Source organism: Tropicimonas sp. IMCC34043 (assembly GCF_003390845.1).
Lineage (GTDB): Bacteria > Pseudomonadota > Alphaproteobacteria > Rhodobacterales > Rhodobacteraceae > Tropicimonas.
On sequence record NZ_QMEK01000002.1, the window covers coordinates 339,477 to 395,867 of the forward strand.

Here is a 56,391-nt window from a genome sequence, read left to right on the forward strand (position 1 = left end):
CGGCGGCGGCGAGAGCATGGTCACGCGCAATGCGTTGCGACACATCGTGACCCGGGTGACCGACGAGGGGCTCGTCGTGGAACTTTTCTCGACCGAGGATGAACCCTTGTTCGAGGTCGATACCGCGGACCCCACACCGATCCTGCGAGAGCTGGTGGCGATGGTTGGCCGAGTGTTCTCGCTGACGCGCAACGAGGTGGCGATCAAGGGCCACAGCCGGTCCTATGCTCTGGTGTTGCGCGACAACCCGGTCTGGGATCGTTCCGTCGAACGCGCCGAGGAAACCCGCGTGCTGCTGACCGGCCCGTTTCCGTCCGAACGTGTGGAAAGGGTCAGCGGCCATGCCGATCACGATCTCGCCGTCGAGAATCCGATGTCGGTGCGCAACGATCGGCTGGAACTGGTCCTGCTGCGCTCGGATCTCTAGGGCCACAGGTCCCTTTGCACGGAAAGTTGCGAAGGGGGGGCGGCACCGTCTGGCTTTGACCAGGAGTGGCTCGCCGAGACGCCATGCCGGGAACGCGTTCCGCGCTTCGAGAAATCCATCGGACAGGGGCAACGCGATTGACAGCAGATCTGCCGTAAAGCCCTGCAGGCCCTGCGTGGAGGTCGCGGGACCCGGGCCGTCACCCCGATGGTCGAAATTGGTCACTTCCGGTCCCGCCCGAGCCTGCTTTCGCACCCCGAAAACCGCCAGCGCCCATCTCGGCACTGCCACGAGTGCCAGAGCCGGGTCTGCGTTAGTCCGGCATTAAAGGGAAGGCGCCCATAGTGCCGCCGACTCGGGTTGCAAACTCTGAAAGGGCGTTGCCATGACCATCTCTTCCTCGCTGAATGCCGGTGTGGCCGGGCTTTCCGTCAACGCCACCAAGCTGGCCACAATCTCGGACAACATCGCCAATTCATCAACATACGGCTACAAGCGCAGCGAGACGACATTTCATTCCCTGGTCACCGGGGACGGCGAGGGCAGCTATTCCGCCGGTGGCGTGCGTGCCACGACATCCCGCGCGATCGACCAGTCAGGACCCATCATCACAACCTCGAATGCCACTGACCTTGCGGTTCGCGGCCGAGGGTTCCTGCCGGTGACAAAGGCGACGGCACTCGGCGGGTCTGGCAACGTGCCGATGCTCCTGACGACCACCGGGTCGTTCAGAACCGACGAGAACGGCTATCTTCGCACCCAATCCGGTCTGGTCCTGCTCGGCTGGCCGGCCAGCGCCGATGGCACCATCCCGAACTATCCTCGCGACACTGCCGATGCGCTGCAGCCCGTCCAGATCAGCCTCAACCAGCTTGCGGGGGAGCCCACGACCGAGATGTCGGTCGGTCTGAACCTTCCTGCAACCGCGACCGAATATGGCGCAACGGGCGACACGCTGTCCTTGCCGGTCGAATACTTCGACAGCATGGCGGCGTCGCAATCCCTGGTTTTCTCCTATACGCCAAGCCTCCCCTCCGCAGCGACAGATCCCGCGACCAACACCTGGACACTGACCATCACCGATTCCGCCCAGGCGGGTGCGACGGTCGCGCAATATGACTTTGTGTTCGACAATGCCGCGACAAGCGGCGGCACATTGCTGTCGGTCACGACCACAGGGGTCGATACCTACGATCCGGTTGCAGGAACGATCGAAGTCCCGGTTGCCAACGGATCTATCACGGTCAAGATCGGGGCCCTTGGCACCGGCGATGTGACGTCTCAGCTCTCCGATCGGTTCGTTCCGACCACGATCGCCAAGAACGGCGCACCGGTCAGCGCGATGACGTCGATCGAAGTCGACGAGAACGGCTATGTCCTGGCGAATTTCGAAAACGGAACCACCAGGACGCTCTATCAGGTTCCGCTGGTGGACGTCGCCAACCCGAACGGCCTCAACGCCATGGACAGTCAGACGTATCAGGCCACCCGCGACAGCGGATCCTTCTTTCTGTGGGACGCGGGCGATGGCCCTGTCGGCGATCTCGTGGGCTATGCTCTTGAGGAATCCGCCACCGACGTCGCCAGCGAACTGACCGACCTGATCCGCACCCAGCGCGCCTATTCCTCGAACGCCAAGGTCATTCAGACCGTGGACGAAATGCTGCAGGAAACCACGAACATCAAGCGTTGAGGCACTGCGAAGGAGACGTAAAGGATGACCCTGTCGAGCTCAATGGCCAATGCCCTGTCCGGCCTCACCGCGGCGTCGCGCGCCGTCGACGTCGTGTCCAGCAACGTCGCCAATGCCATGACCGACGGCTATGCCAGACGGGAATTGTCGCTGTCGGCGCGTCAATCCGGCGGCGTGATCATCGATGGCGTGAGCCGTGCAGTCGACGATCGGGTAACGTCGGATCGACGCGAGGCAGAGGCAGGCCTCTCCAATGCGGGCCTCCTGGCGGATGCCTGGCTGGGTATCGAGGAGGCGATAGGCTATCCGACCGAAAACGGATCGCTCGCCGATCGGATCGATCAGCTCGATACGGCACTGATCTCTGCTGCGAGCCGTCCGGACGAAACCGTCCGGCTCGACCAGGCCGTGTCCGCTGCCGTGTCCGTTGCGGATCAGATCAATTCGGTGGCGAGCGACGTGCAGACACTGCGCCAGCAGGCGGACACCGAGATCGCGACGATGGTCGGGCAGCTCAACGGCTACCTCGATCAGGTCGAGGATCTGAACAGACAGATCGCGCGGGCCGCAACTTCGGATCGCGACGCCTCGGCACTCCTCGATCAGCGCCAGGCGATCGTCGATTCGATTTCCGAGATCGTGCCGGTCCGTCAGGCAAGCCGCGTCAACGGACAGGTTGCTCTTTATACTTATGGTGGGGTGGGGTTGGTCGATGGTCAGGCGGCGACTGTCGCGTTCCAACGATCCGCACAGATAACGCCGTTCGACTCCTATGAGGCGGGCGATCTTTCCGGGATATCGGTGAACGGCTTTCAGCTTTCGATCGGCGGGTCCTATAACCAGATCAGCGGCGGAAAACTCTCAGCAGCCTTTGAAATTCGCGACCAGATTGCGCCCGGCGCGCAATCGACGATCGATGCCCTGGCGCGCGACCTGATCGAGCGATTTCAGGACGGGACACTCGACACCAGTCTCACCGCCGGCGACGCCGGGCTGTTCACCGATCTCGGAGCGGCGTTCGATCCGACACACGAGACAAATGTGGCCAGTCGCCTTCGGGTGAATGCGGCGGTCAATCCGGAGGCGGGTGGAGACAGTTGGCGGCTCCGTGACGGTCTCGGCGCGACAAGCGCCGGACCGGTGGGCGATTCCTCGCTGCTTTCGGCACTGGAAATGCGGCTCACCGAACGCGGCGTCGTCCGGTCCGGGCCATCCGCCGGATTGCCCCGTTCGGTTGCAGACCTTGTCTCCGATTTCCTGTCCGAGGCGGAGGCCAAATACCAGATTTCCGATGGCGAGAAGGCCTTCCAGAGCGCCAAGGTGGACACTTTGACGACCAAGGAACTGGAAAATGGCGTCGATACCGATGACGAGATGCAGAAGCTGCTTTTGATCGAGCAAGCCTATGCCGCGAATGCCCGCGTCGTTCAGACCATCGACACCCTCATTCAGCAAATTCTGGAGATCTGAATCATGACCATCACGTCGATCAGCGATCTCGCGTCGAACCTTCTTCTCCGCAGCAACAGCAGCCGGCTGCGGGGCGACCTGTCGCGTCTGGTCGGCGAGTTGTCGAGCGGCCGGGTCGCTGCGCGCGAGACCGCCGTGGACGGCAGCTTTCGGGCCGTTTCGGCGATCCAGCAGAGCATTTCCCGCCTCGACGCCTTCAAGATCTCGGCAACCGAAGCCGCCGGGTTTGCCGGTGCGGTCCAGGACTCGCTCGGTGCGATCCACGATCTGACCTCGGATCTCTCGACCGCATTCATCGCGGCCGGAGGGGCGGGAACGATTACTCAGGCCAGCGCATTGGCAGAGGAGGCACGCCAGGATTTCACCTTCATCACCAACAAGCTCAACACCCAGTATGCCGGCCGTTCGCTGTTTGCCGGCGCCACGACCGACAGGGCTGCAGTGATCGACGGCGCCGATATCCTGAACGCGGTGAAGACCGCGGTGTCTGGCGCAACGACGGCAGCGGGTGTGGCTGCGGCCGTCGATGCCTGGTTTGCTCCGGGCGCGGACTTCGACACAATTGCCTATCTCGGGTCTGACAAACCGCTTGCATCGATGCAGGTTGGATCCGACCGTAGCGTGGCGCTGCAGGTGACTGCCGCGGACGACGAGTTTCGAGAGATGCTGAAGGGTGCCACTCTGGCGGTTCTGGTCAATGACGGCCCGCTTGTCGGCAACGCCGCTGAACAGATGGACCTCGCCCGGCTGGCCGGCAAGACGCTGATTGCCGGAAACGAAGCGCTTCTCGATCTGCGCGCGAGTGTCGGGCTCGTCGAGGAAAGGATCGAGGCCGCATCCGTCGCCAACGCCAGCGAATCCTCGGCGATGACAACCGCGCTCCTCGCGTTCGTGACCAAGGATGAATTCGACGGGGCGAGCGAGCTCCGGCAGATCGAATCGCAGATCGAGATCCTCTATACCCTCACCGCGCGCACATCGGCCCTCCGGCTGACGGATTACCTGTGATGCTGCGTTGCCTGATCATGCTCCTGCTCCTGCAACTTGCTGCCGTTCCGACACCGGCCGCCCCGATCCGGATCAAGGATCTGGTCGAGTTCGATGGCGTACGCGGCAATGACCTGGTCGGCTACGGGCTTGTCGTTGGACTGAACGGGACCGGCGACGGCCTGCGGAATTCTCCGTTCACCGAACAGATCATGGCAAGCTTGCTGGAACGGCTGGGCGTCAACGTGTCAGGCGAACAGTTTCGTGCGAAGAACGTCGCTGCTGTCTTTGTCACTGCGGTCCTGCCGTCATTCTCCCGCTCGGGGAGCCGTATCGATGTCTCGGTCTCGGCTATCGGTGATGCAAACAGCCTAATGGGCGGAACTCTCATCATGACCCCGCTGACGGCGGCCGACGGGCAGATCTATGCCGTTGCGCAAGGCACGTTGATCGCCAGTGGCGTCACCGCGCAAGCCGACGCTGCCAGCGTCACAACCGGGGTTCCGACGGCAGGTGTCATTCCGGCCGGCGCCCGCGTCGAACGCGAGATCGATTTCGACTTTGGCGCGCTGGAGACCATTCGCCTGGCGCTGCGGGATCCCGATTTCACAACGGCAGGTCGGATCGAGGCGACCATCAATCGCTCGCTTGGCCGTCCGGCGGCCCGCATGCTTGACGCCGGTACCGTCGAACTCGACGTGCGCACGGCAGCGTCGGGATCGCCCGCCCGGGTTGTCGGGCGGATAGAAAACCTCCAGGTCGAACCCGAGCGTCGCGCCAAGGTCGTGGTGGACCAACGCTCGGGTACGATCGTGATGGGCGATGACGTGCGGATCTCGCGTGTTGCCGTCTCGCAGGGCAACCTCACACTTCGCATCGAGGAGGCACCTGTGGCGGTGCAGCCGAACCCGTTCGCTCGGGGCCAGACCGTGGTCCTCCCCAGGTCCACGGCGTCGATCCAGGAAGATCCCGGCATCGGGCTGGCCGAAGTGCCGGGCGGAACGTCGCTGGCCGAGGTCGTCGCGGGTCTGAATGCCCTTGGCGTGGCGCCACGCGACATGATCGACATCCTGAAGAGCATCAAGGCGGCCGGCGCGCTCCACGCCGATTTCATTGTCCAGTGAGTGCGGCGCGTCGGGCGGAACGGGGACTACGAATGAATGCCGTGTGCGGGCTCGGGCAAGCTTCACAGGACCAGGCTGTGAAACGGGAAGTGCTGTCGACGGTACGCTTCAGACGGCTCCGGGAGCGCCAACGGCGGCATGATCTTGGCTGTCGGATCGTGCGCTCGCCGGGTCCGGCACAGCCGCCAGCTTTGTAACGGCAAACACAAAGACATGATCGTGCAGGCATTTCTCCGCGAACAGCTAAAACCGTCGCTGGACCGACTTGTTCGCCCCCGAATGACGCAGGACCTGACGTGGACAGGCGTTGAGGCCGGACACCGGCGCTTCGGCCGCACGATGCAGGAGACAGCATCGCAATGGAGGGATGCAGGAGTTCAGGTCGGCCACCGACAGCATTAGCAGCCGCTCTGTGGCGCCGGGGCTGCTGGACCGCGACGTTGCGGCTGACCAGAAAGGTCAGCGACGATGACGGGCCAGTTCGCAGACCGCCCGGTGCTTGCCGAAAGCCAGCCGCGCTGCCGCCCGCTCCTGTGACAGCTCGGCGCGTGCCCGCGCCAGCCGACCATTCAGGTTACGGCACTCGGTTTCGCTCCATTTCAGCCACCGGCTCAACGAATGCAGATGGCCATGATCCAGATTGGCGGCTTCTCCCAAAGTCTCCAGCGCATGCCTCTGTTCCGTCCGGAGGGCGTCGATCGTCGCGCAAAGTGCCTGCTCGGCTTCTGCCGCTTTCTGAAGCTTCTCGCTGCGGGCAAGCCACAGCGCTTCGGTGATCTGCGAGAGTCGTGCGAGGGTCTTTGGCTCGTTCTTCATTTCGGGCAATCTCTAGGGTGTCATGCGTCGACGCGCGCGCGCCCGCATCTTTTCGGCAAAGCGGATGGCCACGGCGACCGGGCCGAAATGTGTGGCCTCGATCTGCGCGCCGACCTCGGTCGTTGCATAGAGGCCGCGGGCTGTTGGCGGATCGCGGTGGATCGGAACGCCGGCTTCCATCGCGATCTCGCGGATCCGTGCGGCCATCGCGTCCACGCCCTTGGCAACGCAGACAGGCGGTCCAGAGAAGGAACGGTTCCATTGCAGCGCGACGGCGTAGTGTTGAGGGTTCACGATGATGACGCTGGCCGTCGGAACGTCCGCGAGCATCGAGTTCAACGCGATTTCCTGCGCTCTGCGCCGGCGCGCCTGTTTCATGTAGGGATCGCCTTCGGCATCCTTGGCCTCGTCGCGCAACTCCTTGAGCGACATCCGGTTCCGATCGAGATGCTGACGATGTTGCCAGAACAGATCGAGCCCGCCGATCAGCCCGGCCAGCAGAACCACCAGTCCCAGGAACTGCACCGCAAGTTGTCCCAGAAGGCGTGCAATGGTTCCCGGCTCGTCAACCATGGAGGCAGCAATGTCGGCGCGCCGGGAATAGAGGAAATAGGCCAGTGCGGCAGAAATGACGATGAGCTTTGCCAGGCTCTTGAAGAACTCGAACAGGCCGTTCTTGCCGTACTTGTTCCTGGCATTCTGAAGCGGCGAGATACGAGAGAGTTTCACCTGGAGTTTTGACGGGGTGAAGATCAGGGCGCGCTGGGCAACCAGACTGACCAGCACCAGAAGCGCAGGAACCGCAAATACTGGCAGCAGCGTCATGCCGAGCCAGGACAGAAACTGGGTGACCGGAAGCCCCCCTGATCCCGGGACCGGGCGGTCGCTGAGGCGATCGGGTTGGGAGAGGATCATCATGCCGGCGTCGCCAAGCCGGGTTACCACCCATTGGCCGCCGAACGTCGCGACGAAAAAGAAGCCGGAATAGGCGATGGCGGTGGAAAGATCGGCGGATCTGGGGATTTCTCCCTTCTCTCGCGCATCGTCGAGCTTTTTCTGGCTCGGCTCGTGCTGTTTGTCTTCCTGGTCCTCGTCGGCCATCACGGCATTCCCAGCGGATCTGTCAGGGCGGCATCGAGCGCAGCCATCCAGATTTGCAGCATGAAGGGCGCCAGCAAGGCCAGCATGGCAAGGCTTGCGCCGGTTATAGCCGGAGCGCCGATCAGCACGACCATCAGTTGCGGCATCGCGCGGTTTATGGCGCCAAGGGCAAGGTTGTAGATGAAGGCTGCAATGACGAAGGGAGCCGCGAGCGAGAACGCGAGGGAGAAGGCCTGGCCCGTCTTGGCGATGTCGAAGTCCGCCAGGGTGTCAGGGCTGAGCAACTGCCCGAGCGGGACCACTTGATAACTGTTGACGAAGGCTTCGGCGATGCGCACGTGCAAGCCGGAAATTGTGGCGAGGGCAAAGCCGGAGATCACCAGAACATGGCCGAAGGCCGGCAACGGTTCGGTCGCGGCGCCCCCCAGGAGTTGCGAAAGCGAGGTCGATTGCGCGGCGATCGAGCCGGCGATCTGAAGTGCCATGACGAGAAGGCGCAGCGCGAGACCGAAGACAAGGCCGACCAGCGTCTCGGTGCCGAGCAGTCTGACGAAACCCGATGGCTCCATTGGCATGGGCGCCGCCGCGACCGCCGGCGCCACGACGGCGGTGAACGCCAGCGCAACCGCCAGGCGGATGCGCACCGGGATCATCCGCTCGCTGAAGGCCGGCAAAAGCGCCATCGCGGCGCCGATGCGCAGAAATACGCTCGCCGCTTCCAGCAGGCTGGTCCCGCCGAGATCGAGCAGCGTCTGAAACGCGTCAATCACGACGGGACGACCCCGACCATGGAGGGACGTGCATCGAGCCCGATTTCCTCGAAGGACAGCACCGGCACCTGGATTCCCTTGGCCGCGAGCACCGAGGTCAGGAACCGCCGGCGCTTGCCCGAGGTGACGATTGCCGGATGGACCCCGCTCTCGGCCGCTTTCGACAGCTTGTCGGCAACGCCCGCAGCGAGCCGTCCGAAGTCTTCGGGCGGCAGCGCGACATCGGAATTCTCGCCCGATCCCTGGATCTGATAGCGCTCGAACCGGTCTTCCCATTCCGAGGCGAGTTGCAAAAGCGGGAGCGTCCCGTCCTCGCGCCGGATCTGGGAGATAATCTGGAAGCCGAGCCTTTGACGGACATATTCGCAGATCGTCTCGGGGTTGGTGTAGCTGCCGCGTGCCTCGGCAATCGTCTCGAGGATCAGCGGCATGTTTCGGATCGACACGCGTTCCTCGAGCAGAAGGCGCAGGACGGCGAGGAGGAGATCGACGGGGACACGGTCTGGCACCAGTTCATCGATCAGCTTGCGATTGGCTTCGGCCCGTGCCGGATCGGACAGGTTGGTCAACTCGCCCAGCAACCGGCGCAACGCCTTGAGCGTCATCAGGCGCGGGAAGCTGCGTTTGACGACCTCCAGAAGGTGGGTCGCGAGAACCTCGGCGGGCGTGACGATGGTGATCCCGCCGAGCGCCGCGGCCTCGCGGTCGGTACCCGAGATCCAGCGCGCGGGGGCACCATAGACGGGTTCGGCAACATCCTCGCCGGGCGGAAGGTCGTCGCGCGCGCCGGTTGCCAGCGCCAGCAGCCCGTCCGGGCGCAGCCGTGCCTTTACCTGGGCCACGCCGTGGATCCGGATCACGTAGGTGCCGGATGGCAGAGCGGGATCGTCGGTCAGCCGGACCTCGGGCAGGATCAGGCCGTAGGACGAGGCGACATGGGTCCGCATGTTCGCAATTCGGGTATCGAGGCCGGTCGCGGGGTCGAGAACCATCGCGACGAGATCGGGCGAGAATTCGAGGTGGATGTCGTCGAGATCGAGAACGTCGCCGATCGGTTTGGTGCGCGGCGTGGGCGCCGCGGCGGTCCGTTCGGCGGCATCGGCCGATGTCCTTTCCCGTGCCTTGCGATAGCTGAGATAGGAGGCGCCGATCAGAACCGCGGCCCCGGTCACGAAGGGCAGGAAGGGAAAGCCCGGGACCAGCGCGAAGATCAGCATGAGGAAGCCGACGGTCGCCAGCGCCGCCGGATGACGCCCGAACTGCGCCAGGATGGCAAGGTCGCTGGCGCCCTTTTCGCCGCCGCGCGCCAACAGCAGGGCCGCCGCGACCGAAATGATGACGGCCGGGATCTGCGAGACCAGCCCGTCCCCAACGGTGAGGATCGCATAGGTCTCGAGCGCGCGACCGATCGGCATGTGATGGACGAACAGTCCCATGACGAGGCCGACGATCAGGTTGAGCAGGGTGATCAGCAGCCCGGCGACGGCATCGCCCTTGACGAACTTCGACGCCCCGTCGAGCGAGCCGAAGAAATTCGTTTCGGCCTGTTCCTTTTCGCGCCGCGCGCGCGCCTCTTCGTGGTTGATGGCGCCGGCCGACATGTCGCTGTCGATGGCAAGCTGTTTGCCGGGCATCCCGTCCAGCGCGAAGCGCGCGCCGACTTCGGCCATTCTGGCCGCGCCCTTGGTGATGACGATGAAATTCACGATCAGCAGCACCCCAAAGACCACGAGGCCCAGGAAGACGCTGCCGCGCATCACGAACATTGCGAAGCCCTGAATCACGGTGCCGGCCGCTGCCGTGCCGGTGTGCCCCTCGCCGATGATGAGCTTGGTCGAGGAGACATTGAGCGACAGCCGCAACATCAGCGAGGCCAGAAGCACAGTGGGGAAAGACGAGAAGTCGAGCGGCTTTTCGATGAACAACGTCACGGTGAAGATCAGGATGGCCAGTCCGAAGGACGTGGCAAGACCGACATCGAGAACCCAGGCCGGCATCGGCAGGATCATCATGATGATGACGGCCATCAGCGCGACGGCGAACAGAACCGTTGGGTTGACGTGCTGGCGGAGGGCGGAAATGTTCATGGGGTCATCGAGCCATTGGTGTCGCAGAGGCGAGGGTAAAGTCGGTGCGGCGACCGGGGGGAACGAGAGACCCAAGACGGTGACGCCCGGCCTGTTCCTCGACAAGGGGGATGCGGTTGAGATGGGCCAGCAGCGGGCCGGGTGGGGGAGCCGGATCCTCGGCCGGCGCAGGCTGCCGTTCGGGCGGTGTGTCCGCCGGGTTCAGAAAGTGCTTCAGCCGAGCGAAATAGGGTTCGGAAAAGGCCGGGTTGCGGGAGTGATAGGCCTTTGCGGCCGCTTCCCAGCTGCCAAGTTCTTCGTGCAGGCGCAGAAGGAAGGCCGCTGCATACCGCGTATTGCCGGCGGGGTCGAACATGGCATCGACAGAGGGGAAATTACGTCGGTGCCAGCGATAGTTCAGCTGGAAGCAGCCGATGTCGAAGTTGAGGTTGCCGCGATCATATTCGCTGCGGGCAAAGGCGAGGGCATCGCCGCGGGTGGCGAACCAATTGCCCTGGCCGGCCGCGTTGACAGTCCAGGGCCATGCCGAGAACTCACCGCCGATCGTGTGGCCGCTTTCGGTTAGCGCGATTGCACGAAGAACGTTTTCCGGGACGCCCGTTTCGGCAGCGGCGACTTCGGCCCAGCGAAGGCAGGGATTGACGGATGCGCCGGCCCCGAGCCCGCCGCAGATACAGGCAGACGACACGGCAAGCGCCAAGATGCCTTTCACTGTCAGTCGCCCACGGTCGGCAATCCGCCATTGGCCTCGGTGCCTGCGCATATGGAAACCTTTCTGGTCACTCCACTCAAATAGCGCGCTTCCCTTTATCCGCCGTTACCGCGGGATCGGCCTTGGCGCTCTTCACGTCAGTCGCCGCTGACACCGGTCTCGCTCAGCAGCGTGGCGATCACTATCCGCAGATCGCTGCTGCGCGCGAGCAGCGTACGTCCGGCGGCAAGGCTCGGACGCTGACTGTCAAAGCCTCCGAGGGGCACGGGTGTCCCGGTTTCGATACTGCTGCCGGGGTCCGTGTCGATGCCCGTTCGCGGGCCGGCGTTGTCCGGGCTTCCGCCGAGGTCAATGGCGGCACTGGCGGTGCCGGCAGCGGTGCCGTTCTTGTTCTCGCGCCATGCCATGAAGCCCCGTTCGCCGTCGGAGCCGAGCCGGGCGATCGCCTCGGCGTCGGCCGATAGCCAGGCGGCGCGGGCTGCCGGTTTGAGACGATCGACGCTTTCAAACAACTCTGTCGCCTTCTCGTAGCTGCCGAGCCGCAGCAGGGCTTCAGCCCGAAGTTCCCGGCTTTCCGGGTCGGCCTCGCCGGCAAGAAGCGACAGCGTCATCGCTGGATCGCCTTTCATCATGGCGGCGCGAGCCCGCAGTTGGCGAATATCGACCGCATCGGTATCGCGAAAAGGGGCAAGAAGGCGGTCGGCCTCGTCCGGAAGGTCAAGTGCCAGAAGCCGTTCCGACGCCGCGGCAGCGGCATCTTGCGACAGGTGCTCGACCCGGCGATTTCGCACCAGCCATTCGGTCGCGACAAGCAGGCCGATATCATCCTCGGTTTTCGCGCCATTCAGGAAGATCGCGGAAAGGATACGATCCGTTCGGGGGCTTTCCGGAAGGATTTGGTCCAGCGCCATGAAGTCGGCGAGCGCGCCTTTGAGATCGCCGATCTGTGCCCGCCCGGGTACGGCCTGTTCGAGCAGGTCGACCGAGAGATCGGAGGCGCCCCCCTCGAAAGCGAGGCTTTCGGCCAGAACGACCAGGTCCTCGGTCGTCGTTCCTGCCGCGGTCCGGCGCCGCAGCAGTTCGACAAGGGCCGGCCCGGTCTCGACCCCGGCCGTGGAAAGGATCGATTCGAGTTCCGCCTGCTCGATCGCCGGCGATGTGCGGGTCATCCCGGTCTGTGCGTCCAGGACGACGAGGTCTGCCGTGGGGGCGCCGAGTGTCCGTGCGGTGGCATCACGCACCGAGCGGGCGACATTCACGTCCCCGGACGCATGCAGACGCCTGGCCAGGATCGGTCCGAGGTGACCGCGCAGATCTGGCGGCAACCGGAAGAACCACTGCTGGAGCGCGTCGGTGTCGCGGTCGAAGGCAGCGGCCCGGTCGCCCTGCGCCAGAACCGCCCAGAGGGCATAGGGACCATCGCAATCCGCGATGCGAACGAGCGGTGTTGCGTCGTCGGCCTGACCCTTGTCCATGATCTGGGCGACTGCGGTCAGGATGTCGGGGTGCGCGACAGCCCCCGGGAATTCGCGAATCACCGCTTCGGCCTCGGCGCCGAAGCCGAAGCGCAGGTAGGCCTTGGCCAAAGCTTCGATCCCGGCCGGATCCGGACGATCCAGTGCATCGACGACGCCGGAGCGGGCCATGGCGATGGACAGGGAGGTATCGTCCGACCCGGCCCAGTTCGAGGCGTCGAGATAATACGGATCGGGACAGGCCGGGGACGCAGCGAGGACAGCCGCATTGCTCAGTCCGGGCAGAGCCGAGTCGATAACCGTGTGGCTGCGCAGGTGCACCCAGGCATCGGGATCGAACCTTGTCGCCGGAGATGCAAGGCCCGCGAGCTCTTCGAGCGAGCGCGGGGGCCCGGGGACGGGGTCGATCTCGATCAAGCCCTGAGAGGCCGCGCGACCGAGTTGCAGAACGAGCGAGTCCTGCAGTGCCTGGATCTTCTGGAGGCTCTGGGCAGGTACGGTCGGGATGGTCGGCTCGGGGCTTGCGATGGCGGGCAGGGCAGTGCCAGGCTGATCCAGGGGGAGCCGAAGGTCGGATGCAGAAGGGTCCGGGTTCGACTTGACGTCGATCGCGATGGTGTTCTTGCCAGCTTTGAACACGGTGATCAGGCAATTGCAGTCGCTTTCAAGCCGCAATGTAGCGGTGGAGCGGTTGAAGCTGACCTCCGAGATCCGGTCGCGCGGGATCCGGTCGAAGATCCGGGACAGATCGGGTGAGATGTCGCTGCGGTCGAAGCGGATGGCGAATCCGTCCCGGTCGCGGCTTTCGCTCCAGGTGACAGGGGCCTGGAAGATCAGGACGATTCGGGTGAAATCGTCGTGTTCCCCCGACAGGACCCGGACGGTTTCGCCGGCCGATGCCGACCCGAACAGGGCCAGCATCGTGGCAGCCGCAACGGCCCGTTTCATGCCGCATCCTGGTGCTTGGCGTTTTTCAGCGCCTCCTCGACCTCGGAATAGGTCGGGCGGATGTGGCTTGGCGTGTTCTGGCGCCCCACTTCGATGCAGATGTTGGTGGCGTGATTGTGCAGATTTGCGACCAGAACCTCGCAGATGAGGCGATAGAAATGGCTGTCTTCCTTGGTGATGTCCCCGATCCGGCTGGCGAACGGTCCCACGAGGCCATAGGCGAGAAAGACGCCAAGGAACGTGCCGACCAGCGCGCCGGCGATGAGCTTGCCGAGGATCTCGGGCGGTTGATCGATCGACCCCATGGTCTTGATCACCCCGAGCACGGCGGCAACGATCCCAAGCGCCGGGAGGCCATCTGCCACGATCTGCAGGGCATGGCTGGTGTGAAGGGCATGCGCGTGGTTTGCTTCCATCCGCTTTTCGAGGATGTCCTCGACCTGGTGCGGATCGTCATAGTTCATCGACGCCGAACGCAACGTGTCGCAGATCAGATCCACGGCTTCCGTGTCGGCGAGGATTTTCGGGTAGCGCTGAAAGATCGCGGACTCTGCCGGTGCCTCGATATGTTCCTCGAGACCCACGGGATTCTGGCGCGCCAGACGGATCAGCTCGAAGAGCAGACAGAGCAGGTCGCGATAGTCCTGCGGCGCCCATTTCGGCCCCTTGAACGCCCGCCCGATGTCCCTGAGCGTGTGCTTGATCGTCGGGACGTCGTTCGAGATCACAAAGGCGCCGACCGCGGCACCGCCGATGATTGTGAACTCGTAGGGCAAGGATTTCAGGATGATGGCCATCTTGCCGCCGGCCGCGAGATAGCCGCCGAACACCATGACGAATATTATCGCGATTCCGATTATACCGATCATCCGTCTCTCCGCACATTTGGGCGCGCCTCATCACTGGCAGGCTCGGGTTAAGATTGCCTGATCCCGCGACTATTCTGTCGGCACGCTGGTGTTGCGCCCGGCCAGAACGATGCTGACCGTGTAGGCAGCCTGCGGCGAAAGCCCGGCCATGATCGCGGCAGAGACCTCAGGCTTCATCCGGCCAAGGAAACCGGCGGCGAATACCGGATCCATGGTCTCGAACAGCGCCGCGGCCTCCTTCGACTTCATTCTTTCGTAGACTTCGGTAAGTCTGGCGATGTCGGTCTCGGCCGCGCCGTCGGCCAGGGCGATCGTGTCCTTGAGCGAGGCTTCGGCCTCGATCAACGCTGCAAGGTTGTACTGAATCTCGTCTTCGGCAAGGCTCAGGCTCTGCGCGCGTTGGGCAATCTGCGCTTCGCGGGCGTCGAGTTCCTGCGATCGCTGGCGCAGTGATTTCAGGACGGCACGAACCTCGGGATCTTCGTTGCAACTCGCCAGGGCGCCACTGCTGGCATCGAGGATCTGTGTCGACGAGGCGATCGCTTCGAAGCCGCGTGCGAGCGCGCCCCCGGTGCCATCGACAATTCGCAGCGCTCCCGAGGCAAGAAACAGCGCTGCGATCAGGCCAAGTGCGCCGCGGCCCGGCCTGCGGCCCACGCGGCCGCGCGAAGCTGCGGGGCCGGCCATCAGGCCTCCTCCGGCAGGGCAGCGGTACCGGTGCGCCGCCGCCGCCGAACCGATCTTGCGGCCCCATTGCTGCCATTGCGGGCCTCGATCTCGATGTCATGCATCGAGGCGAGAAGCAGTTCCAGCCTCGCTGCCGCCGCCTCGGCCCTCTGGGTGCGCTGTTCGAGCGATTCGGCCGATTTTTGCGATGTCTGACGAGCGCCTTCGAGCGCCTTCGTCAGTTCGTCGACCTGAACCGAAAGCACGGCGACTGCGCTGCCCATGCCGCTTTCGAGGTTGGTGAAACTGCGCAACCGCCGCGACAGGACAAGGCAATAGAGCGCGGCGCTCAATGCGGCGGCGATCAGCAGGAAATCGGCGATGAGGGACATTGCAGCCTCCTAGTTCAGGACGAATTCGGTGACGAGAAGGTCGCGGACCCGATTCTCGCCGACAACGAGCCGGACCCGTCGCAGCATCTGTGCCCTGAGGCCGATCAGCGACGTCTGACGTTCCAGATCCTCGACATCCACCGCGCGCAGATAGCTGTTCAGGACATCAAGCACGCGCGGCATCAGCAGTTCGACATTGTGCTGTTCGTTCGGTTCGACCTCGAGCTCGGCTCGGAATCGCAGATGTCGTGGCCGGGCGCCGTGGCTGAGCGAAATCAGGATCGGTTCTATCGGCACGTAGCTTGTCGGCTGAAGGTGACTGGTCTGCGCGGTCTCGCCATGCCCGGACGCGCCGCCCCGAAGCAGGCCGGTATAGGTGATGACGAATCCGCAGGCACCGAGAATCGCCGCCAGGCCAAGCCCCAGAAACAGCGGCTTGCTGCCCCTCTTCGTCGATGTCTGTTCTGCTGCTGCTGCGTCGGACATGACCGCTTCCTCCGTCGTTTCGCAGGGTCATGGATACTCCGCCGAGGGCTAACCGATTGTTAAACGAGATCCTTCATTGATGCACCGAGGGTCAGAAGGCCCTGCGAAGGAGATTTTCGGTGCAGAACCTCATCCGAACCTGGTCCGCTCTGGATACCCGCCGCAGGGTAATTGTCGGGCTTGCGACCCTGGCAATGTTCGTGGCGGTCCTGCTGCTGTCTGGTCTGGCGTCGAAGCCGAAGATGGAACTGCTTTATGCCGGTCTGGACGGGCAGGCGGCTGGCGAAGTGATCGTCGCGCTCGATCAGCGCGGTGTCGTCTATGACGTGCGCGGCAGTGCGATCTATGTCGAGGCCGGCGCGCGCGACCAGCTGCGGATGCTGCTGGCGGTAGAGGGCCTGCCTGCCAACGGCCCGGCTGGCTATGAACTTCTGGACGGGCTCTCGGGATTCGGCACGACCTCGCAGATGTTCGATGCAGCCTATTGGCGCGCGAAGGAGGGCGAGCTTGCCCGCACCATCATGGCAAGCCCGCAGATCCGCTCGGCGCGCGTGCATATTTCGCGCCCGCCGAACGCCGGGTTCCGGCAGGAGGCGACGCCTGCGGCCTCGGTTTTCGTGACGCCGTCGAGCGACGGGATCAGCGATGCGCAAGGCCGCGCCCTGCGGTTTTTGGTCGCCTCGGCGGTGGCGGGGATGAAGCCCGAGAATGTCTCGGTCATCGACGGCGAGAGCGGCGTCGTCCTTGGCAGCGGCGACGAGGTGGGCGCGGTTGCGGCGGGCAAGCGCGAGGCGGTTCTGAAACGCAATGTCGAGCGCCTGGTCGAGGCGCGGGTGGGGCCCGGCAATGCGATTGTCGAGTTGAGCCTCGAGACCGTGACCGAGCGCGAATCGATCGTCGAACGGCGGTTCGATCCCGATGGTCGCGTCGCAATCAGCACCGACACCGAGGAGCGCAGCACTGCCTCGCGCGGCCAGAACGGCGGCGCGGTGACCGTCGCCAGCAACCTTCCCGACGGCGACGCCAACGCCAAGGCCGGTGACAGTTCGAGCCAGAACAGCGAGAGCCGGGAACGGGTGAATTTCGAGGTGTCGCAGACCCAGAGGGAACTTGTCAGGGTTCCGGGTTCGGTCAAGCGCCTCAGTGTCGCCGTTCTGGTCAACACGGTCCGCAGCAGCGATGCCTCGGGCCGCGAAGTGTCGGCGCAGCGACCGGACGAGGAACTCGACGCGCTTCGGGCGCTGATTGCGGCTGCGGTCGGCTTCGACGAAAGCCGTGGCGACCAGATTACGATCCGTTCGATGGAGTTCCGTCCGACCGAAGTGAGCGGCGCGCTGCCAGCGTCACACCTGATCGACCGGCTGGATCTGATGGCCATCGCGCAGATCGCCATTCTCTCGATAGTCGCGGTGATTCTCGGTCTGTTCGTCGTCCGGCCGATCCTGGCCCGGCGCGAGACCCCGAAGATGCTGGAACTGCCTCCGACCGATGAGGCAAAGGCGGGGCCGGACAAGGCGGCGCAGGCATCCGCAGCGCGCGCTCTGACCGGCGAGATCGCCGACGACGGCTATGCCCCGGCCATGCAGGTCGTGTCGGGCCGTGGCGTCGAGGAGGACATGCGGCCGGGTAGCAGGGTTCTGACCGCCGAGCCGCAGGATCCGGTCGCCCGCCTGCGCCTTCTGATCAAGGAGCGCGAGCATGAGACGATCGAGGTGCTGCGCAGCTGGATGGAAGACGAAAAGGAGAAGGCGTGATGGGACGTCCCCTGAAACTCGAATCCTTCGACATCGCGGTCCCTGCCACCTGCGAGGTCGCGATCCTTCCCGAAGAGCAGCTTGAAGAGGTGCGGCTGCAGGCCTTCGACCAGGGTTATCGCGCCGGATGGGAGGATTCGGCCTCGGCCTTCAAGGAGGATCAGCGCCGGATTTCCGAGGAGTTCGGCAACAACCTGCAGGAGCTTTCCTTCACCTATCATGAGGCGCGCAACGCGGTTCTGGCGGAGATGGAGGGGATCCTTCGCGGCATGGTGGACCGTGTCCTGCCGGCGACGCTGACCCGGTCCCTGGGCGAGATGATCCTGCGCCAGATCGGCGAGGCGGCTGAGCGGGCGTCCGAGGTCCCGGTCGACGTCGTCGTCTCGCCGGCCAACGTTTCCGTGGTCCGGTCGCTGATCGAACACAGGGTCGTGCCGCCCTTGCGAATCCACGGCGAACAGACGCTCGGCGACGGTCAGGCCTTCCTCAGGATGGGCGGGTCCGAACACAAGTTCGACCTCGAAGCGGTGCTGCGCGAGATCGCCGATGCCGTCACCGATTTTTTCGAAGAACCCACGACCGAGGAGGTCTCCCATGCCTGACGCCACCGCAGAACGCGATCCCGGCAGCCCGTTTACCCAGGTCCCGGTCGATGTGATCGTTTCGGTCGGTCACGCCCGCCCGCGCATCGCAGATCTGCTGCGGCTCGAAAGGAACGCGGTGCTGCTGCTCGACCGCCGGGTCGACGATCCGGTCGAGCTCTATATCGGCGACAAGCTGATCGCCCGCGGCGAACTGATCGAACAGGACGGGGCACAGGAGGGACAACTCGCCGTCCGCCTGACCGAAATCGCCGATCTGAAGGACGGGCTGCGGCCGTGAAACCCTGCGGGACATGGATGAGGTGGTGTCTGGCTGCGGCGCTGGCGGCCCTTGCCGCCGGGCCGGCGGCGGCTCAGGGCATCACCCTGTCGATGGGCGATGGCGGCGGCAGCCTGGCCGGACTCAGCATCCAGCTCTTCCTGCTGGTGACCGTGATCAGCCTGGCGCCGGGACTGTTGATCATGGCGACCTGCTTTCCCTTCATCGTCACGGTGCTGTCGATCCTGCGCCAGGCGATCGGCCTGCAGCAATCCCCGCCCAACATGCTCATCGTCTCGATCGGGCTGGTGCTGACCTATTACGTCATGGATCCGGTCTTTACCGAGGCCTGGACGACCGGCGTCGATCCCCTGTTGCAGGAGCAGATCGACACGGCTACCGCCATCGCCAATATCGAGGCGCCATTCCGGGGCTTCATGCAGGCCCGGGTCGATCCCGAGACACTGGCCCGGATGGCCGCGCTGCGGGGGGACGCGGCGCAGGTGGCGGTCGATCCTGCGGTGCCGCCGCTGTCGGTGCTGATCCCCTCGTTTCTGCTGAGCGAGATCGCGAATGCCTTCCAGATCGGCTTCCTGATCTTCCTGCCGTTCATGATCATCGATCTTGTGGTCGCGGCGGTGCTGATGTCGATGGGGATGATGATGGTGCCGCCGGCCTTGGTGTCATTGCCGTTCAAGCTGGCGTTCTTCGCCGTGGCCAATGGCTGGACGCTGGTCTCGGAAGCCCTGGTGCGCGGCTATTTCTGATCGCAGGACCCATCGCCCGGTTCCAGCTCCCGCCCCACATCGACGGTCGGTTCCACGCGGCCGGGGCCGGCGCCGGCCAACCGCAGCGTCCGGCCAAGCGGGGGTGGAAGCCCTCGGCTCGCGGATACCGCGGCATTTGTCATGGTCGTGACGTAGAGGTCGGACAGGTCCCGCCCACCGAAGGCGGGGCAGGTCGGATAGGGCGTCCCGGTCGCGAACCGCGCGATTTCTTGGCCATCGGGGCCAAAGCGGACAACCCGGCCGCCGCCCCATTGGGCGCTCCAGAGACAGCCGTCTGCATCGGTCACCGCGCCGTCGGGGACAACCCGATCCTCTTTCACCACCACGAATTCCTCGGCCCGCCCCGTGGGCCAGCCATCGGGATCGAGCCCCAGAACATAGATCGTCGAACGCCGCGAATCGGCATAGTAGGCGCGGCGCCTGTCGGGTGCGAAGCAGATCCCGTTCGGGATCGTCAGACCGGTGACGAGGCGGCGCAGCTCGCCCCGATACCAGCGATAGATCGACCCGGCCCCCGCCTCGGTCGCTTTGCCCATGGTGCTGATCCAGAACCCTCCCCAGGGGTCGGCGCGGCCATCATTGCTGCGGTTGCCCGAAATGCCGGCCTCGACCGGACAAAGCGCCCGACAGCTGCCGTCAGAAAGATCGAAGACCGACAGCCCGGTCTCGCCTGCCAGCAAAAGGCGGGCCGCGTCGATCCGGCCGAGCGCCGATATCATTTCCGGCACCTGCCATTCGAACGTCTCCTCGCCCGAGCGGCCGAGCAGACGCCGGGCGGGAATATCGACCCAGACCAGCGCCTCGCGTTCTGGCAGCCAGATCGGCCCTTCCCCGAGCGTGCAGAGCCGGTCGTCGAAGATCTCCATTTTCATCGCGGCCCCTTTCGTCCGAATGCCATGCCCCTGCCGCCCCGGTGTCGAGGTTGCCCCATTCCGCCCGACCTGCGACATGCGACACCGACGCGGGCCCACCCCTTGGACGCCCCCCGAGAGGACCTGCGCCCGGGGCAGGCAGCAAGGGGCCGTTGATTCGCCCGCCCTGCGGCCCCGCTGGCAGATAGGGGCATCGCCGGACATCCCGCTTGACGCTCGGGGGGCGGTGAAATATTCACCGGGCGTTCGGGCGGGTATGGTGAAATGGTATCACACGAGCCTTCCAAGCTCTTGGCGCGGGTTCGATTCCCGCTACCCGCTCCAGAATACCTTGTCCCGCGATCGTTTCCCCCGACCCTGCCGACAGCCTGAGATCTCATGCAAACCGAATGTTCCCGGAGCCTTGCGGTTTGCCGCAGGCGCGGGTGCGGCGCAAGCGATCAGACGCACGATGGTCCGATGCCATAAGGATCGGTTCCTCGGCGCGCTGCCTTGCCAACTCCGCGGGATGCACGGCCGATTGAGTTGCCGATCCGCCGCTTGCCCGCTATTGCACGGACAGCAGAAGGAATTTCAGCCATGGCGAACTCTGGCAAGGACGCGCAGTCCGAGCGCGAGAAATCTCGCAACGTGGGCGCCCTGCGCGCTCTTTCCCCCTTCTTCGCGCCCTACCGCGGCTATGTTCTCCTGGCCGGTCTGACGTTGACCCTTACGGCCGGCGTCTCGCTGCTGCTGCCGATCGCGGCGCGGCGGGTGGTGGACGGCTTCGAAAACGGCTCGGTCGCGTTGCTCGACAGTTATTTTCTGGCCGCAATCGGCATTGCCGCGATCTTCGCCCTCGGCACGGCGATGCGATACTACGTCGTCACACGGCTTGGCGAACGGGTCGTGGCCGATATCCGCAAGGCGGTGTTCGACCGCATGATCGGCATGAGCCCGGCCTTTTTCGAACAACTCATGACCGGCGAGGTGATCAGCCGGATCACCACCGATACGACGCTGATCCTGTCCGTGATCGGGTCTTCCGTATCGTGGTTCCTGCGCAACCTGCTGTTGTTCTTCGGCGGCCTCGCGATGATGTTCTTCACCTCGGGCAAGCTGACGCTGATGGTGCTGGCCATCGTGCCGGTGGTGATCGTGCCGATCCTGGCGCTCGGCCGGCGGCTGCGGGTGCTGAGCCGCAAGAACCAGGACTGGATCGCGCAATCGGCAGGCCGTGCCTCCGAAGCGCTGCAGGCGGCGCAGACGGTGCAGGCCTATTCGCACGAGGCGGCGACGCGCGCCGGTTTTGCCGACGTGACCGAGGAAAGCTACAACACCGCCAAGACCCGGATCGGGGTTCGCGCAGCGCTGACCATGATCATCATCTTCGTGGTGTTCTCGGGCATTCTCGGTGTGCTCTGGATCGGTGCCCGCGATGTGCGCGCCGACACGATGACCGCCGGCCAACTGGTGCAGTTCCTGATCTATGCCGGGATCATGGCGGCCTCCGTGGCCGCGCTGTCGGAAATCTGGGGCGAATTGCAGCGTGCCGCGGGTGCCACGGAACGTCTGGTGGAATTGCTGCATGCAAAGGACGAGGTCGACGATCCGGTCACACCGCGGGCCCTGCCGAAGCCCGCGCGCGGCGAGATCGCCTTTGACGACGTCGTCTTCCACTATCCTTCGCGCCCCGAGACCGCAGCGCTGCATGGCGTCAGCTTTACCGTCCGTCCGGGCGAACAGGTGGCGCTGGTCGGCCCGTCCGGTGCCGGCAAGACGACCGTGCTGCAACTGCTGCTGCGGTTCTATGACCCGAAGGCCGGCGCGATCCGGCTCGACGGCGTGGCACTGCCCGAGATGGCGCGGAGCGAGTTCCGCAAGGCGCTGGCGCTGGTGCCGCAGGATCCGGTGATCTTTGCCGACACCGCGCGCGAGAACATCCGCTTTGGCCGGCCGGAGGCGACAGATGCCGAGGTCGAGGCCGCCGCCCGCGCGGCCGCAGCGCATGACTTCATCGCGTCCCTTCCCGAAGGCTATGACAGCTATGTCGGCGAGCGCGGGGTGATGCTGTCTGGCGGTCAGAAGCAGCGCATCGCCATCGCCCGCGCGATCCTGCGCGACGCGCCCGTTCTGCTGCTGGACGAGGCGACATCGGCGCTCGACGCCGAGAGCGAACGCGCCGTGCAGGACGCGGTCGCAGCGCTCAGCGAGGGCCGCACCACGCTGATCGTGGCGCACCGGCTTGCCACCGTGAAACAGGCCGACCGGATCCTTGTCTTCGACGGGGGCCGGATCGTCGCCGAGGGCACACACGAGGCGCTGGTCGCCCAGGGTGGGCTCTATGCCCGCCTGGCGCGGCTGCAGTTCACCGAAGGCCTGGCCGCGGAATGACGCCGGGTCCCTTTCCCGTTGCGCGGCGTTCGGCTTGCGCCCCATAGTGAGGGCACGAGACGACCGCGCGAAACGGTGGAATTGCCGCGCGACCGGGGAGGATACGGGGAAATGGGGTTTGCGACCGTCGCGGATATCCGTGCGATCGAAGCGGAAATGCCGTGGGAGGAACGCGATGTTCCGACCACCATCCATCGGTTTCTGGGGGCCGCAAAGGCGGCACATGGATCCCGGCCGGCGGTGTCGTTCCAGATGTTCTCGGGGCCAAACGACCCGGCCGAGACCCTCGACTGGGACGAGCTTCACCGCCGGGTGATCCAGGCGGCCAACCTGTTCCGCTCGCTCGGCATCGGGGAGGGCGACGCTGTCGCGCTCCTTCTGCCCAACTGCACCGAAATGGTGGTCACGCTGCTGGGCGGGATGGTTGCCGGGATTGCAAACCCGATCAATCCGCTGCTCGAACCCGACCAGATCTCGGCCATCCTGCGCGAGACCAATGCCAAGGTTCTGGTCACGCTCAGGAGCTTTCCCAAAAGCGATGTCGCCCAGAAGGCCGCGCTGGCGGTCGAACACGCCCCGAACGTGAAGCATGTGATCGAGGTCGATCTGCTGCGCTATATGACCGGGCTGAAGCGCCTGATCGTGCCGCTGATCCGGCCGAAGCCGAAGGTCCGGCACACTGCGCCGATCCGCGACTTTTCGACCGAAATCGCGCGCCACAGCGGCGACGCGCTGGCGTTCGAGGACAGCCGCGCCGACCGGGTCGCGGCCTATTTCCACACCGGCGGCACCACCGGCATGCCCAAGGTCGCCCAGCATCTCTATTCGGGGATGATCTATAACGGCTGGCTTGGCAGCCGGCTGTTGTTCACCGACCGCGACGTGGTGCTGTGCCCGCTGCCGCTGTTCCACGTCTTCGCCGTCCATCCGGTGCTGATGTCGATGATTGCCTCTGGCGGGCACGCGGTGTTTCCCACCCCCGCAGGCTATCGTGGCGAGGGGGTCTTCGACAACTTCTGGAAGCTGATCGAACGCTGGCACGCGACCTTCATGATCGGCGTGCCAACCGCCTTTGCCGCCCTGATGCAGCGCCCGGTCAATGGGGACGTGTCGTCGCTGGCCAAGGCGTTCTCGGGCTCGGCGCCGCTGCCTCTGGAGCTCTACAAGCGGTTCGAAGAGGCGACGGGGGTCGAGATCATCGAAGGCTATGGCCTGACCGAGGCGACCTGTCTGGTGTCTGTGAACCCGGTTGACGGCGCCAAGAAGGTCGGTTCGGTCGGCCTGCCGTTTCCGCACACCGACGTGAAGATCCTGCGCCACACCCCCGAGGGACCGGTCGAATGCGCGACTGACGAGGTTGGCGAGATCTGTGTCGACAGTCCCGGCGTCTTTGCCGGTTCGACCTATACCGAGCCGGACAAGAACCACCAGTTGTTCCACCACGACGTCTATCTGCGCACCGGCGATCTGGGCCGGATCGACCCGGACGGGTATCTTTGGATCACTGGCCGGGCCAAGGACCTGATCATTCGCGGCGGCCATAATATCGACCCGGCCGTCATCGAGGAGGCGCTGGCCGGCCATCCCGCGGTCGCCTTTGCCGGCGCCATCGGCCAGCCCGACAGTTTTGCGGGCGAACTGCCCTGCGCCTATGTCGAACTGGTAGAGGGGGCCTCGGTCACCGAGAAGGAGCTGCTCGACTATGTCCGCCCGCGCATCACCGAACGCGCGGCCATTCCGAAATACCTCGAGATCCTGCCCGAGTTGCCAAAGACCGCTGTCGGAAAGGTGTTCAAGCCCGACCTGCGCAAGCGCGCGATCTCCCGCGTCTACGGTCAGGTGTTGAAGGACGCGAAGGTCGACGCCGAAGTGGCCGAGGTCGTCGAGGATCCGAAACGCGGGCTGGTTGCCCGGATCCGGCGCAAGGGCGAGGTCGACGACGCCGCTGTGGTGAAACTGCTCGGCTGCTTCGCCCAGCCCTGGGAATGGGCTGGCTGACCGCGGGACCTCCGCGCCTCATGTGTCGTAGGGGTCGATCAGCTCCGGGCTGTCGGCGCGGTTGGAGTTGACCTTCGGGTCGACCCGGTGCCAGGCGAGGCTGCCTGCGGGCGCGGCCCGCATCAGCAGGGCAGCCCCCTTGCCGGCCTCGCCCAGCCACATCGGCCAGTCCTCGGGGGGCAGGATCACCGGCATCCGGCTGTGCAGCGCCTCGATCCCGCCCGCGGCCGCACAGGTGACGATGGCGACGGTACTCAGGCGCTGGTCGCCAGCCTCCCAGTCCTGCCAGATCCCCGCCATCACCATCGGCGCGTCGTCCGCAGGGTGGATGTACCAGGGCAGGCGCGCCGCCTCTGGCCCCTTTGTCCATTCATAAAAGCCGCTGGCGGGCACCAGGCAGCGCCGCGCCCGTACCGCGGCCCGGAACGCCGGCTTTTCGGCGATGGTCTCGGCGCGGGCGTTGATCAGCAGCGGTCCGTCGCCCGGCGCCTTGTACCATGGCGGCAGAAACCCCCAGCGCATGGCACGCAGCCGTCGTCCCTCGCCTTCGGCCACGACGACGGCGACATCGTTGGTGGGGCAGATGTTGAAGCGCGGCGCCTCGGGCAGGTCGTTCGAGGGCACGGCCGAGAATAGCCGCGCCATCGCCTCTGCCGGCATCAGGTTCACGAAACGTCCGCACATTTGGAAAGACTATGGCAAGTGGTGCTCGGGCCGCAACGGCCGGTCCGAAAACGCAACTGCCCGGCCAATTGGCCGGGCAGCAGACATGGGGCAGAGCGGCCCCGGTGCGTTACTGCGCCTTGGTGATCCGGCCGTCGGTATAGGGGCTATAGCTGCCCTGCTCGGCCAGATATTCGACGACGACATCCGCAAGGTCGGGGCCGAAGTCATAGACGTTCGAGGCATCGCGGAACATCGAATACCCGTCGCCGCCGCGCCGCACGAAGTTGTTCGAAACCACGCCATAGACCTTGGCGGGGTCGAGCGGCTGCATCGTGCCATCGACATCGACCATGACGTCCGAGATCCGCGCCCCGGTCGCGGCCGCCGGATCGAAGACAAAGCTCATGCCGGCCACTTGCGGGAACCGGCCGTCCTTGTCTGAATCGTCGAACTGGGCCATGCCGTTCTCCAGCGCTTCCTTCAGCGTGGCGCCATCGACGAAGAAGGTCGACAGCGTGTTCTGGAACGGCAGGACCGTATAGATCTCGCCCATGGTGACGGGACCTGCGTCGATCGAGGCGCGCACGCCGCCGCCGTTCTGGATTGCGATCTGGATGCCCTGGTCCTTGACCCGTGCCAGCATTGCGTCGGCCACCAGATTGCCCATCTGGCATTCGCCGCCGCGGCAGGCATCACGCGCCCCGTCGATCGGCTCGGCCGCCTCGCCGACGACCTTGTTGCGGATCTCCTCCAGCGGTTCGGCCATCTCCTTGATGCGCGAGACATAGCCTGCGTCCTCGGGCACGGCCGCATCCATGATCAGCGGCTCGCCGGTCGCTTCGATCACCTTGCCGTCGTCGTCGAAGACGACCTTCAGTTCGCCCAGGAACTTGCCATAGGCATAGGCCGAGACGATGGCGGTATCGCCCACCATGGTCGGATAGGGGCCCTCGGCCTTGTCCGAAACGTTCGAGAGATAGGTGTTGGTGTGTCCGCCCACGATCACGTCGACGCCGGTGGTCTTTTCGGCGACGGCCTTGTCGACGTCATAGCCCGAGTGAGACAGCACGATGATCTTGTTCACACCCATCCCGGTCAGCTTGTCGACTTCGGCCTGAACGGCATCCGACGGGACGGTGAAGATCACGTTCGGCCCGGAACTCGACAGTTCGCCGGTGTTCACCGGGGTCAGCCCGATCAGGCCCAGTTTTTCGCCGTTCCGTTCGATCACGGTCGATTTCTGGATGTGGTCGCGCAGCTCGGGTTCGCCGGTCAGATCGGCATTCGACATCAGGACCGGGAAATCCACCGATTCGATGAACCCCTTCAGCACTTCGGGGCCGTCGTCGAATTCGTGGTTGCCGACCGTCATCGCGTCATAGCCGAGACGGTTCATGAACTCGGCCGCCATCTTGCCCTTGTAGAAGGTATAGAACAGCGTGCCCTGGAACTGGTCGCCGCCATCGACCAACACCGCGTTCTCGTCGCGGGCGCGGGCCTCGGCGATGGCGGTTGCCAGCCGCGCCGATCCACCGAAGCATTTGCCGTCGGTATTGTCCTCGGCCGGGCAGCTTGAATCGTATTTCGAGATCGGTTCGAACCGCGCATGGAAATCGTTGGTGTGCAGAATGGTCAGTGTATAGTCCGCCGCGGCACTTCCGGCCATCAAGGCCAGCGCGGCGGCAGAGGTTAGGAAACGGACGAACATCGAGAATCTCCCCTGTTGGATGGGGCCGAGCGTGACGCAGCCGGCTCCGTCGGTCAAACGCCCGCGTGCCCACGGGAGGCCGTGGTCTGGTGTCAGGCTCATGGCAGAGGCGTCTTGACCCCTCGACAGGCACAAGGCACACCCGGGCCATGCTGATTTACAAGATCTTTCGTGGCCCCGAATGGCAGGCCCTGCAGGCCGAAGGGCAGAGCGCCGGTGCGCCGGTCGATCTGGCCGACGGGTTCATTCACCTTTCAACGGCCGCACAGGCGCCCGAGACGGCAGCAAGGCATTTTGCCGGGGCGGAGGGGCTTGTCCTGGCGGCGCTCGATGCCGACCAACTGGGGGATGCCCTGACATGGGAGCCGTCGCGTGGCGGCGCGCTGTTTCCGCACCTCTATCGGCAGATGCGGCGCGAGGATGTGCTGTGGCATGTCGCTCTGCCGCTAGGGCCGGACGGGCACGTCTTTCCACAGGCGATGGCATGAGCTGGCGTGAGGATCTGGGGATGGCCGCGTTTCGGCGGATCGATCCCGAGGTTGCCCATGGGCTGGCGCTCCGCGCGCTCGGCCTCGGGCTGGTGTGCTTGCCTGGTCAGATAACGTCGCCCCGGCTGGCGACCCGACTTGCGGGGCTGTCGCTGCCGAACCCCTTGGGGCTGGCTGCCGGGATGGACAAGAACGCCGTGGCGCTCGGCCCGCTGTCGCGCGCAGGATTCGGCTTTCTCGAAGTCGGCGCCACGACGCCGAGGCCGCAGCAGGGCGGCGCGAAACCGCGGCTGTTCCGCTTGCCCGAGGACCGTGCCGTCATCAACCGCTTCGGGTTCAACAACGAGGGCATGGAGGCGATGGCCGCGCGCCTCCGCGACCGGCCGCGGGACGCGGTGATCGGGCTGAACCTTGGCGCCAACAAGGACAGCCCGGACCGGGCGGCAGATTTCTCGACCGTGCTGGCCCGTTGCGGTCCCGATCTGGATTTCGCGACCGTCAACGTCTCGTCTCCCAATACCGAGAACCTGAGGGATCTGCAGGGCAAGGCGGCGCTGGAGGCGTTGCTGCAGGGCGTGCTGGCGACCCGGGACGGTCTTGAACGGCCGATCCCGGTGTTTCTGAAGATCGCGCCAGATTTGAGCGAGGCCGAGATTGCCGATATCGCCGCCGTGGCGGCCGGGGTCGGGATCGACGGCATTGTCGCCACGAATACCACGCTGTCGCGCGATGGCCTGACCGGCCGGCACCGCGACCAGAAAGGCGGTCTTTCGGGGGCGCCGCTGTTCGAGAAATCGACGCAGGTGCTGGAACGGCTGTGGGCCGAGACCGGAGGCGCGATCCCGTTGATCGGGGTCGGCGGGGTCGGATCGGGGGGCGAGGCCTATGCCAAGATCCGGGCCGGGGCCTCGGCCGTGCAGCTTTATTCGGCGCTGGTCTATGGCGGGATGGGGCTGGTCAGCACGATCCTGCAAGAGCTTGAGCAACTGCTCGAGCGGGACGGATTCGCAACTGTTGCCGAGGCGGTCGGCGTCGGACGTTGAAATCTCCGGCTTGACCAAAGTCTAACTGGCCAATTATAAAAGAAACTCCCGTTAAACGGGAATCGTGCAGGCGACCGCCAGTCGCTCCCCTGCTGCGCAGGGGATCTGCTTTGACCGCGGCCGGCGCCGCAATGATGGTGCCAGGGTTGGCCATGCCCTCATGCGGCGCCGGCCCGGAGAAATGCCCATGACGCCAGAGATCGTCGATTGTTTCACGACCGTCCGCGGTTTCGTGCCAGGGGGGAGTGAGACCTGGGCCAGCGTGGCGGCCTATGCGGGCGTGGGGTTGGTTTGCCTGCGCGCCACACGCGCCAACGCACCGGATCGCGGGTTCTGGACGATGCTGGGCGTTAGCCTGCTGATCCTTGCATCGCTCAAGGCGTTCGACATTCCGATGGCCATCACCGGGATCGGGCGCTGCATGGCAAAGTCCGAAGGCTGGTATGACGCCCGGCGGCCGGTCCAGGCAGTGATGGCTGTGGCGGTCGGCACGGCCATCGTGATCGCCGGACTTGCCGGGACGCAACTTCTTCATCGCGCGATGTCGCGGGTCTGGCTGGCCTTGATCGGTGCGCTGATGGTGGCGGGCTATATCGGGATCAGCATGGTGGACCTGCACCAGATCGATGCCCTGTTTCGCAACGACATTGGTCCGCTGCCGGCAAGATGGATTGCCGAATATTCCGGCCTTGTGCTGATCGTCCTGAACGCCGTGGTCCGTCGCCTGCGATCTGCCCAGCGGCAACGCAAACGCGCGCGCGAACGGCACTTGCGCGAACGCCAGTCGGTTTGAACCGGGACGGCCCCGGTGGTCCGGCGCGGCGCGCCGGACCTGTCGGTTATTCCGCCGCCATCTGGGCCGTCGGCGTCGAGCGCGAGATCGCCCATTCCTCCTCGCTCATCTCAATGGCTACGCCATCGAACAGCGGCGTCGAGAGATAGCGTTCGCCGGTGTCGGGCAACATGACAAGGAAGACCGAGCCTTTGGGCGCGGATTCGGCCACCTTCATCGCCGCGGCAAAGGTCGCACCGGCCGAGATGCCGGTGAAGATGCCCTCCTCGGCCGCAAGCCGCCGCGACCAGGTCATGGCGTCGGGCCCCGCAATCGGGATCAGATCGTCGTAATAGACCTTGTCGATCGCCTCCTGCAGCACGAACGGAATGAAGTCCGGCGTCCAGCCCTGGATCGGGTGCGGTTCGAATGCCGGGTGGCTTTCGGTCGCCTGATGGGCGCTGTTACGGGTGTTGACGTAGCCCGAGGCGACGATCGCGGCATTGGCGGGTTCGCTGAGGATGATCCGGGTTTCGGGCCGTTCGCGCCGCAGCACCCGGCCAAGCCCCGAAACGGTGCCGCCGGTGCCATAGCCCGTCACCACGTAATCGAGCCGCTCGCCGGCAAAATCGGCCAGCACCTCGTTTGCGGTCGTGTGTTCGTGGATGTCGGCGTTGTCCGGGGTCTCGAACTGGCTGGCGAGGAACCAGCCATTGGCCTCGGCCAGTTCCTTGGCCTTGGAATACATCCCGAAGCCCTTCAGCGCGCGTGGCGTCAGCACCACCTTTGCGCCAAGAAATCGCATCAGCCGCCGCCGCTCGACCGAGAAGCTATCGGCCATGGTGACGACCAGCGGATAGCCCTTGGCCGCGCAGACCATGGCCAGCCCGATGCCGGTATTGCCCGAGGTCGCCTCGACCACGGTCTGGCCGGGTTTCAGCCGTCCGTCCGCCTCGGCCGCCTCGATGATGTTCAGCGCCAGCCGGTCCTTGACCGAACCGCCGGGATTGAAGGCCTCGGCCTTGACATAGAAGGTCATGTCGTCGGGGCCGATCCGGTTGATCCTTATGACCGGCGTATCGCCGATGGTGTCGAGCACGCTGTCAAATCGACGGCCGCGGCCCTGAGTTCGTCGTGTCGGCATGGTCGTCTCCCCTGTTGGTAACGCTGTTCTTCCGCCCGTTTCCCGGAGCATTGCACCTATAGGATATACCAATTGCGGGCGCGCTCAAATGCTGTCCCGGTAGCTGACCCCGGGCGTTCAGCCCGCCGCGCGTTCAAGGGCTGGATAGCGCAGCCCGAGGGTCAGTCCGCGGGCGAGATAGGAAATCAGCAGTGCCGCCCAGAGCCCGTGATTGCCGAACGGCGGGATCAGCAGCAGCACCGCGACAACATAGATTGCCGCCGAGACGATCATCATGTTGCGCATGTCGCGCGACCGGGTGGCGCCGATGAAGATTCCGTCGAGCATCCAGGGCGCCCAGCCGACGAGCGGCGCGGCAATCATCCAGGGCAGATAGTCCCGGGCCGCGGCCCGCACCTCGGGGGCGGTCGTCATCGCGTCGATGATGTGGCCGCCGGCCAGCGCGAAGGCAAGCGCCATGGCGATCACGCTGGCGGCGCCCCACTGGCTGGTCATCCAGGCGCTGCGGCGCAGCCGGTCGCGGGAATGGGCGCCCATGGCCTGGGCCACCAGCGCCTCGGCCGCAAAGGCAAAGCCGTCCATGGCATAGGCGGTGACATGCAGGAACTGCAGCAGCACCTGGTTCGCCGCCAGCGTCACGTCGCCAAAGCTGGTGCCATAGAACATCAGCGAGACGATCATCGCCTCGAGCAGCAGCGACCGGATCAGGATGTCGGTATTGACCGAGGCCATGTGGACCAGCCGCTCGCGGTCGAAGACCCTCGGCCAGTCGCGCCACGACGGCAGCGCAAAGGCGTCGCGGCAGAGCCACAGCGCCAGCGCGATGCCGCTCCATTCGGCAACGAGGGTGGCGGTGGCCACGCCCGCAACGCCCCAGCCGAGGCCCAGCACGAACAGGACGTCGAGCGCGATGTTGATCGCGTTCATGCCGACCTGGATCACCAGCACCGCGCGGGTGCGTTCCAGCGCGATCAGCCAGCCGCTGAGCCCGAAGATCGCGATGGCCGCGGGCGCAGACCAGACCCGGATGGCCATGTACTGCCGGGCCAGGGTCTCGACCTCGGCGCTGGCCGGTGCGACGGCGAAGGCCCCGGCAAAGATCAGGCGCTGCAACAGGATGATGGCGACCCCGCCGGCGGCACCGATCATCAGCGCCCGGGTCAGCAGCGCCGAAACCTCGGCCGAATTGCCCGCGCCATGGGCCTGTCCGACAAGGCCCGTGGTGCCCATGCGCAAAAAGCCGAAGATCCAGTAGACCGCGGTCAGGATGACGGCGCCAAGGCCGACCGCACCGATCGGCGCGGCCATGCCAAGCTGGCCCACCACGCCGGTATCGACAATGCCGAGGATCGGCACGGTGGCGTTGGACAGCACGATCGGCGCCGCGATCGTCAGGATCCGGCGGTGGGTGATGGGGCGATAGGACAGGGTCGCGTCAGTCACCGGACGGCATCAGGAAATGCCCCGTCGCCTGCGCGATGGGCCGGGCGCGGTTGTCCTGCCAGGCCTCGACATGCACCGAGGCATAGCGCCGGCCCGAGCGGTTGACGCGGGCACGGGCATAGGAATCGCGCGGCAGTCCCGCCCGCAGGTAATCGACGGTGATGTCGATGGTTTTGGGCAGGCGGGGCATGTTCTGGGGCGTGATGGCGATGGCGTCGATGGCGCCGCTTTCGATGTTCTCCCACAGGATCGACCAGCCCAGCCCGATGATCGCCGTCACCTCGAGGAACGAGGCCGTGGCGCCACCGTGCAGCGCCTGAAGCATCGGATTGCCGATCAGCATCGGCGAAAACGGCATGACCGCGGTCAGTTCGTCGCCCTTGCGGTCGAAGCGGATGCCGAGAAAGCCGATATAGGGAACGCCTTCGACCAGGGCGTTCAGGGCCCGGTCGCGGCGTTCCTTCACCACCTGCACGGGCTCGTGCGTGGGAGGGGTCAAGCTGCTGGCTCCTTGCGGGCAAAGGTGAAGGCGCCGTGGGCAGAGGCGACCGGCGTTTGCGTGTCGCCATCGGTTGCGGTGGCGCGCACGAAGGCGACGGTCCGGGTGGTGTGATAGCAGATCGCCTCGGCGGTGATCCGGCTGCCGGGGTGGGCGGGGCGCATGTAGTCGATCCGGAGGTCGAGCGTGGCGGTGGCGCCGGTGCCGTCTGCGCGCGACATGACCGCTGCGCCACAGCAGGTGTCCATCAGCGCGCTGACCGCGCCGCCGTGGATCACGCCGTTGCGCGGATCGCCGATAAAGCGGGCATCGTAGGGCATCGAGATCATCGCCCGGCCGTCATCGATCACATCGACGCGCATCGCAAGCGCCTCGGCGAAGGCGAGCGTTTCGATGAAGCGGTTGGCGTCGGTCTTGTCCATTGCGGATCCAGGCTGCGCGGGCGTCAGTTGCGTTATCGGTCGGGCCGGGCCGCTGCGCAAGCCCGTGGCATGGTCCGCGAACGGCATTGGCGGCCCGGCCGAAGTCGCACGAAGGATGTCGCGCATTGAAGCCGGGGCGCGCAGCGCATAGGCTTTGGTCCGTCGTCAAACCGGAGGAAGAGGCGTGTCCGAGACGAGGCTGAGCTTCAAGGAGATGTACGCGAAGTTCGACGTGACCCCACGCACGCTTCGCTACTACGAGCACATCGAACTGTTGCAACCCGAAAAGGAGGGTCGCGCGCGCTGGTATCGCCCGCGCGAGGTGGCGCGCATGACGCTGATCCTGCGCGGACGGCGATTCGGCTTCTCGCTCGAGGAGATGCGGCAGTGGCTGCTGATCTACGAGGAACAGGGTACGCGCCCGCAGCTTGAGGCCTTCCTCGAGATGGCTGACCGGCAACTCGAGAATCTGCGCCGCCAGCAGGCCGAGTTGCAGACGACGATCGAGGATCTGCACCGTTTGCGTGACGAGGCATCCGAGACGCTCGACTGACCTGGCCGGGCGCGGCGGCGGTCACGACCCAACCGGATCATTGTGCCGGATCGAAACCGGCCGGCCGTGCCGTCGTGGCGCCCCGCCGGGAGGCCTTGGTCTGGCCGAGGGTCGCAAGACTTCCGGCCCGGATCGCCGGATCTGGAGAGGTCGCGGGCGGATTCGCGGCGCGGGACTGGAACACTCCGGTTTGCGGCCCCGGATCGTTGAATATGACGATATTCTCGCACAAGTGGATTGTATGCGATTCTTGATCACCGAGTGTCGAAAAATTCCGCACATTTTTGATGCAAATCACGACGATCTTGCACCATTTCCTAAATCGATTATGCTCACTTTTATGTTTCCGTTCGGGCGCACGGCAGGCCGGCCTAGAACAGTGACGCAGCGTTTCGTTAACGTTAGCGTCAATTCCTGTGATAGACGACCCCGGGAGCGTGTTTCGGGTCAGTAACAATTTTTGTTGGAGACGAACCAGTGACCGACAAGCTTATGACGATACGGGAGATGTGCGACACTTTCGAAGTGACGCCGCGCACCCTTCGGTTTTACGAATCCAAGGAGCTGTTGTTTCCCGTCAGGAAGGGCACCAAGCGGCTGTTCACCCGTCGCGACCGCGGTCGCCTCAAGCTGATCTTGCGCGGCAAGCGTTTCGGCTTCAGTCTGGAACAGATCCGGCAGCTTCTGGATCTCTACAACGTCGGCGACCATCAGGCGACGCAATTGTCCAGGACCTACGAAATTGCCGTCGAGCGGCTGTCGGAGATGGAGCGACAGCGTGTTGAACTGGACGAGGCCATTACCGATCTGAAGGATCAACTGGCCTGGGTCGACAAGATGCTGACGACGCTGAACACGCAGCAGGCCGCCGAGTAAGGAGTGGCCCCAGGGAGGAGCCATACATGCCGATCTACACGGCGCCGGTCGACGATCTGCAATTCGTCCTGCACGCGCTTCTGAAGGTCTCGGAACAGGCTATCCCCGGCTACGAAGACCTCGACCCGGATGTCACTGCGGCGGTTCTGGGCGAGGCAGGCAAGATCGCGACCAATGTGGTGGCCCCGCTGAACGTCGTCGGCGACCGCGAGGGCTGCGTGTTGGGGAATGGCATCGTGCGCACGCCTCCGGGGTTCCGCGAAGCCTTCGACGCGCTGAAGGCGGGCGGCTGGACGGCTCTCGACTGCGATCCGGACTATGGCGGGCAGGGTATGCCCTCGCTGATGGGAACGGCCGTCGGCGAACTGTTCTCTGCCGCCAACCAGTCCTTCACCATGTATCACGGCCTGACGCATGGTGCCTACAGCGCGATCCGCGCCCACGGCACCGAGGCGCAGAAGGCGATGTGGCTGCCGAAGCTCGTGTCCTGCGACTGGACCGGGACGATGAACCTGACCGAGCCGCAATGCGGCACCGATCTGAGCCTCTTGCGCACCAAGGCGGAGCCGCAGGCGGACGGGAGCTATCGCATCAGCGGGCAGAAGATCTTCATCTCTGCGGGCGACCACGACATGGCCGAAAACATCGTCCATCTGGTGCTGGCGCGGATCCCCGGCGGGCCGGAGGGGACCAAGGGGATCTCGCTGTTCATCGTGCCGAAGCTGATGGTCGACGACCAGGGCGGGCTCGGCGCGCGCAACGGCGTCTCGGTCGGCAAGCTCGAGACCAAAATGGGCATCCATGGCAACGCCACCTGCGTCATGAACTTCGATGATGCGACGGGCTATCTGCTCGGGCAGGAGCACAAGGGGATGCGGGCCATGTTCACGATGATGAACGAAGCCCGTCTGGGGGTTGCGATGCAGGGCCTCGCGCAGGCCGAGGTCGCCTATCAGAACGCGGCTGCCTATGCCAGGGACCGGCTTCAGGGCCGGGCTGTCACTGGCGCCGAGAACCCCGAGGGTCCGGCCGACCCGCTGATCGTGCACCCGGACATCCGCCGCACCCTGATGGACCAGAAGAGCTTTGTCGAAGGTGCACGCGCGTTCCTCCTGTGGGGGGCGATGCTGATCGACCGCTCGCACCGTCTCGGCGATGCCGACGCCGAGGGGCTGATCTCGCTGCTGATCCCGGTGCTGAAGGGCTTTCTGACCGACAAGGGGTTCGAATCCTGCGTGGCCGCCCAGCAGGTCTTTGGCGGACATGGATATATCGAGGATTCGGGCATGTCGCAGTTCACCCGCGACGCCCGCATCACCCAGATCTACGAGGGTGCCAACGGGATCCAGGCGCTCGACCTCGTCGGGCGCAAGCTCGCCTCGGACGGCGGCAAGCACATGGTGGCCTTTTTCGATCTGGTGAAGCGGTTCATCAAAGAGAACGAGGCCGACGAGGGCTTGAAGGCCGGATTTCTCGATCCGCTGAAGGCCGCAAGCAAGGATCTTCAGGCAGCGTCCATGTTCTTCATGCAGAACGGCATGAAGACCCCGAATGCGGCGCTGGCCGGATCCTACGACTTCATGCATCTGTTCGGATATGTCTGCCTCGGCCTGATGTGGGCGCAGATGGCGAAGGCTGCGGAGATTGGGCTGGGCGAGGGCAGCGGCAACCGCGCCTTCCTTGAGGCCAAGATCGCGACCGGGCGGTACTTCATGGCACGGCAACTGCCGGCAACGGCACTGCATCTGGCGCGGATCGAAAGTGGCGCCGAGCCGGTCATGAGTCTGACGGCGGATGCCTTCTGAACGGTCGGATCGGGACGAGGCGGGCCGTGGATATCGGTTCAGCCAGTGCCCCGGGGCGAGAGGTCGCGCGCGCGCAGGGTGCCAGCGCGGCCTTTGGCACGCCGCCCCGGCGCCAGCGCCGGCGGCCTGATCGGGGCAGCCTTCGGCGAAGGTACTTGACCCAAGAAGAAGATCAGGGCCACCCTGCCCCTCCGGCGAGGCGCGGTCCGAGCCGTCCAGGCCGGATAGGCAGGGCTTCTCCTTGGGCGGTCATCGGCTCCTCAGCCTGTACCGCATCGCGATCCTCTGGCAGCTTGGTAAATGAAGCGTCAATCGCAGCTTCTTCTTGGAGAAAATACCTGAATGCGACGGCCCAATCCGAAGGAACGCAGGACATGAGGCTCTACTGCTTCGGCGAATCCGGCAACGCCTACAAGGTGGCACTGGCGCTGGAACTGTCAGGGACGGCGTGGCAGCCGGTCTTCGTCGATTTCTTCAACGGCGCGGCGCGTACACCAGAATACCTTCGCGACGTCAACGAGATGGGCGAAGTGCCGGTGCTCGCGGACGGCGATCTGCGTCTGTCGCAGTCGGGCGCGATCCTCGACTATCTCAGCGACGGGACCGGGCGCTTTGGCGGCGCCGATCCGCAGGAAGCGCGCGAGGTGCTGCGCTGGGTGCTTTGGGACAATCACAAGCTGAGCGGGCAGGCCGGCACCTGCCGGTTCCTGATGAATTTTCTCGCCCCCGAGAAACGGCCCGAGCCGGTGATCCGGTTCCTGCAGGGCCGGCTGGCGGCGGCCTTCAAGGTCCTCGACCGGCATCTGGAGGCGCGCGACTGGATCGTTGGCGATGGCCTCACCAATGCGGACCTGTCCTGCTGCGGCTATCTGTATTATCCCGAACCCTTCGGATTCGACCGCAAGGACTGGCCAAATATCGATGCCTGGCTGGCGCGGATCGCGGCCCTGCCGGGCTGGAAACATCCCTATGAGCTGATGCCCGGGTCGCCCGCCGATCGCATCTGAGGAGGACATGACATGACGGAAGCCTATATTTACGATGCAGTGCGCAGCCCGCGGGGCAAGGGGCGCCGCGACGGGGCGCTGCACGAGGTCACCTCGGTGCGGCTGTCGGCGCAGATGCTGAACGCGATCAAGGCGCGCAACGGGCTCGAGGGTCATGCGGTCGAGGATGTGATCTGGGGCAATGCAACCCAGGTAATGGAGCAGGGCGGGTGCCTGGCGCGTACCGCCGTTCTGGCCTCGGAGCTCGATGAACGGATCCCGGGGCTGTCGATCAACCGGTTCTGCGCCTCGGGGCTCGAGGCGGTCAATCTGGCGGCCAATCAGGTTCGCGGCGGGGCCGGCGAGGGCTATATCGCCGGCGGGGTCGAGATGATGGGGCGGGTTGCCATGGGCTCGGACGGGGCGGCGGTTGCGGTCGATCCCTCGGTCGCGATGGAGCGCTATTTCGTGCCGCAGGGGATCTCGGCCGACCTGATTGCGACCGAATACGGCTTTACCCGCGATCAGGCCGATGCGCTGGCGGTCGAAAGCCAGCGTCGCGCCAAGGCCGCCTGGGACGACGGGCGGTTTGCCAGGACCGTGGTGCCGGTGACCGATCAGAACGGGCTGATCCTGCTCGATCGCGACGAACACATGCGCCCCGAGACCGACATGCAAAGCCTTGGCGCCCTGAACGCCAGCTTTCAGCAGATGGGCGAGGTCATGCCGGGCTTCGACAAGGTCGCGATCATGAAGTATCCCCATCTGGAGCGGATCGATCACATCCACCATGCCGGCAACAGCTCGGGCATCGTCGACGGGTCGGCGGCAATTCTGGTGGGCTCGAAGAAGTTCGGCAAGAAGCACGGCCTGACGCCGCGGGCACGGATCCGGGCGACGGCCAAGATCGGCACCGATCCGACGATCATGCTGACCGGTCCGGTGCCGGTGACCGAGCGGATCCTCGAGGGGGCCGGGATGCGGATCGGCGACATCGATCTGTTCGAGGTCAACGAGGCCTTTGCCGCGGTGGTGTTGCGGTTCATGCAGGCTTTTGGCGTGGCCGAGGACCGGGTGAACGTGAATGGCGGTGCCATCGCGATGGGCCATCCGTTGGGTGCGACAGGCGCGATCATCCTTGGCACGCTGTTGGACGAGTTGGAACGCAGCGACAAGGAGGTGGGGCTTGCCACGCTTTGTGTCGCAAGCGGCATGGGCGCGGCCACGATCATCGAACGGGTATGACGGAACAGCCGCGGCGGGCTAGACTGGGGTTGCGCCTTTGCGCGCGGGACGGATCGGAGCACTATCATGCCAGTGATCGACATGGCCGCGGCCCCGTTCGAGCGTCGTGGATCCGACGCGCCGCTCGGCGCGTTCGAAAGCGTCTTTCTGGGGGATGCGGGCGGGCTGACCCAGTTCGGGGTGATCTTTGCGACGCTCGAACCCGGGGCTGCGTCCTCGGACCGGCACTGGCACGAGGTCGAGGACGAGTTCCTGTGGGTGATCGGAGGCGCGGCGGTGCTGGCCGACGAGCGCGGCGAGACCTTGTTGCGCCCGGGCGATGCGGTGGCCTGGAAGGCGGGCGTGCCGAATGGACATCATATCCTCAACCGCGGCGACGATCCGGTTCGCTTTCTGGTGGCAGGCTGGCGTTCGCCCGAGGATGTGGTGCATTATCCCGATCTTGGGCGCCGGGCGTGGCACGCGCCAGATGGCAGCCGGCAGACCGAGCCCGAGAGGCTTGAGCGCGCAGCCCCCGCAACGCTGCCCGACCCGGTGCTGGACCTTGCCGCGCTGCCGGTCAGGACCGGCTCGATCTATCCCGAACCCTATGCCGCGATGATGAAAGGGCGCAGTTCGCTGCGGCTGGGCGCGGCTGGCGGGTTGACCCGGTTCGGCGCCAATCTGGTGCGGCTCGAGCCCGGGGCGCTGAGTTCGCTGCGCCACTGGCACGCGCGCGAGGACGAGTTCGCGATGGTGACCGACGGTATCTGCACCCTGATCGATGATGCGGGCGCCCATGCGATGCGGCCGGGCGATTGCGCGGCATTCCCGGCGGGCGACGGCAACGGACATCATTTCGTCAACCGCACCGACAGTCCGGCCGCCTTTCTGGTGCTGGGCGCGCGCATGGATCCCGAGCGTGCGGTCTATTCCGATCTGGATCTCGTGCTCGATGTCAGGTCCGGGGAGGTCAGCTACACGCTGAAGGACGGCAGCCCGTATCCGGGGGCGGGCCGATGATGCGACGCAGCACAGGACCGGAGCCTTCCGAGATGGCCGCATCGCTAGAGCAGTGGCTCGAACCCACGGCCGCGGCGTTGCTGGCCGGGGATTTCGATGCGGTGGCGCAGATCTGCGCTCCCTGCCTGCCGGTCTATCTGGAATGCGATCTGATCCTGATCGAGGGACGTGACGAGATTGTCGCCGCGATGCAAAGAATGCAGGAGGAATGGGCGGAGGCAGGGCTGAGAGGCATGCGCGGCGAGGTTGCGGCGATCGGTTTGCCGGTACGCGGCCAGTTCCGGGTGATGGTGGACTGGTACTACGACCTCGGCCCGGACCAGCCTCCACGCCAGTCGAGCATAACCTATTTCTGCCGTCACCGAGATCCGACGCCCGACAACCCGGTGCCGCTGACGATCGAGATGGTCGAGTACCGCAAGGCGGCGTTCGATGTCCAACGCAGCGTCGCGGCGCAGACGCAGCGGATACCGAAGCGGTATCGTCGCCCGGCCGGTTGAGCACGGGATACGGCCGAGACCGACCCGTGGGGAACGAGACACGAATGAGGAGGCAGCCATGAGCGATTTTTCGATGCGGGTCGGCGACGACGGCGTTGCGGTGATCACCTGGGACACGGCCGACAGGTCGATGAACGTGATGAGCCTGCAGGGGTTCGCCGATCTCGAGGCGCTGATCGACCGGGTGATCGACGAGGATGCGATCAAGGGCGCCGTGATCACCAGCGGCAAGCCCGACAGCTTTGCCGGCGGCATGGATCTGAACGTTCTTGCAGGGATGAAGGACGCGGTGGGCGAGGACCCTGCACAGGGTCTGTTCGATGGCGTGATGAAGATCCACGCCCTGCTGCGCAAGATCGAGCGCGCCGGGATGGACCCGAAGACCCTGAAGGGCGGCAAGCCGATTGCCGCAGCCCTGCCCGGCACCGCCGTTGGCATCGGGCTCGAGATCCCGCTTGCCTGCCACCGGATCTTTGCCGCCGACGCGCCCAAGGCCAAAATCGGGCTGCCAGAGATCCTTGTCGGGATCTTTCCCGGCGCTGGTGGCACCACCCGGCTGGTGCGCAAGCTTGGTGCGATGGCCGCGGCCCCGCTGTTGCTGGAAGGCAAGCTGAACGCGCCGAAGGCCGCGAAGGCCATGGGTGTGATCGACGAGGTCGTGGCGCCCGAGGCGCTGGTCGATGCCGCAAGGGAATGGGTGCTGTCGGAGCCGAAGATCGTCAAGCCCTGGGACGAGAAGGGCTACCGGATGCCGGGCGGTGCGCCCTACAGCGCTTCGGGGTTCATGACCTTCGTCGGCGCCTCGGCGATGGTGAACGGCAAGACACAAGGCGTCTATCCGGCGGCCAGGGCGCTGCTGTCGGCGGTCTACGAAGGCGCGCTGGTCGATTTCGACACGGCCTTGAGGATCGAGGCGCGCTGGTTCACCAATGTGCTGCTGAACCCCTCGTCCTCGGCCATGATCCGGTCGCTGTTCGTCAACAAGGAAGCGCTCGAGAAGGGCGCGAACCGCCCCGCGGCGCCCGACCAGAGGGTGGCAAAGCTGGGGGTCATGGGCGCCGGCATGATGGGCGCGGGGATCGCGCTGGTTGCGGCGCAGGCCGGGATCGAGGTGGTGCTGCTGGACCAGAGCCAGGACGCCGCCGACCGCGGCAAGGCCCATGCGGCCGAGTACATGGACAAAGGGATCAAGCGCGGCAAGGCGACGGCCGAAAAGAAGGCAGAGCTGCTGGCGCGGATCACCGCGACCACCGATTATGCCGCTCTCACCGGCTGCGATCTGATTATCGAGGCGGTGTTCGAGGACCCGAAGATCAAGGCCGAAGTGACGGCGAAGGTCGAGGCGGTCGTGGGCGAGGATTGCATCTTTGCCACCAACACCTCGACGCTGCCGATCAGCGAGCTTGCCGAGGCGTCGAAACGCCCCGAGCAGTTCATCGGCATCCATTTCTTCAGCCCGGTGGAAAAGATGCTGCTGGTCGAGATCATCAAGGGCCGCAAGACCGGGGACCGGGCGGTCGCCAAGGCGCTCGACTTCGTGCGCCAAATCCGCAAGACGCCCATCGTCGTCAACGACGCGCGGTTCTTCTATGCCAACCGCTGCATCATTCCCTACATCAACGAGGGCATCCGCATGGTTGCCGAAGGCGTGGCGCCAGCGTTGATCGAGAATGCGGCGAAACTGGTCGGCATGCCGCTTGGCCCGCTGCAACTGGTCGACGAGACCTCGATCGACCTTGGCGTGAAGATCGCCAAGGCGACGAAGGCCGCGATGGGCGCGGATTATCCCGATGGCGCCGTGGACGAGGTTCTGTTCGCCATGGCCGATGCGGGCCGGCTGGGGCGCAAGGCCCGGGCCGGGTTCTATGCCTATGACGAGGCGGGCAAGCGGCTGTCGCTGTGGGAGGGTCTGCGCGAGGCCTATCCGCTGTCGCCCGACCAGCCGGACCTGATCCTTGTACAGCACCGGCTGCTGTTCGCGCAGGTGCTGGAGGCGGTCCGCGCGCTGGAAGAAGGTGTTCTGACCGACATCCGCGAGGGCGATGTCGGGGCGATCCTCGGCTGGGGGTTTGCGCCCTGGTCGGGCGGGCCGTTCGGCTGGCTCGACATGCTCGGGACACCCTATGCAGCCGAACGCTGCGACCAGTTGGCCAAGGCCTATGGCGACCGCTTTGCCTGCCCGGGTCTGCTGCGCCAGATGGCGTCAAAGGGGCAGAGCTTCTATGGACGGTTCGGGCCGAAGGTCGCCGCCTGATCACTCCAGCCGGGTGGCGATTTCAAGCAGCATCTGGGTGGTCAGCCGCGAGCGGTCGGCAAAGCCGATCAGCGCGCCGTTGTCATCCAGCACCGGAAGCTGGTCGACGCCCAGTTGCAGCATCCGGTCGAGCGCCTGGAAATTGGTCCAGTCGGTCGCGGCGCTTTCCGTGATCGTTCGGTAACCGGGTATGCGCGAAAGGCCGTCGAGGTCGCCTGCGCCGATCATGTCGGTGAAGCGGACCCATTCTGGCATCTCCTGGTCGTCGGGGATGGCAAAGGGATCGTTGCCAAGCCGGGCTGCGATCTCGTCATTTTCGGGTGGGTTCAGCGCGGCGGCAAGCTGGCGTGCAGGCCAGTATCCCAGCGCCTGAACGCCATCGGGGGCCAGCAAGACGACCCATTCGAACTGCGGCACGGCGTCGAGCGTGTCGAGGTATTTCCACGCGACCGGCGCCCAGTAGTCGTGCGAACCGAGCGTGAAGGTCAGCGCGTTGATCCGCGCCTCGGCCAGGTCCGACAGTTGATCGAGCCCGCCCTTGTCGCTGCCGGAAATGGTCTGGAAATCGATCACCGAGGCATCGTTGGCAAGATCGAGATTGCGGGCATTGGCGAAGTTCGATTCGATCTGATTCACGCCGGCAAGCGCGGCAGTGGTCGAAGCCTGAAGCGCGCGCGCCGTCTCGACGGCGTCGGCGGCGGCGGACTTGACGGCATCGATCTGTGCTGTGGCAGCGTCAAGCTCGCGCCGCGCCGCGGCAGAGCGCGTGTCGATTTCGGCCTGGATGCCCTCCAGCCGGCGGTCGACCTCGTGGCGCACAGAGGCCGATACCGATTCGGCGATCGCGCGTTCGATCAGGCCCTGCGCCTCGGGCGAAGCAAGACGTTCGGCGATTGCCTCGCCAACGCGCTGGCGGACGGTCTCGTCGGCCTGGGCGATGGCCTTGAGCGAGGCCGCAGTTGCGGCATTCTGGACCTGCTTGCTGGCGTCCTGCTCGATCCGCGCCGTGGTCTGAGAGATGTTTTCCTTGGTGATGCCGGTGAAATAGATCGCAAAGCCCCCCGCGACCGCGGCAATCACCCCGGCGAAAATCTGCATCCGTCCAAGCAGCTTTTCGATATGGGCGCGGTGCTTGTCGAGGTCGGCGGCGAGCGTCTGTTGCTGGCGCTCGAGCCCGCGTTCCACCTCGCCGCGCAGATCGCGGCTGAATGCCGCAAATGCGTCGGATTGCTTGTCGGGGTCGAGCCAGGATCCGCAGTGCGGGCACCTGAGCGCATCGTCCGCAAGGTCGGTCTGTCGGCAGAAGGGACATTGCAGCGCCATCGGACGCCTCCCGTCGGGCTCTGATAGGTCAAAGGTTACCACGATGCAGGGTGTCCGTCATGGCTCTGGACAGGGCCACTTCAAAGCACGGTGAAAATCGCTGCGGCGCAGCATTTTCTGGCGGCGCCGGCTGCCGCATCGGATATACTCATGGCGATGCGGAACCAATGCGAGTCACTGGCATGAACCACGCGGTGCAAGAGATCGACCATCAGGGATGGGCGATGGGGTGCTTTGAGCCCGAGGCGGGTCCGGAACGGCCGTTCGACGTGCTGTTCCTGCACGGGATGGCGGCAGGAAGCTGGGTCTGGACGCCCGAGTGGCTGGACCGGTTTGGCCAGCAGGGCTATCGCGGCTGGACCATGACGCTGCCCGGGCGCGAAGCCGGGGGCACAATCGGATCGGATCCCGACGCGTTCGAACGTGCGATGGCAAAGGCCCTCCAGACCGGCGATCTTGGCGTGGCGGCCGATGCGCTGGCTGCGATCCTGCCGGGTGCGCCGCTGTTCGACGGGCCCGATCTGGACGACTACACCGACGCACTGGCCGAGGCGCTGGCCGCTGTCGGCCGGCCGACGGTGGTGGTCAGCCATTCGCTCGGTGGCGCGGTCGCCCAGAACCTGCTGCGCCGTGGCATGCGGCCCGCTGGTACGGTGCTCGTCTGTTCGGCCCCGCCCTATGGACTGTGGCGCGCCTCGATGGAGATGGCATTGACCAACCTGCCGCTGTGGAAAGCGATGTTCGACTTTTCGCTGTTCGGGGTCGCGGCGGCGGACCTGTCGGTGCTGCGCGCCAACCTGTTCCCGAATGGCATCGAGGATCGGCTGTTCGGCAAGTTGATGTCGCGCTTCACCGATGAATCGCTGGCTGCGACCAGCCGCACGCCGGGATTTCCGCCTTTTGCACCGTTGCCCGGACCGCGAAGCGACATGCTGGTGATCGGCGCCTCGCAGGACCGTTTCGTGCCGCCGCTCGATGTGCATCTGACCGGATACTACTATGGTACCCGCCCGCAGATCATCGAGGGGGCCGGGCACATGCCGATGTTCGAGCCGGACTTTGCGGCCCAGACCGCAGGGACGATCCTCGACTGGCTCGGCCGGTACGGCGCGCGGGTCTGACCGCGGCTTGCACGCCTATTGCGGGGCCGGACAGGCCCTGTCGTCAGTGTTCGGCGCCCAGATGCCGTTCGCCCCGTTCCGCGGCCAGCCGCACCTGCCGCTGCCGTTCGCGGAATCGCTCGCGGTCGGCTTCGCTGAATTCCTCGACGCACTGCGGGCAGGAAACGCCATGCTCAAAGCCCGGCGCCGCCATGTCCTCGGGCGAGACTGGCCTGCGGCAGGCGTGGCACATGCCATGCCGCCCCGGGGCCAGCCCGTGGGTCAGCGCCACGCGCTGGTCAAAGACGAAGCAGTCGCCCTGCCAGAGGCTTTCCTCGGCCGGGATCTTTTCGAGGTATTTCAGGATCCCGCCCTTCAGGTTAAACACCTCGGCCTCGCCCAGCCCCATCAGGTAGTTCGTCGACTTCTCGCAGCGGATGCCGCCGGTGCAGAACATGGCAATGCGCTTGTTGTGGAATCGCTCGCGATTGGCCTGCCACCAGCCCGGAAAGTCGCGGAAGCTGTCGATGCCGGGATCGACCGCGCCCTCGAAGGTGCCGATCGCGACTTCATACGCGTTGCGGGTGTCGATCACGGCCACATCGGGCGCGGCGATCAGTGCATTCCAGTCTGCAGGCTCGACATAGCGGCCGACAGCCGCGGTCGGATCGACCTGCGGCTCGCCCATCGTGACGATCTCGCGCTTGAGCCGCACCTTCATCCGGCCGAAGGGCATCGCCTCGGCCGTGCTTTCCTTCCAGTCGATCCCGGCACAGCCCGGCAGGCTGCGAATATGGGCCAGCGCCGCGTCGATCCCTGCCCGCGTCCCCGCGATGGTGCCGTTGATCCCCTCAGGCGCAAGCAGCAGCGTGCCGGTCACGCCCTGCTGACAGCAAAGCGCGGCCAGCGGCGCCTTCAAGGCGGCGGGATCGGGAAACCGGGTGAAGTGATAGAGGGCTGCAACGATGAACATGACAGCGTGCCTAGCCTGCCGCAGGGGCGCTCGACAAGGCTCCATTGACCTCGCGATGCACTCGCCGTAGCCCTTGTGACAGGAGGTGCCCGCGATGTCCGAAGCCCTGATCGTGATCGACGTCCAGAACGATTTCTGCCCCGGCGGCGCGCTTGCCGTGCCGGACGGCGACGCCGTGGTGCCAAAGATCAACGCGATGCTGGCGGATTATCCGATCCGCGTCTTCACCCAGGATTGGCACCCCGCCGGTCATCTTTCCTTTGCCAGCGAGCACCCCGGGTTTCATCCCTATAGCGTCACCGAGATGCCCTATGGCAGTCAGGTGCTGTGGCCCGACCATTGCGTGCAGGGCACGCCGGGGGCCGAGTTTCACCCCGAGCTGCGGGTCGACAGTGCCAACCTGATCATCCGAAAGGGTTTCCGGCGCGAGATCGACAGCTATTCGGCGTTTTTCGAGAACGACAAGACCACCCCAACGGGGCTCGAGGGTTACCTGCGCGGCCACAAGATCGAACGCCTGAGGCTGGTGGGGCTCGCGACCGATTTCTGCGTGCTCTACACAGCGCTCGATGCGGCGCGGCTTGGCTTCGATGTCACCGTTGCCATGGACGCCTGCCGGGCGATCGACCTTCAGGGATCGCTCGAGGATGCCGAAGAATCGATGATCGAGGCCGGGGTGATCCTTGCAGCGCATTGAGTTTGGCGGGGCTTAACCCATCCGGAGGTTTTTTCTGCTCTTCTGGGCGTTACCGGCCGTTCCGGTGCCACCAGGAGGCGATGAGGGATGGACCCAGACAACCACAGCGCCGCAGAACAGCTCGATGACCTGCGGCGGGCGATGACGCCCGAGGGACGATTTCGCCGCTATTGCCGAGACTGGCGGGGGCAGCTCTGGCTGCGGCTGTTACCGGTGCTGGGCGCGCTTGTCGCACTGACCGGGCTTGCTGAGCCGCGGACGCTTGTGCTGGCCGGGGCTGCCGTTCTTGGCGGCGAGGCGCTTGATGCGCTGTTCCTGCAACGGCTTGGCAGCCGGCATATATTCGGCGCAGCACTTCCATCGGCCATTGCCGTCACGACGGTGACCGCAACGCTGCAGGCCGGCACGCAGGCCTATGTGGCGGCGGTGATCTTCTCGATTGGCGGACCCGGGGCGGCAGTTCTGGCCGGGGCGCTGTGTCTGGCGCTGTTGATCGGGGCTGCGGCGCAGATCGGGCTGAACCGGCCGGCGGCGCTGGCACGGATCGCCGTGGCGGGCCTGGCACTGGGTCTGCTGCTGGCCGAACTTGCGCTGGCGGCACCGGCGGGTAGCCGGGGCGCGGTCTATGCCGTGCTGGCGGCGGGCTGGCTGGGGCTGGCGGTCGGTGCGCTGATCAATCGGCGGGCACGGGCCGTGGCGCAGGCCGAGGCGGCCGGGATTGCGCGGATCGAGGCGGAGGCACAGGCGCAAGGGGCGGCCGAGACGCTCGGCCTGGCGAAAGCGGCGGTAGAGCGGTTGACCGAGGTCGCCGATAGCGTTGGCGACGTGGTTTTAACAAGCGATGCGCGCGGGGTCATCACCTGGGTCAACCGCGCTTTCGTGCGGGTGACAGGGTATGACGCCGCCGAGGCGGTCGGGCAGGCGCCGGCCTTCCTCTGCGGACCCGAGACCGTCGCGGAAGATCTGCGCGAGATCGAAAGATGTCTCGCCGAATGCCGCCCCTGCGAACTGCGCATCGCCTTCCATCAGAAATCGGGGCGGGCAATCTGGCTCGATCTCGAGGTGACGCCTTTTGTCGACGGCGGCGGCCGGATGCACCACATGATCGCCGTCGGTCGGGACGTGACAGAGCTTTGCCGGCAGACGCGCGATCTGGCGGCAGCACGCCGCTCGGCGGACGATGCCGGCTTGATGCGCGATCTTCTGGCCAACTCGATCGGCCACGACCTTCGGTCACCGCTGAACGGGATGATCGGCGCGGCGGAACTGCTGCAGGACCATCCGCCGGGGCTCGATCCGTCGGCGCTGAGCGCCATGATCGACAGCAGCGCAACATCCCTCGCCGACCGGGTCGACAACCTGATCGATCTGGCGCTGCTCGCCACGGGTCGTTTCGCCCTTGGCGAGGCGCCGTTCTGCCTGCGCGACTGCCTGACGGCGGCAGTGGCCGGCGTTCGGCCTGCGGCCGAGGCCAAAGGGCTTGAACTGCAATTTTTGCTGCCCGCGAGCTTGCCGGCGCTGGTCACGGGCGACGCCCGGCGGCTGCGCCAGGTCGTGCGGATCCTTCTGGCCAACGCGGTCGACTTCACCGGGACCGGGCGGATCCGGATCGAGGCTGCGGTCCGGCTTGAGGATGCGCTGTGCCACCTGGAACTTGCGGTGCGCGACACCGGCATCGGGATCGAGGCGGCGCGCATTGCCGGGCTGTTCGATCTGCGCACCGGTGTCGCGATGACAGGCGGCGCGGGCCGCGACGACACAGGCGCCGCCGGGCCGGGAGCGAGCCTGCCGCTCGCCCATCTGCTGCTGCGCGAGATGGGGGGCGGGATCGATGCGTCCTCGCTGCCTGGCCGCGGCTCCGTATTCCGGGTCGTGCTGGCGCTGCCCGTCGCGGAACGCGGGTCCGTCGATGGGTCAGAACCGCCGTTGGGCCCTCCGGATCCCGCGAAGCTTCTGGATCGCCGGATATTGATCGCTACCGGCAACCGCGCCGAACTCGTGGTGCTCGATGCCATTCTGACCGCCGCCGGGGCCCGCACGATCCTCGCCACCAACGGGCGCGAGGCGGTGGGCTATTTTCAACTCCATATGCCGGATCTGGTGCTGATGGATGTGGATATGCCGCTCTGCGACGGAACTGCCGCGGTGCGCGAGATTCGCGCGATCGAGGCCGACAGGCTTGCCGGCAATGGCGCCGAGGGAGCGCACGATGGGGGGTATGACGATATGCGTGACGGGCGGCACGAACCGCAGCCGCCGTCCGAGGTTCCGTCCGAGCCGGCCACAGACGATGCTGTCCCGGTACTGGCGCTGACCGCCGTCGCGGACCCCGCCGAGCGAACGCGGCTGCTCGACGCGGGGATGAGCGATGTTCTGGTCCAGCCGCTTCGCCGGGCAGAGCTGCTTGCCGCGGTCGCCCTGCGGCTCGGGAGCAGCCGGCAGCCCGCGCCGCCCTGGGGCGATACGCTTTCCACGGCCGGTCCTGCGCGCATCCTGCAGCGGCCGGTGGCAGTGGCGGGCACGCAACTTGGCGTTGTCGGCTGAAACCGTCCTTTACTTTCGCGCACCCGGCCCGATAGCCTTGATCTCGCTGCATAAGGGGGGGCTGGTCGATGGTCGACATCGCCACGCGTGTCTGGAACCACAAGTGGAAGATCGATCCGATCGTACGATCGCTGATCGACACCGACTTCTATAAGCTCCTGATGTGCCAGTCTGTGTTCCACAACAGGCGCGACGCCCAGGTGACGTTCTCGCTGATCAACCGCACCAAGAGCATCCGTCTGGCCGAGCTGATCGACGAGGCCGAACTGCGCGAGCATCTCGACTATATCCGCTCGCTCTCGCTCACCCGCGGGGAAAGCACCTGGCTGCGCGGCAATACCTTCTACGGCAAGCGGCAGATGTTCCGCCCCGATTTCATGGAGTGGCTCGAACACCTGCAATTGCCGGACTATCATCTGGAAAAGCGCGACGGCCAGTACGAGCTGACCTTCGAGGGGCCTTGGCCCGCAGTCATGCTGTGGGAGATCCCGGCGCTGACCGTGCTGATGGAACTGCGCGGCCGCGCGGTGCTGAACCGGATGGAGAAGTTCGAGCTGCAGGTTCTTTATGCCCGCGCCATGACCCGGGTGTGGGAAAAGGTCGACCGGCTGCGCAAGGTGCCGGGGCTTCGCATTGCCGATTTCGGCACCAGGCGGCGGCATTCCTTCCTGTGGCAGGACTGGTGCGTGCAGGCGCTGATCGAAGGGCTGGGCGAGACCTTCATCGGCACCTCGAACTGCCTGATCGCCATGCGCCGCGAGGTCGAGGCGATCGGCACCAATGCCCACGAACTGCCCATGGTCTATGCGGCACTTGCCGACACAGACGCAGAACTGGCCCAGGCGCCCTATCAGGTGCTGGCCGACTGGCATCAGGAACACGAGGGCAACCTGCGGATCATCCTGCCCGACACCTTCGGGACCGGGGGGTTCCTGCAACATGCGCCGGACTGGCTTGCCGGCTGGACCGGGATAAGGATCGACAGCGGCGATCCGGCAGAGGCGGCGGAACGCGCGATTGCGTGGTGGATCGAACGCGGCGAGGATCCACGTGAAAAGCTGATCATCTTCTCCGACGGGCTCGACGTCGACGATATCCTCAGTCTCTATGCCCAGTTCGCCGGCCGCTGCCGGCCGAGCTTTGGCTGGGGCACGCTGCTGACCAACGACTTCCGTGGGCTGGTGCCGGGCGATGCGCTGGCGCCGTTCAGCCTGGTCTGCAAGGCGGTCAGCGCAAATGGCCGACCGACGGTGAAGCTGTCGGACAACCCCAACAAGTCGATGGGACCACCGGAGGAGATCGCACGGTACAAGCGCGTCTTCGGTGTCGGCGCCCAGACCCCGATCGACGTTCTCGTCTGAGCGGCCCCGCGGGCGACCCCGGCGGGCGCGGTGGCCATGGCCGATTTCGGATGGGCGCCCAAACGAGGCCGGGCCACAGGGACAGGGCAGCGCATTGCGGCGGCAGGGCAGGGAGATATTTTCCCTACCCCCTGCGCGACCCCGCCGTCAGGGGCGGGAGCGGCGCCGCGGTGTGGCGCTCACTCGTCGCCGTCAATCTTGCCGCGCAGGGATTTCACGGTGCCACGGCGTGATTTCGTCTCCAGCCGCCGCTTCTTCGAGGCGAGCGTCGGGCGGGTCGCGATGCGGCGGCGTGGCCGGTGGGTGGCGGCAAGGATCAGTTCGGCCAGACGCTCGCGGGCGATCTCGCGGTTGCGGGCCTGGCTTCTTGTGTCCTCGACCCGGATCAACACGGCGCCATCGAGGGTCCAGCGCCGGCCGGCCAGCCGCTTCAGCCGCGCTTTCACCTCGGGGGTCAGGTTGGGGCTGCGCGCAGCCTCGAACCGCAACTCGACGGCGGTCGAAACCTTGTTGACGTTCTGCCCGCCGGGGCCAGAGGCGCGGGTGAACTGCTCGACCAGTTCCCAGTCCTCGATTGCGATGGTGTCACTGATGCGAAGCATGGCGGGGCCCTACGGTCGGTTGACCGGGTCATAGTTCGCGCCGGGCCGGGATTCCAGTGCCGTGCCGGTTCGCGCCGCGCCGATCCGATGCGGCAGGCCGGGCAAGGCGCCAAACGAAAAGGGCCGCTCCTTTTGGGAGCGGCCCTCCGAGCAATTTGGAGGCGGGGTCGGTTGGACCTCCGGCCCGTCGGGTGGCGTATGACGCCAGGACCGCCTAGCGGCCCGCTCCTCCGACTATTCCGACGCCTCTCTCCAGCATGACTCTCACCACTGGATCACCTCCTTCCGGTTGTTTCTGACACTCACAGGCTGACATGATTCCGTTACGTGTCAATGAATATCGACGAGAGCGGGATTTGCGCGGCGCACGATTGCGCGAAACGGTATCAGAGCGAGCAGCGCGAGGCCGAGTTTGACCATCCAGTCGGCAATCGCGAGAGAAACCCACAGCGGCGCATGGGGACCGGCGCCAAGCACCGGAACCGACTCCTGCGCCCAGGTCGGCAGATTGCCGGGTTCGATCCAGTTCAGCGTCGCCGAGAAGGCGATGGAAAAGAACAGTGTGGTGTCGAGCACCGAGCCGACAAGGGTCGAGGCGAGCGGTGCGCGCCACCAGGCGCCGTGGCGCAGCCGGTGAAAGATCGCGATGTCGGTAAGCTGGGCGAACAGGAACCCGGTGCCCGAGGCAATGGCGATCCGAAGGGTGACGAGCGGGCCGAATTCGCCGCTGATCTGGCTGCCGATCAGCGAACAGGCGATGCCGACCACAAATCCCGACAGCACGACACGGCGGGCGGCGGCGGGGCCATAGATGCGGTTCATCAGGTCGGTGACCAGAAACGCCAGCGGATAGGTCAGCGCGCCCCAGGTGAGCCAACTGCCCAGAAGGTGCTGCACGAGGATATTCGAGGCCACCACGATGGCGGCCATGGCAAGGATGCCGGGAAGATGGGTGCGGTTCATATCTGATGCCCGTTTTGACAAGGTTGCGGCGACTTGCCCCGAAAGGGGAAGCCGGGCCAATACACCCGCGCCGCGCGCCGCGCAAGTCGTGTGCTCCTGTCACCCCGGCAGCAGCACCTCGACGATCTGCGAGCGCAGAACGGGCAGAAAGTTGTCGTCCGAGATCATGACGGCCCGCATCTGCCCGGTGTCGTCCTGCCAGATCCCGATGCCTTCGAGGTTGTCGTGCCGCCAGGGAGGCGAGCTGTAGACGACCTCGCCGGATTTGACCGGGCCGGGCAATGTCAGGTCGAACCGACGAATGCGGGATATGAAGGCAACGCCGAGGAAGGCGCGTTCGAGCAGGTAGAGCCGGCCATCGGGGCCAAAGTCGGCGCCGACCGCGCGCCAGATCCCGCTGCGCTCCAGCGCATAGGGGTACTCCCACTGGCCGTTGGCAAAGGTATAGACCGGGAACGTGTCGCCATGATCGGGCGGAACCTCGGGCAAGGTCAGAAGCATGCCGCGCGAGTCCACCGCCAGCGCTTCGAGGCCGAGGTTCGACGACAGGCCGGCGAAGGGTTCGGCCGGCAGTTGCCGGACGGCAGGGGAGTCGAGGTCGCTATAGCGGGCGACATGGGCGACTTCCTCGAAGGAAATCGCCAGTCCGCCATCGGGCAGCAGCGCGATCCCTTCCAAATCGTTGCCGTCGGGCAGGGCGGGCCAGTTGCCGTGAACGCGGATCCAATGCGCCGGCTCGGCCGAAACGCCGACAAGATGGCCATTCTCGCGCAGCAGCGTTCCCCGGGTCACGCTTGCGCGGTCGCCCACCGCCCAGAACCGTCTGCCGTCGGCCGAGACGTCGATGCCCGACCAGCCGCCAAATCCGTCGCCACCAAACCCGTCGCCGACCAGATCAATTGCGGTCACGCTCGCCGGCGACACCGTGCGCGCGGCAAGTCCTGCGGCACCGGCAAGCCCGAGCGCAACACTCAGCGCGACGAGAGTACGTCGACGCATTGCGCAGGCAGGTCGGCCATCGTGAACTCACGCGGTCCGCGCTTTTTCGGGGCGGGCTTTGCCGGCGCGGTGGACTTCGGCGGGTTCAGCATGTCGGTCACCCACCAGTTGAGCGAGGCGTCGCAGCCGTTGCCGCCATTCGAAAGCTCGGCAACATTGGGGCGTTGGGTCACGCAGGCGCGGTCGCCCTTGGGGCACTTCAACCGGACGTGAAAGTGATAGTTGTGGCCCCAGTAGGGCCTGATCTTCTGCAGCCATTTGGTGTCGGATCGCTTGGCGGACTTGCACAATTCGATCTTCACCGGCGGGGTGACGAAGATGCGGTCGACCCGCGGATCGGAGGCTGCGCGCTCGAGCAGCGCGGCATGGGCCGGGGTCCAGTTGCCGTTGACGCTGCGCTGGTCCTTGGACCGGACGTCGATCGAACTGATATTCTCGCGTTTCGCACGGCTGAGACGGACATTGCCGGCCGGCAGCATCCAGATGTCGGCGTCGAGCCCAAGCTGGTGTGAGGCGTGGCCCGAGGTCATCGGGCCGCCGCGAGGCTGCGAGATGTCGCCCACGTAGAGCCCGTTCCAGCCGGGCAGGGTCGCGGCATAGGCGCTCAGATCCTCGACGAACGAGATCATCTCGGGCTGGCCGTAATTGCGGTTGCGCGACAGCCGCATCGCCTGCCAGGTCGGCCCGGTCTCGGGCAGTTGCACGTTGCCTGCGGCACAGCCCTTGGCGTAGGAGCCGATTGCCTGCGGCGTCTGTTGCGACGGCGTTGATTTGGCACCGAAAAGCTGCGTGGCAAGCGGCGCGGCGGCCGCCGGCATCGCGATAAGGCCGATCAAACTTGCGATGAGGATGTCTCTGATGCTGCCCATTCTGCCCGTTCCTGTTTTGGTTTGACCCGAGTAAACAGCATCAGGCCCAACAAAAAAAGGCCAATCACCGGAATTATGCCCAATTGCTGGGATCCGGTGAGGTCGGTTACCACCGCAATCGAAAGCGGCGCGAGGAAGGCCGTGGCCTTGCCGGTCAGGGCAAAAAGGCCGAAAGCCTGCGTGATGGCTGCGGGCTCTGCCTGATGGCAGACCATGGTGCGGCTCGCCGGCTGCAGCGCGCCGCCAGCCCCGCCGATCAGCGCGCCGATGGCATAAAAGGCGATGTCTGGCAGGCGCGATGCGGGCGCCACGGCAAAGCCAAAGACGTGCTCGCGCGAGACAAACAGGATCGCGCTGCAAACGGCGGTCAGCACGACAAGATTGACGCGGATGACCAACGCGGGTCCGAAACGGCGGTCCGCCCGTCCGCCGACCCAGGCGAACAGCGCCGAGAACACCAGCGCCAGAATGCCGAACAGCCCGGTGTCGATCACGCCCCAGCCAAGCACCCCCGCCGCATAGAGCCCGCCAAAGATATAAAGACCGTTCAGCGCGTCGCGGTAGAACATCGAGGACAGCAGGAAGGCCGAGAACGAGCGCTGCCGCGGCAACGCTCTCACGGTGTGGCACAGCGCGTTCCAGGCGCCTTTCACGGCCGGGGCAAGGCGCTGGCGCCGCTTGGGGCCGGGATCGCGCACCCAGAGGAAAAACGGCACCATGAAGACCAGATACCAGAGCGCGGTGAACGGCCCGACAAAGCGCGTGCCCTCGCGCGTTGCGGGATCGAGCCCGAACGCCGGCGCCCGGCCGAGCAGCGTGGTTCCGGACGGCGATTCGGCGAAGGCGAGCAGCATGATCACCAGTGCGGCCAGCCCGCCCACATAGCCGAATGCCCAGCCCGTGCCCGAGATTCGGCCGATCTCGTGCTTGGGGCCGAGGCCCGGGAGCATCGCATTGGTGAAGATCGTTGCGAACTCCATCCCGATGATGCCAAGCGCGAAAAGCCCGAGCGACAGGGGCAGTTGGCCGCCCTCGGGCCGGGCAAGCCAGACGCCCGCGGCGCCGAGGACATAGAGCGCCGAAAACACCACGATCCAGCCGATGCGGTGGCCGCCGCGGTCGGCCGCGGCACCAAGGAAGGGGGCCAGCAGCGCGATGACGATACCGGTTGCGCCGATGGTATAGCCCCAAAGCGCCTGCGCCGCGGCCCCGTCCGAGAGCAGATCCTTGACGTAGGGTCCGAAGATGAAGGTGATCAGCAGGGTGTTATAGGGCTGGCTGGCCCAGTCGAAGAAATACCATCCCCAGCGGCGTTTCTGCGATGGGCTTCCCGGCATGACCCCCCCTTGCCTCATGAGACGTCCTTCTGAAAACACGCGGATGCTCGCTGTCGCAAGCGCTTACGATGCGGCCGATCCTGAATTTCCGGGTCGCGGCCGGCCGTTTCAGTCGAAAAACGGCGTCATCTGGGCGACGATGACCGAATTTTCATCGGCGGCCCGCTGCATCAGCGCCCGTTCGTCGGGTGGGATCTCGTCGCCCTCGGCCAGACGCTCCTCGAGCGTGCCATAGCCCTGGACCTCCAATGGTGCGAGCCCGGCCTGTTTGAGGATCGCCACGGTTTCGCGCACCGCCTCTGCCTCGTCGACGCCGGTCGCATAGCACATCAGCGCAGCCCCGGTCGCATCCTTGGGCAGGCCGTCATCGTCCTGGCGCCCGACCTCCACCAGCAGGGTGAAGATCGATTGCGGGCGTTTGGGGCGGGCGGGTTTCTCAGGGTCGCTGGTCATGGCGCAGCGCTAGCCGGTCCCGGCCCCGGTGCCAAGCCTCAACCGACACTCAACCGACGTGCTCGCCCGGATCCGCGCGGCCATAGCTCACGTCGAAGACCGGCAGCAGCGGATAGGGCAGGTCGGGCTGCGGCGACGCAAGCCGCTCGGGTTTGGGCGACCAATCGGGGTCGGATTCATAGAGATGACGCAAGCCCCCGAGGATCGCGCGTGCCTCGGACGGCGGCAGGGCGAGCCAGCCGTCGATCCGCTCGGGCCAGAGCGTGATTGCAAACCAGCCTTCGGCGTCGCGGCTGCGAAGCGCCTCGGCCAGCAGCAGTGCGGTGGCTCCGGTGTGGCCGGGCCGGGCCGGTGCGGCGGCAAGCGCCAGCAGCGGTGCAAAGGCAAGCGAATCGCCGGTCAGCGGCTCGTGCCCGCGGCCCTCGATCAGCCCGCGCAGGTGCCGGGTCGCCAGCGTCGCATCGAGCGGGGGCAGGGTCGCGGCAAATGCCTCCTCAAGCATCTCGGCCTGAGCGCCGGCAAGCGCCAGCAAATCGGCCGCCGTTTCGGCAAGGGGGCGGCTGAGCCGGCCCGCGTCGGCTGTCGGGGCGGCGGGCATGCGCAGGCGCCGCTGGCGCGCCCCGATCAGGAAGCCCTGGACGATGGCCGCCCGGTCGGGGGCTGCAAGCCGGTCATAGTCCGGGCCGAACTCGGCCCAATAGCTGCCCAGATCGTCGTCGCCGAGCCCGTGCTGCAAACGGTCGGCGATCAGCACCGCAGTGGCACAGGTAAAGGCGGCGGCGTCCTGTTCGGGCTGGCTGGCGGCGATCTGCAGTGCCTCGAACAGGGGTCGGTCGGCGTCGGATTCGATCCGGGCGCCCTGGCGCAGGATTATCCGCGCCAGCGCCTGCGCATCGGTGGCGGGGACGCGCCCGGAACCCGGGGTATGCTGCGCAATCTCCTTGATGGCAGAGCGCGGCTGCCGTCCGGCAACGGCGCGCAGGTCCATGACGGCCTGAAGCGCTCGGAAACCGAGCATGGGAATGTCGGACGCTGCCATGACGTCCCGAAAATGCCGCGCAAATTCGCCGGAAAGATGGCGCATAAGAGATTGAA

The 56,391-nt window shown here is 65.7% G+C and carries 52 protein-coding genes and 1 tRNA gene (1 of these 53 cut by a window edge); 27 read left to right on the forward strand and 26 right to left on the reverse strand.

Features of this window, described 5'->3' with window-relative positions; genetic code table 11:
• From DQG17_RS11340 to DQG17_RS11360, 5 genes are all read left to right on the forward strand, one after another.
• Nucleotides 1-427 carry the 3' portion of a flagellar motor protein MotB gene (locus DQG17_RS11340; RefSeq protein ID WP_116132946.1) on the forward strand. 392 nt of this gene lie to the left of the window's left edge, so only the last 427 of its 819 coding nucleotides appear in the window; the start codon falls outside the window, past its left edge; it ends in the stop codon at nt 425-427.
• Nucleotides 428-812: 385 nt separating this feature from the next.
• Nucleotides 813-2,120, forward strand: coding sequence for a flagellar hook protein FlgE (locus DQG17_RS11345; protein ID WP_116132947.1), 1,308 nt, complete (start codon nt 813-815; stop codon nt 2,118-2,120).
• A 24-nt stretch (nt 2,121-2,144) separates the two neighbouring features.
• A complete protein-coding gene (flgK, locus tag DQG17_RS11350; RefSeq protein WP_116132948.1) occupies nt 2,145-3,590 on the forward strand; it encodes a flagellar hook-associated protein FlgK in 1,446 nt (481 codons plus the stop codon).
• A gap of 3 nt (nt 3,591-3,593) precedes the next feature.
• Nucleotides 3,594-4,598: a hypothetical protein gene (locus DQG17_RS11355; RefSeq protein ID WP_116132949.1), complete on the forward strand. Its 1,005-nt coding sequence runs from the start codon at nt 3,594-3,596 to the stop codon at nt 4,596-4,598.
• A complete protein-coding gene (locus DQG17_RS11360; RefSeq protein ID WP_116132950.1) occupies nt 4,598-5,701 on the forward strand; it encodes a flagellar basal body P-ring protein FlgI in 1,104 nt (367 codons plus the stop codon). The genes DQG17_RS11355 and DQG17_RS11360 overlap by 1 nt, the downstream gene beginning before the upstream one ends.
• Nucleotides 5,702-6,160: 459 nt before the next feature.
• Here the strand turns inward: DQG17_RS11360 and DQG17_RS11365 are convergent, their stop codons facing one another.
• The 10 genes from DQG17_RS11365 to fliL all read right to left on the reverse strand — a co-directional run bounded on the left by DQG17_RS11365 (nt 6,161) and on the right by fliL (nt 16,023).
• Nucleotides 6,161-6,517: a hypothetical protein gene (locus DQG17_RS11365; protein ID WP_116132951.1), complete on the reverse strand. Its 357-nt coding sequence runs from the start codon at nt 6,515-6,517 to the stop codon at nt 6,161-6,163.
• 12 nt (nt 6,518-6,529) lie between these two features.
• Nucleotides 6,530-7,618: a flagellar biosynthesis protein FlhB gene (locus DQG17_RS11370; RefSeq protein ID WP_116132952.1), complete on the reverse strand. Its 1,089-nt coding sequence runs from the start codon at nt 7,616-7,618 to the stop codon at nt 6,530-6,532.
• On the reverse strand, nt 7,618-8,388 hold the full coding sequence (locus DQG17_RS11375; protein WP_369908020.1) for a flagellar biosynthetic protein FliR: 771 nt from the start codon (nt 8,386-8,388) through the stop codon (nt 7,618-7,620). Before DQG17_RS11375 ends, DQG17_RS11370 begins: the two co-directional genes overlap by 1 nt.
• Nucleotides 8,385-10,475 (reverse strand): flagellar biosynthesis protein FlhA, encoded by a 2,091-nt coding sequence (gene flhA / locus DQG17_RS11380; protein ID WP_116132953.1) that lies wholly within the window; start codon nt 10,473-10,475, stop codon nt 8,385-8,387. The genes DQG17_RS11375 and flhA overlap by 4 nt, the downstream gene beginning before the upstream one ends.
• A gap of 4 nt (nt 10,476-10,479) precedes the next feature.
• Nucleotides 10,480-11,187: a transglycosylase SLT domain-containing protein gene (locus tag DQG17_RS11385; RefSeq protein ID WP_157973589.1), complete on the reverse strand. Its 708-nt coding sequence runs from the start codon at nt 11,185-11,187 to the stop codon at nt 10,480-10,482.
• 137 nt (nt 11,188-11,324) lie between these two features.
• Nucleotides 11,325-13,610: a lipopolysaccharide assembly protein LapB gene (locus DQG17_RS11390; RefSeq protein ID WP_116132955.1), complete on the reverse strand. Its 2,286-nt coding sequence runs from the start codon at nt 13,608-13,610 to the stop codon at nt 11,325-11,327.
• On the reverse strand, nt 13,607-14,479 hold the full coding sequence (motA, locus tag DQG17_RS11395; protein ID WP_116132956.1) for a flagellar motor stator protein MotA: 873 nt from the start codon (nt 14,477-14,479) through the stop codon (nt 13,607-13,609). The genes DQG17_RS11390 and motA overlap by 4 nt, the downstream gene beginning before the upstream one ends.
• Nucleotides 14,480-14,548: 69 nt before the next feature.
• Nucleotides 14,549-15,166, reverse strand: a complete 618-nt coding sequence (locus DQG17_RS11400) for a MotE family protein (RefSeq protein WP_116132957.1) — start codon at nt 15,164-15,166, stop codon at nt 14,549-14,551.
• Nucleotides 15,166-15,537, reverse strand: coding sequence for a hypothetical protein (locus DQG17_RS11405; RefSeq protein WP_198666093.1), 372 nt, complete (start codon nt 15,535-15,537; stop codon nt 15,166-15,168). Before DQG17_RS11405 ends, DQG17_RS11400 begins: the two co-directional genes overlap by 1 nt.
• Nucleotides 15,538-15,546: 9 nt before the next feature.
• Nucleotides 15,547-16,023, reverse strand: coding sequence for a flagellar basal body-associated protein FliL (fliL, locus tag DQG17_RS11410; RefSeq protein WP_116132958.1), 477 nt, complete (start codon nt 16,021-16,023; stop codon nt 15,547-15,549).
• Between the two features lie 119 nt (nt 16,024-16,142).
• Between fliL and fliF the strand changes: the two genes are divergently transcribed.
• Genes fliF through fliP form a run of 4 tightly spaced genes read left to right on the forward strand, consistent with a single transcriptional unit; the run spans nt 16,143 to nt 19,405 of the window.
• Nucleotides 16,143-17,777 (forward strand): flagellar basal-body MS-ring/collar protein FliF, encoded by a 1,635-nt coding sequence (gene fliF, locus DQG17_RS11415; protein WP_116132959.1) that lies wholly within the window; start codon nt 16,143-16,145, stop codon nt 17,775-17,777.
• Nucleotides 17,777-18,379, forward strand: coding sequence for a flagellar biosynthesis protein (locus tag DQG17_RS11420; RefSeq protein WP_116132960.1), 603 nt, complete (start codon nt 17,777-17,779; stop codon nt 18,377-18,379). Before fliF ends, DQG17_RS11420 begins: the two co-directional genes overlap by 1 nt.
• On the forward strand, nt 18,372-18,659 hold the full coding sequence (locus DQG17_RS11425) for a FliM/FliN family flagellar motor C-terminal domain-containing protein (RefSeq protein ID WP_116132961.1): 288 nt from the start codon (nt 18,372-18,374) through the stop codon (nt 18,657-18,659). Before DQG17_RS11420 ends, DQG17_RS11425 begins: the two co-directional genes overlap by 8 nt.
• Nucleotides 18,660-18,676: 17 nt before the next feature.
• Entirely contained in the window at nt 18,677-19,405 is a 729-nt protein-coding gene (gene fliP / locus DQG17_RS11430; RefSeq protein ID WP_116132962.1) for a flagellar type III secretion system pore protein FliP, read from the forward strand.
• Here fliP and DQG17_RS11435 read toward each other — a convergent pair.
• Nucleotides 19,396-20,298: an SMP-30/gluconolactonase/LRE family protein gene (locus tag DQG17_RS11435; RefSeq protein WP_116132963.1), complete on the reverse strand. Its 903-nt coding sequence runs from the start codon at nt 20,296-20,298 to the stop codon at nt 19,396-19,398. The two genes, fliP and DQG17_RS11435, sit on opposite strands and share 10 nt — an antisense overlap.
• A gap of 250 nt (nt 20,299-20,548) precedes the next feature.
• Here DQG17_RS11435 and DQG17_RS11440 point away from each other — a divergent pair.
• From DQG17_RS11440 to DQG17_RS11450, 3 genes are all read left to right on the forward strand, one after another.
• Nucleotides 20,549-20,622 (forward strand) — tRNA-Gly (locus DQG17_RS11440).
• Between the two features lie 255 nt (nt 20,623-20,877).
• Nucleotides 20,878-22,671 (forward strand): ABC transporter transmembrane domain-containing protein, encoded by a 1,794-nt coding sequence (locus DQG17_RS11445; RefSeq protein ID WP_116132964.1) that lies wholly within the window; start codon nt 20,878-20,880, stop codon nt 22,669-22,671.
• A gap of 111 nt (nt 22,672-22,782) precedes the next feature.
• Nucleotides 22,783-24,669 carry an acyl-CoA synthetase gene (locus DQG17_RS11450; RefSeq protein WP_116132965.1) on the forward strand — a complete coding sequence of 629 codons (1,887 nt, stop codon included), beginning with the start codon at nt 22,783-22,785 and terminating at the stop codon, nt 24,667-24,669.
• 18 nt (nt 24,670-24,687) lie between these two features.
• Here DQG17_RS11450 and DQG17_RS11455 read toward each other — a convergent pair whose 3' ends face one another.
• Together DQG17_RS11455 and DQG17_RS11460 are read right to left on the reverse strand one after the other, a co-directional pair.
• The gene (locus tag DQG17_RS11455; RefSeq protein WP_116132966.1) at nt 24,688-25,353 is read right to left on the reverse strand and encodes an SOS response-associated peptidase; all 666 of its coding nucleotides are present in this window, start codon (nt 25,351-25,353) and stop codon (nt 24,688-24,690) included.
• A 109-nt stretch (nt 25,354-25,462) separates the two neighbouring features.
• Nucleotides 25,463-27,043 carry a bifunctional UDP-sugar hydrolase/5'-nucleotidase gene (locus DQG17_RS11460; RefSeq protein WP_116132967.1) on the reverse strand — a complete coding sequence of 527 codons (1,581 nt, stop codon included), beginning with the start codon at nt 27,041-27,043 and terminating at the stop codon, nt 25,463-25,465.
• A 149-nt stretch (nt 27,044-27,192) separates the two neighbouring features.
• Here DQG17_RS11460 and DQG17_RS11465 point away from each other — a divergent pair, with 149 nt between their 5' ends.
• From DQG17_RS11465 to DQG17_RS11475, 3 genes are all read left to right on the forward strand, one after another.
• Complete coding sequence (locus DQG17_RS11465) at nt 27,193-27,531, forward strand: DUF952 domain-containing protein (protein WP_116132968.1); 339 nt, start codon at nt 27,193-27,195, stop codon at nt 27,529-27,531.
• Nucleotides 27,528-28,574, forward strand: coding sequence for a quinone-dependent dihydroorotate dehydrogenase (locus DQG17_RS11470; protein WP_116132969.1), 1,047 nt, complete (start codon nt 27,528-27,530; stop codon nt 28,572-28,574). The genes DQG17_RS11465 and DQG17_RS11470 overlap by 4 nt, the downstream gene beginning before the upstream one ends.
• Nucleotides 28,575-28,761: 187 nt before the next feature.
• Complete coding sequence (locus DQG17_RS11475; RefSeq protein ID WP_116132970.1) at nt 28,762-29,367, forward strand: hypothetical protein; 606 nt, start codon at nt 28,762-28,764, stop codon at nt 29,365-29,367.
• Between the two features lie 46 nt (nt 29,368-29,413).
• On the opposite strand, the gene DQG17_RS11480 is transcribed toward DQG17_RS11475, so the two are convergent.
• The 4 genes from DQG17_RS11480 to DQG17_RS11495 all read right to left on the reverse strand — a co-directional run bounded on the left by DQG17_RS11480 (nt 29,414) and on the right by DQG17_RS11495 (nt 32,854).
• Complete coding sequence (locus DQG17_RS11480) at nt 29,414-30,490, reverse strand: PLP-dependent cysteine synthase family protein (protein ID WP_116132971.1); 1,077 nt, start codon at nt 30,488-30,490, stop codon at nt 29,414-29,416.
• Nucleotides 30,491-30,607: 117 nt separating this feature from the next.
• The gene (locus DQG17_RS11485; protein ID WP_116132972.1) at nt 30,608-31,933 is read right to left on the reverse strand and encodes an MATE family efflux transporter; all 1,326 of its coding nucleotides are present in this window, start codon (nt 31,931-31,933) and stop codon (nt 30,608-30,610) included.
• Complete coding sequence (locus DQG17_RS11490) at nt 31,926-32,432, reverse strand: PaaI family thioesterase (RefSeq protein ID WP_116132973.1); 507 nt, start codon at nt 32,430-32,432, stop codon at nt 31,926-31,928. Before DQG17_RS11490 ends, DQG17_RS11485 begins: the two co-directional genes overlap by 8 nt.
• The gene (locus DQG17_RS11495) at nt 32,429-32,854 is read right to left on the reverse strand and encodes a PaaI family thioesterase (RefSeq protein ID WP_116132974.1); all 426 of its coding nucleotides are present in this window, start codon (nt 32,852-32,854) and stop codon (nt 32,429-32,431) included. The genes DQG17_RS11490 and DQG17_RS11495 overlap by 4 nt, the downstream gene beginning before the upstream one ends.
• Nucleotides 32,855-33,038: 184 nt before the next feature.
• Here DQG17_RS11495 and DQG17_RS11500 point away from each other — a divergent pair, with 184 nt between their 5' ends.
• The 8 genes from DQG17_RS11500 (at nt 33,039) to DQG17_RS11540 (ending at nt 42,075) form a co-directional block, all read left to right on the forward strand.
• Complete coding sequence (locus DQG17_RS11500; protein ID WP_116132975.1) at nt 33,039-33,407, forward strand: MerR family DNA-binding transcriptional regulator; 369 nt, start codon at nt 33,039-33,041, stop codon at nt 33,405-33,407.
• Between the two features lie 477 nt (nt 33,408-33,884).
• Entirely contained in the window at nt 33,885-34,283 is a 399-nt protein-coding gene (locus DQG17_RS11510) for a MerR family DNA-binding transcriptional regulator (protein WP_116132977.1), read from the forward strand.
• Between the two features lie 26 nt (nt 34,284-34,309).
• On the forward strand, nt 34,310-36,088 hold the full coding sequence (locus DQG17_RS11515; RefSeq protein WP_116132978.1) for an acyl-CoA dehydrogenase C-terminal domain-containing protein: 1,779 nt from the start codon (nt 34,310-34,312) through the stop codon (nt 36,086-36,088).
• 374 nt (nt 36,089-36,462) lie between these two features.
• Nucleotides 36,463-37,095 carry a glutathione S-transferase family protein gene (locus DQG17_RS11520; protein ID WP_116132979.1) on the forward strand — a complete coding sequence of 211 codons (633 nt, stop codon included), beginning with the start codon at nt 36,463-36,465 and terminating at the stop codon, nt 37,093-37,095.
• Between the two features lie 12 nt (nt 37,096-37,107).
• Nucleotides 37,108-38,319: an acetyl-CoA C-acetyltransferase gene (locus DQG17_RS11525; RefSeq protein WP_116132980.1), complete on the forward strand. Its 1,212-nt coding sequence runs from the start codon at nt 37,108-37,110 to the stop codon at nt 38,317-38,319.
• A gap of 66 nt (nt 38,320-38,385) precedes the next feature.
• Entirely contained in the window at nt 38,386-39,321 is a 936-nt protein-coding gene (locus tag DQG17_RS22140) for a cupin domain-containing protein (RefSeq protein WP_116132981.1), read from the forward strand.
• Between the two features lie 32 nt (nt 39,322-39,353).
• On the forward strand, nt 39,354-39,821 hold the full coding sequence (locus DQG17_RS11535) for a hypothetical protein (protein WP_116132982.1): 468 nt from the start codon (nt 39,354-39,356) through the stop codon (nt 39,819-39,821).
• Nucleotides 39,822-39,879: 58 nt separating this feature from the next.
• Nucleotides 39,880-42,075, forward strand: coding sequence for a 3-hydroxyacyl-CoA dehydrogenase NAD-binding domain-containing protein (locus DQG17_RS11540; protein WP_116132983.1), 2,196 nt, complete (start codon nt 39,880-39,882; stop codon nt 42,073-42,075).
• Here DQG17_RS11540 and DQG17_RS11545 read toward each other — a convergent pair whose 3' ends face one another.
• Complete coding sequence (locus DQG17_RS11545; RefSeq protein WP_116132984.1) at nt 42,076-43,398, reverse strand: hypothetical protein; 1,323 nt, start codon at nt 43,396-43,398, stop codon at nt 42,076-42,078.
• 167 nt (nt 43,399-43,565) lie between these two features.
• On the opposite strand from DQG17_RS11545, the gene DQG17_RS11550 reads away from it, so the two are divergent.
• Complete coding sequence (locus DQG17_RS11550; RefSeq protein WP_157973590.1) at nt 43,566-44,519, forward strand: alpha/beta hydrolase; 954 nt, start codon at nt 43,566-43,568, stop codon at nt 44,517-44,519.
• A 43-nt stretch (nt 44,520-44,562) separates the two neighbouring features.
• On the opposite strand, the gene DQG17_RS11555 is transcribed toward DQG17_RS11550, so the two are convergent.
• Nucleotides 44,563-45,471, reverse strand: coding sequence for a rhodanese-related sulfurtransferase (locus DQG17_RS11555; protein ID WP_116132986.1), 909 nt, complete (start codon nt 45,469-45,471; stop codon nt 44,563-44,565).
• Between the two features lie 94 nt (nt 45,472-45,565).
• Here DQG17_RS11555 and pncA point away from each other — a divergent pair, with 94 nt between their 5' ends.
• The 3 genes from pncA to pncB all read left to right on the forward strand — a co-directional run bounded on the left by pncA (nt 45,566) and on the right by pncB (nt 50,073).
• Nucleotides 45,566-46,168, forward strand: a complete 603-nt coding sequence (pncA, locus tag DQG17_RS11560) for a bifunctional nicotinamidase/pyrazinamidase (RefSeq protein WP_116132987.1) — start codon at nt 45,566-45,568, stop codon at nt 46,166-46,168.
• Nucleotides 46,169-46,255: 87 nt separating this feature from the next.
• Nucleotides 46,256-48,712 carry an ATP-binding protein gene (locus tag DQG17_RS11565; RefSeq protein ID WP_116132988.1) on the forward strand — a complete coding sequence of 819 codons (2,457 nt, stop codon included), beginning with the start codon at nt 46,256-46,258 and terminating at the stop codon, nt 48,710-48,712.
• A 68-nt stretch (nt 48,713-48,780) separates the two neighbouring features.
• Nucleotides 48,781-50,073 carry a nicotinate phosphoribosyltransferase gene (gene pncB, locus DQG17_RS11570; RefSeq protein WP_116132989.1) on the forward strand — a complete coding sequence of 431 codons (1,293 nt, stop codon included), beginning with the start codon at nt 48,781-48,783 and terminating at the stop codon, nt 50,071-50,073.
• Nucleotides 50,074-50,252: 179 nt separating this feature from the next.
• On the opposite strand, the gene arfB is transcribed toward pncB, so the two are convergent.
• The 7 genes from arfB to DQG17_RS11605 form a co-directional block, all read right to left on the reverse strand.
• Nucleotides 50,253-50,675: an alternative ribosome rescue aminoacyl-tRNA hydrolase ArfB gene (gene arfB / locus DQG17_RS11575; protein ID WP_116132990.1), complete on the reverse strand. Its 423-nt coding sequence runs from the start codon at nt 50,673-50,675 to the stop codon at nt 50,253-50,255.
• A gap of 330 nt (nt 50,676-51,005) precedes the next feature.
• On the reverse strand, nt 51,006-51,638 hold the full coding sequence (locus tag DQG17_RS11580) for a queuosine precursor transporter (protein ID WP_116132991.1): 633 nt from the start codon (nt 51,636-51,638) through the stop codon (nt 51,006-51,008).
• Nucleotides 51,639-51,737: 99 nt separating this feature from the next.
• Nucleotides 51,738-52,637 carry an esterase-like activity of phytase family protein gene (locus DQG17_RS11585; protein WP_116132992.1) on the reverse strand — a complete coding sequence of 300 codons (900 nt, stop codon included), beginning with the start codon at nt 52,635-52,637 and terminating at the stop codon, nt 51,738-51,740.
• Nucleotides 52,610-53,506: a penicillin-insensitive murein endopeptidase gene (gene mepA, locus DQG17_RS11590; protein WP_116132993.1), complete on the reverse strand. Its 897-nt coding sequence runs from the start codon at nt 53,504-53,506 to the stop codon at nt 52,610-52,612. Before mepA ends, DQG17_RS11585 begins: the two co-directional genes overlap by 28 nt.
• Nucleotides 53,470-54,843 (reverse strand): MFS transporter, encoded by a 1,374-nt coding sequence (locus DQG17_RS11595; RefSeq protein ID WP_116132994.1) that lies wholly within the window; start codon nt 54,841-54,843, stop codon nt 53,470-53,472. The genes mepA and DQG17_RS11595 overlap by 37 nt, the downstream gene beginning before the upstream one ends.
• Before the next feature lie 108 nt (nt 54,844-54,951).
• A complete protein-coding gene (locus DQG17_RS11600) occupies nt 54,952-55,296 on the reverse strand; it encodes a hypothetical protein (protein WP_116132995.1) in 345 nt (114 codons plus the stop codon).
• A gap of 49 nt (nt 55,297-55,345) precedes the next feature.
• Nucleotides 55,346-56,314 (reverse strand): hypothetical protein, encoded by a 969-nt coding sequence (locus tag DQG17_RS11605; protein WP_157973591.1) that lies wholly within the window; start codon nt 56,312-56,314, stop codon nt 55,346-55,348.
• Nucleotides 56,315-56,391: the final 77 nt, after the last annotated feature.

What these genes read in the sequence shown, in the direction of transcription:
- DQG17_RS11345 (WP_116132947.1), top strand. Translation starts at nt 813, where the DNA reads ATGACCATCTCTTCCTCGCTGAATGCCGGTGTGGCCGGGCTTTCCGTC.
- flgK (WP_116132948.1), top strand. Translation starts at nt 2,145, where the DNA reads ATGACCCTGTCGAGCTCAATGGCCAATGCCCTGTCCGGCCTCACCGCG.
- DQG17_RS11355 (WP_116132949.1), top strand. Translation starts at nt 3,594, where the DNA reads ATGACCATCACGTCGATCAGCGATCTCGCGTCGAACCTTCTTCTCCGC.
- DQG17_RS11360 (WP_116132950.1), top strand. Translation starts at nt 4,598, where the DNA reads ATGCTGCGTTGCCTGATCATGCTCCTGCTCCTGCAACTTGCTGCCGTT.
- DQG17_RS11365 (WP_116132951.1), bottom strand. Translation starts at nt 6,517, where the DNA reads ATGAAGAACGAGCCAAAGACCCTCGCACGACTCTCGCAGATCACCGAA.
- DQG17_RS11370 (WP_116132952.1), bottom strand. Translation starts at nt 7,618, where the DNA reads ATGGCCGACGAGGACCAGGAAGACAAACAGCACGAGCCGAGCCAGAAA.
- flhA (WP_116132953.1), bottom strand. Translation starts at nt 10,475, where the DNA reads ATGAACATTTCCGCCCTCCGCCAGCACGTCAACCCAACGGTTCTGTTC.
- DQG17_RS11390 (WP_116132955.1), bottom strand. Translation starts at nt 13,610, where the DNA reads ATGAAACGGGCCGTTGCGGCTGCCACGATGCTGGCCCTGTTCGGGTCG.
- motA (WP_116132956.1), bottom strand. Translation starts at nt 14,479, where the DNA reads ATGATCGGTATAATCGGAATCGCGATAATATTCGTCATGGTGTTCGGC.
- DQG17_RS11400 (WP_116132957.1), bottom strand. Translation starts at nt 15,166, where the DNA reads ATGGCCGGCCCCGCAGCTTCGCGCGGCCGCGTGGGCCGCAGGCCGGGC.
- DQG17_RS11405 (WP_198666093.1), bottom strand. Translation starts at nt 15,537, where the DNA reads ATGTCCCTCATCGCCGATTTCCTGCTGATCGCCGCCGCATTGAGCGCC.
- fliL (WP_116132958.1), bottom strand. Translation starts at nt 16,023, where the DNA reads ATGTCCGACGCAGCAGCAGCAGAACAGACATCGACGAAGAGGGGCAGC.
- DQG17_RS11420 (WP_116132960.1), top strand. Translation starts at nt 17,777, where the DNA reads ATGGGACGTCCCCTGAAACTCGAATCCTTCGACATCGCGGTCCCTGCC.
- DQG17_RS11425 (WP_116132961.1), top strand. Translation starts at nt 18,372, where the DNA reads ATGCCTGACGCCACCGCAGAACGCGATCCCGGCAGCCCGTTTACCCAG.
- fliP (WP_116132962.1), top strand. Translation starts at nt 18,677, where the DNA reads ATGAGGTGGTGTCTGGCTGCGGCGCTGGCGGCCCTTGCCGCCGGGCCG.
- DQG17_RS11435 (WP_116132963.1), bottom strand. Translation starts at nt 20,298, where the DNA reads ATGAAAATGGAGATCTTCGACGACCGGCTCTGCACGCTCGGGGAAGGG.
- DQG17_RS11445 (WP_116132964.1), top strand. Translation starts at nt 20,878, where the DNA reads ATGGCGAACTCTGGCAAGGACGCGCAGTCCGAGCGCGAGAAATCTCGC.
- DQG17_RS11450 (WP_116132965.1), top strand. Translation starts at nt 22,783, where the DNA reads ATGGGGTTTGCGACCGTCGCGGATATCCGTGCGATCGAAGCGGAAATG.
- DQG17_RS11455 (WP_116132966.1), bottom strand. Translation starts at nt 25,353, where the DNA reads ATGTGCGGACGTTTCGTGAACCTGATGCCGGCAGAGGCGATGGCGCGG.
- DQG17_RS11460 (WP_116132967.1), bottom strand. Translation starts at nt 27,043, where the DNA reads ATGTTCGTCCGTTTCCTAACCTCTGCCGCCGCGCTGGCCTTGATGGCC.
- DQG17_RS11465 (WP_116132968.1), top strand. Translation starts at nt 27,193, where the DNA reads ATGCTGATTTACAAGATCTTTCGTGGCCCCGAATGGCAGGCCCTGCAG.
- DQG17_RS11470 (WP_116132969.1), top strand. Translation starts at nt 27,528, where the DNA reads ATGAGCTGGCGTGAGGATCTGGGGATGGCCGCGTTTCGGCGGATCGAT.
- DQG17_RS11475 (WP_116132970.1), top strand. Translation starts at nt 28,762, where the DNA reads ATGACGCCAGAGATCGTCGATTGTTTCACGACCGTCCGCGGTTTCGTG.
- DQG17_RS11480 (WP_116132971.1), bottom strand. Translation starts at nt 30,490, where the DNA reads ATGCCGACACGACGAACTCAGGGCCGCGGCCGTCGATTTGACAGCGTG.
- DQG17_RS11495 (WP_116132974.1), bottom strand. Translation starts at nt 32,854, where the DNA reads ATGGACAAGACCGACGCCAACCGCTTCATCGAAACGCTCGCCTTCGCC.
- DQG17_RS11515 (WP_116132978.1), top strand. Translation starts at nt 34,310, where the DNA reads ATGCCGATCTACACGGCGCCGGTCGACGATCTGCAATTCGTCCTGCAC.
- DQG17_RS11520 (WP_116132979.1), top strand. Translation starts at nt 36,463, where the DNA reads ATGAGGCTCTACTGCTTCGGCGAATCCGGCAACGCCTACAAGGTGGCA.
- DQG17_RS11525 (WP_116132980.1), top strand. Translation starts at nt 37,108, where the DNA reads ATGACGGAAGCCTATATTTACGATGCAGTGCGCAGCCCGCGGGGCAAG.
- DQG17_RS22140 (WP_116132981.1), top strand. Translation starts at nt 38,386, where the DNA reads ATGCCAGTGATCGACATGGCCGCGGCCCCGTTCGAGCGTCGTGGATCC.
- DQG17_RS11535 (WP_116132982.1), top strand. Translation starts at nt 39,354, where the DNA reads ATGGCCGCATCGCTAGAGCAGTGGCTCGAACCCACGGCCGCGGCGTTG.
- DQG17_RS11540 (WP_116132983.1), top strand. Translation starts at nt 39,880, where the DNA reads ATGAGCGATTTTTCGATGCGGGTCGGCGACGACGGCGTTGCGGTGATC.
- DQG17_RS11545 (WP_116132984.1), bottom strand. Translation starts at nt 43,398, where the DNA reads ATGGCGCTGCAATGTCCCTTCTGCCGACAGACCGACCTTGCGGACGAT.
- DQG17_RS11550 (WP_157973590.1), top strand. Translation starts at nt 43,566, where the DNA reads ATGCGAGTCACTGGCATGAACCACGCGGTGCAAGAGATCGACCATCAG.
- DQG17_RS11555 (WP_116132986.1), bottom strand. Translation starts at nt 45,471, where the DNA reads ATGTTCATCGTTGCAGCCCTCTATCACTTCACCCGGTTTCCCGATCCC.
- pncA (WP_116132987.1), top strand. Translation starts at nt 45,566, where the DNA reads ATGTCCGAAGCCCTGATCGTGATCGACGTCCAGAACGATTTCTGCCCC.
- DQG17_RS11565 (WP_116132988.1), top strand. Translation starts at nt 46,256, where the DNA reads ATGGACCCAGACAACCACAGCGCCGCAGAACAGCTCGATGACCTGCGG.
- pncB (WP_116132989.1), top strand. Translation starts at nt 48,781, where the DNA reads ATGGTCGACATCGCCACGCGTGTCTGGAACCACAAGTGGAAGATCGAT.
- arfB (WP_116132990.1), bottom strand. Translation starts at nt 50,675, where the DNA reads ATGCTTCGCATCAGTGACACCATCGCAATCGAGGACTGGGAACTGGTC.
- DQG17_RS11580 (WP_116132991.1), bottom strand. Translation starts at nt 51,638, where the DNA reads ATGAACCGCACCCATCTTCCCGGCATCCTTGCCATGGCCGCCATCGTG.
- DQG17_RS11585 (WP_116132992.1), bottom strand. Translation starts at nt 52,637, where the DNA reads ATGCGTCGACGTACTCTCGTCGCGCTGAGTGTTGCGCTCGGGCTTGCC.
- mepA (WP_116132993.1), bottom strand. Translation starts at nt 53,506, where the DNA reads ATGGGCAGCATCAGAGACATCCTCATCGCAAGTTTGATCGGCCTTATC.
- DQG17_RS11595 (WP_116132994.1), bottom strand. Translation starts at nt 54,843, where the DNA reads ATGCCGGGAAGCCCATCGCAGAAACGCCGCTGGGGATGGTATTTCTTC.
- DQG17_RS11600 (WP_116132995.1), bottom strand. Translation starts at nt 55,296, where the DNA reads ATGACCAGCGACCCTGAGAAACCCGCCCGCCCCAAACGCCCGCAATCG.
- DQG17_RS11605 (WP_157973591.1), bottom strand. Translation starts at nt 56,314, where the DNA reads ATGCTCGGTTTCCGAGCGCTTCAGGCCGTCATGGACCTGCGCGCCGTT.